Genomic DNA, 55,911 nt, shown 5'->3' with positions numbered 1-55,911 from the left:
TCGTTCGACGGCCTGCGTTTTCGCTAATCCTTAACACAGGGCCGGGGGGGGTGTCAATAATTTCGGGGCCGGAAGATCGCGGGGTCCGAGCGCCCGGACCGTTCCCGACGAGCGGGTGGCGTCCTTCGGCCTGCGGCCCGAACGTCCCGGAAATATGCTAAAATCCCCATGGTATCGGAGGGATTCATGAAGATCCTGACCTCGGCGGAGATGCGGGAGATCGACCGGACCGCGATCGAGGACATCGGCATCCCCGGCGTCGTGCTCATGGAGAACGCCGGCCTGCGGATCGCCCGGGCCATCCGGCACCGCTTCCCGGACATCGCCTGCGAGCGCGTCGTGATCGTGGCGGGGAAGGGCAACAACGGCGGGGACGGATTCGTGGCCGCCCGCCACCTCGCCAATGCCGGTGCCCGGCCCGAGATCCTGCTCCTGGCGGCCGGGGACGAGGTCAAGGGCGACGCCGCGGTCAACCTGGCCGTGGCCCTGAAAATGGGCCTGCCGGTGACCGAGGTCCGGGACGCGGCGGCCTGGAAGAAGGAGCGGACCGCGGTCTTTCACGCCTCCGTCGTCGTGGACGCCATGTTCGGGACCGGGCTGATCAAGCCGCTCGAGGGCCTTTTCGCCGCGGCGGCCGGGGACATCAACAGGTCCAAGGCGTTCAAGGTCGCCGTCGACATCCCCTCCGGTCTGTCCTCCGACACGTTCGAGACGATCGGGCCTTGCGTCGCGGCCGACCTGACGGTCACCCTGGCCGCTCCCAAGGTCGCCCACATCTTTCCGCCGGCCGCGGACAGGGTCGGCGAGCTCGTCGTGGCCCCGATCGGCCTGCCGTCCGCGCTCCTCAATAAGGACGAGCTCAAGCTGGAGCTGGTCGAAGAGGAGGCCGTAGCGCCCTTCTTCGCCCGGCGCAAGAAAGACACCCACAAGGGAACGTACGGCCACGTCCTGATCTTCGCCGGGTCGCTGGGGAAGTCGGGCGCGGCCGCGCTGGCCGGCCGGGCCGCGCTGCGGACGGGCGCGGGCCTGGTCACGGTGGCCACGGCCGCCCGGGCCCTGCCGTCGCTGGCGAGGGGCATGGCCGAGCTGATGACCGAGCCGCTGGCCGAGACGCCGGCAGGAACGATCGACGCGGCGGCGCTCTCCCGGGCCCTGGCCCTGCTCGGGGGCAAGAGCGTCGTGCTCGTCGGCCCGGGGCTCTCCACGAACCCCGCGACCGCAGAGTTCGTGCTCGGCCTCCTGCCTCGGATCAAGGCCCCGTGCGTCATCGACGCCGACGGCCTGAACATCGTCTCGAAGGCGCCGGAGGTCCTGGACCGGATGCGCGGGCCGGTTGTGCTGACGCCCCATCCCGGCGAATTCTCCCGCCTGGCCGGACGGACGAGCGAAGAGGTCCAGCGCCATCGCCTGGAGCTGGCGCCGGAGTTCGCGGCCAGGCACAAGGTCACGGTCGTCCTCAAGGGCTACCGGACGCTCGTGGCCGCGCCGGACGGGCGCGTCTTCGTCAACCCGACGGGGAACCCGGGCATGGCCACCGGCGGATCGGGCGACGTGCTCGGGGGAATGATCGCCGCCCAGATCGGGCAGAAAGCGGACCTGCCCGGGGCCGCGATCTCGGCCGTTTACGCCCACGGCCTGGCCGGGGACATCGCGGCGGACCGGCTGGGCGAGCGGGCCCTCATCGCCGGCGACATCATCCGCTACCTGCCGCCGGCCCTGAAAGCGCTGGCCGGCGAATGAGTTGGCCGAGGACGGTCACGACGCGGTCCGGCCAGGAGACCTTCGAGCTGGCCCGGGGGATGGCCGCCGGCTTCGCCGGGACGGAGGTGGTCCTGCTCATCGGCGAGCTGGGGGCCGGGAAGACGGTCTTCGCCAAGGGCCTGGCCGCCGGGGCCGGAGTGGCCGACCCCAACCGGGTCTCCAGCCCGTCGTTCACCCTGGTCAACGTCTACGAAGGCCGGAACCGGGTCTTCCACATCGACCTGTACCGGCTCGAGCGGGCGTCCGAGATCGCCGACCTCGGCTGGGAGGATATGCTCGGACAGGGGATCGTCATCGTCGAGTGGGCCGAGAAGCTGACCTTCCCGGTCGAGGGCATCCGGGTTCGGATAGAGCCTGCCGGCGACGACGAGCGCCGGATCACGATCGAAGACAGGTCACTTTAACAGCTCCGCGAGCGCCGTCCTGAGCTTGCCCGCGGCCGCCGGCGACGCCGGGGCCTTCCCGTTGAAGATGTCCTTCGGCGAAACGTCGGCGCCGTAGAAATTCCGGTTGGCCTTGCGGTCCTCCTGGATGGACGAGCCCTGCACGGTCAGCCCGGCGTAAAGGCCGCGGCTGCGGGAGTAGGACAGGATCTCGGCCTTGAGCGCCGCGTCCGTGGAGGCCTCGGCCGTGCGGCCCAGCGGGCCGGCGGCGACGCCGACGTCGGCCCCCAGCGTGAACTTGTTTTCGGCCAGGTGCTCGACGCTCCGGGGCGTGCGGAAGACCAGGATGATGTCCGCCGACTGGACGCCGGCCTGCCAGCCGACGCTCCCGCCCGTGATCTCGATGAAGGCCGGGTCGCTCCAGCCCCGGTCCCCGGTCCGGACGAGCACCACGCCCCTGCCGTGGCGTCCGCCGATGACGAGCCCCGCCCGGATGACGTCCGGGATGATGGCGATCCCGGCGCAGTTCCGGATGAGCGACTCCGGGATGCTCTTGTCCGATTCCTTCATCATCTCGTTGAGAACGCGCACGGCCTCGTCGATCTTTTCGATCTGGCCGGCGGCCGCGCTCTTGCCCGCGGCCTGTCCGCGCCCGTCCCCGGCCCCGGCCGCGGCCAGGGCCGGCGAAAGCGCCAGCGCCAGCGCGATCAGCCCGATCGCCCAATCCCTGATCCTCATCGATCCCTCCTTTTGGGAATTCCCGTGAAGGCCTGTTTCAGCTCTTCGGCGGCGCGCCGGGCGTCCGGGGCGCCGAGGACGGCCGAGACGACGGCGATGCCGTCGGCCCCGGCCGAAGCCATGTCCGCCGCGTTGGCCGCGGCGATCCCGCCGATGGCCACGACCGGCAGGCGGGTCGCCCGCCGGACGAGCCCGATGCCGGCCGGGCCCAGGACGGCCAGCGGGGTTTCCTTCGTGCTCGTCGCGTAGGCCGGGCCGGCCCCGACGTAATCGGCGCCGTCCCGTTCCGCCTGCCGGGCCTGCCCGGGCGTATTGACCGAAACGCCGATGACCGCCCGGGTTCCGAGGAGGCGGCGGGCGACGGCGACGGGCACGTCCTCCTGGCCGAGGTGGACGCCGGCCGCGCCGCAGGCCAGGGCGATGTCGACCCGGTCGTTGACGAGCAGGGGCACACCCCGCCGCGCCAGCCGGGAGGCGAGGTCCGAGGCCAGGGCGGCGAAGGCCGCCCCGCCGAGCAGTTTGGCCCGGAGCTGGACGACGGTCACGCCGCCGTCGACGGCCGCTTCGACGAGGCCGGCCAGGTCCCGCCCCCGGGCGTACTCGGCGTCGGCGACGAGATAGAGCGAATAATCGATGGCCATCGCTTACAGTATAACAAATCGAGAAGGGGTCAAACCTGCCTTTTACGCGAAAATGAGCAAAAAGCGGGTTTGACCCCGTCATTAAGCGGGCGGCGGATTGACTTCGCGGGGGTAATATTAATAAAGTAAGGCTGCCATGAAGATCGATCTCAAAGATTACATCCTCGATGTCCCCGACTTTCCCAAACCGGGCGTTGTCTTCAAGGATATCACCCCGGTCGTCCAGAGCGCCGAGGCCTTCAACGCCGCCATCGACCAGCTGACGGCCTGGGCCCGGACCAAGAAGCCGGATCTCATCGTCGGCATCGAGTCCCGGGGCTTCATTTTCGCCGCGGCCCTGGCCCGGGACCTCCGGCTGGGCCTGACCGTCATCCGCAAGAAGGGCAAGCTGCCCCGCAAATGCGCTTCGATCGAGGCCCCGAACGAGTACGCGGTCGAGTATTTCGAGATGCACGAGGACGCCATGGCCCGCGGCCAGCGCGTCATCATCATCGACGACCTCATCGCCACCGGGTCCTCTTCGGTCAGCGCCATCAACCTGGTCAAGAAGCTCAACGGCGAGGTCGTCGGCTTCGGGGCCGTCGTCGAGCTGTCGTTCCTGCACGGCGTCGAGAACATCCGCGCGGCCCATCCGGAGGTCGAGGTCCGGGCCCTCGTCCGCTATTGACCGGGGCGTCCGGCGGGCCAAGGACCGGAACGGGGCAGGGGAGAGGCGTGAAGGCGTTCCTCGAGAGGACATTCCGTCTGGCCGAGAACGGCACGACCGTCCGCCGCGAGGTCCTCGGCGGCGCGACGACCTTCATGACCATGTCCTACATCATCTTCGTCCAGCCGGCCATCCTCGGCACGGCGGGCATGGACAAGGGCGCGGTCATGGTGGCCACGTGCCTGGCCAGCGCCCTGGCGACGCTCCTCACGGGCTTGCTCGCCCGCTATCCGATCGCCCAGGCCCCGGCCATGGGCCACAACGTCTTCTTCGCCGTGGTCGTCTGCGGCACCATGGGCTATACCTGGCAGGTCGCCCTGGGCGCCAATTTCATCTCCGGCCTGGTCTTCGTCGTCCTGGCCCTCGTCGGCGTCTGGGGCAAGGTCGTGGCCGCCGTCCCGGACGGCCTCAAGTACGGCATCTCCGTGGGCATCGGCCTGCTCATCGCCCTGGTCGGGCTGGAATACGGGGGGATCGTCGTCGGCCGGCCGGGCGTCCTCGTCGGCTTGGGCGACCTCGGCAGCCCGCCCGTGCTGCTCGTCCTCGCCGGCCTGGCCCTGACGGCCGTGCTGATGGTCGTCCGCTTCCCCGGCGCCATCCTGGCCGGCATCCTGGCCACGGCCCTGGCCGGCATCCCGTTCGGGATCGTCAGGTTCCACGGCGTCACGGCCCCCGTGCCGAGCCTGGCCCCGACCTTCCTCAAGCTCGACATCGCCGGGGCGATCAGCTCGGGGCTCGTCTCCGTGGTTTTCGTGTTCTTCCTGCTCGACGTCTTCGACGCCATCGGGACGCTCATCGGCGTTGGCAGCGCCGGCAACTTCCTGAAGGACGGCCGCCTGCCCCGGGCCGACCAGGCCATGCTGGCCGACGCGGCCGGCACCGTCGGCGGCGTCCTGCTCGGGACCTCGACGGTCTCGAGCTACATCGAGAGCGTCACCGGCATCGCCCAGGGAGCCCGGACGGGGCTGGCCAACATCGTCACCTCGGCCCTGTTCCTCGTCGCCCTGTTCTTCAGCCCCATCGCCCAGATGATCAGCGGCGAGGTCGATTACGGCGGGATGGTCCTGCGGCCGGTCATCGCCCCGGCCCTGATCGTCGTGGGGTCCATGATGATGAAGGGCGTCAAGGCCATCGATTGGGACGACCTGACCGAGGCCCTCCCGGCCTTCCTGAGCATCATCGTCATGCCGCTGACCATGAGCATCACCGAGGGCATCTCCTTCGGCTTCATAGCCTACGTCCTGCTCAAGGTCGCGGCCGGACAGGGGCGCCGGGTCCATTGGCTGATTTACGCCTTTGCCGGGCTGTTCGTCCTGAGATACGCGCTCAAGTGACCCCCGCTCCGCGTTCCGGCCTGAAGGGAAGGGAAACATGAAGAGACGGCAAGCCGCGCCCCTCGCCGCGGCGCTCCTGATCGTCCTCGGCGCGGCCGGCTGCGCCCGCGTGCCGGCTCCGGCCGCCGTTCCGCGCCTGGCCGCCCCCGACGGCGGCTGGGTCGCCCGGACCCTCAAGAAGTTGACCGTCGAGGAGAAGGTCGGCCAGATGATCGCCTGCCGGTTCGCCGGCGAGTTCCGCAACGCCGACAGCGCCTATATCAGGGAGCTCGAATCGCTCGTCGCGAAGTCGGGGATCGGCGGGCTGGTCCTCTTCGCCCCGGCCCGGGTCTACGAGACGGCCGAGCTCGTCAACTCCTTCCAGAAGCTGGCCAAGGTCCCCCTGCTCGTGGCCTCCGATTTCGAGCGCGGGGCGGCCAACCGGGTCACGGCCGCCACCCTCTTCCCGCCGTTCATGGCCCTCGGCGCGACCGGCTCCGAGGAGCTCGCCTACGCCATGGGCCGGACGACCGCCCTGGAGGGCCGGGCCATGGGCGTCCACGTGGCCTACGCCCCGGTCGTCGACGTCAACATCAATCCCGACAACCCGATCATCAACACCCGCTCGATCGGCGCCGACCCGGCCCTGGTCGCCCGGCTGGCCGACGCCTTCATCCGCGGCGTCCAGGACAACGGCATGATCGCCACGGCCAAGCATTTCCCGGGCCACGGCGACACGTCCCAGGACTCCCACAGCATGATGCCGACCATCACCGCCGGCCTGGACCGGCTGGAGAAGGTCGAGCTCTTCCCGTTCCAGTCGGCCATCGCCGCCGGCGTCAGGTCGGTCATGACCGCCCACCTGGCCGTGCCGGCCCTCGACCCGACGCCCGGCCTGCCGGCGACGCTCTCGGCCCCCATCCTGACCGGAGTCCTGAGGGGGAAGATGGGCTTCAAGGGGCTCATCGTCACCGACGCGCTCGAGATGCGCGGCGTGGCGGCCGGCTTCTCGACCGAGGAAGCGGCCCTGCGGGCCGTCCTGGCCGGCGCCGACCAGCTCCTCCTGCCGCCCGAGCCGGCCAGGGTCATCGCCTATCTCGCGGCGGCCGTCCGCGATGGCCGGATCCCGCTCGCCCGGATCGACGAATCCGTGCGCCGCATCCTCGAAGCCAAGGCCGCGGTCGGCCTGAACCGGAACCGCTTCGTCGACGTCGACGCGCTGCGGCGCCGCGTCGCCCCGCAGGCGTCCCTCGACCTGGCGGAGAAGGTGCTGGAGAGCTCGGTGACACTGGTCAAGAACGAAGGCGATGTGCTGCCCCTCGCCGCCGGGCTCGGCCAGCTGGCCGTCCTGTCTCTCAGCAGCGACTTCGGCGACTACTTCGCCGGCCAGTCTTTCGTCGGCGCGATGAGCTCGCGCTTCCCGCAGGCGGCCGCTTTCTACGCCGACGCGGACACCGGCCAGGACCGGCTGGACGAGGCCTGCGCCGCGGCCGCCCGGGCGGATATCGTGGTCGTGGCCCTGTTCTCGCGGCTGGCCGATACGAAGGGGACGGTCGGCCTCGAGCCGCGGCACATCGACCTCATCGGCCGCCTGGCCGCCCTGCCGGACGGGCCGAAGGTCGTCGTCCTGTCCTTCGGCAGCCCTTATCTGCTGCGGCATTTCCCGGATGTCGACGCCTATCTCTGCCTGTACAAGGACACCGCGGAGACCCAGGCCGCCGGCGCCCGGGCCGTCTGCGCCGAGATGGACATCAACGGCAAGCTGCCCGTCTCGATCCCCGGCCTCTATCCGGTCGGCCACGGTCTCGCATTGAAGAGGAGGACGCCATGAACTACAAATTCCTGGGCAAGACGGGGGTCAAGGTCTCGACGATCGCCTACGGGACGATGTCCTTCGGCGGCGACGCCGACGAGGCCGGGGCAAAGGCCCTGTTCGAGGCCTGCCGGGCCGCCGGGGTCAACCATTTCGACTGCGCCGATATGTACGGCGCGGGCCGGGCCGAGGAGATCCTGGGCCGGCTGGTCAAGGACTGCCGCGAAGAGGTGCTCATCACCAGCAAGGCCTACTTCGCGACCTCGAAGGACGTCAACGCCATGGGCGCCTCGCGCCGCCATATCCAGTACGCCGTCGAGGCCAGCCTGCGCCGGCTCCAGACGGACCGCATCGACATCTACTATGTCCACCGCTTCGACGACCGGACGCCGCTCGAGGAGACGCTGCGGGCCCTCGACGACCTCGTCCGGGCCGGGAAGGCGGTCTATCTCGGGGCCAGCAACTTCGCCGCCTGGCAGGTCGCCAAGGCCCTGGGCATCTCGGCCAGGGAGGGCTTGGCGCCGTTCGCCTGCATCCAGCCGATGTACAACCTGGTCAAGCGCCAGGCCGAGTCCGAGATCCTGCCCCTGGCCCTGTCCGAGGGGCTCGGCGTCTTTCCCTACAGCCCGCTCGGCGGCGGCCTGCTCAGCGGCAAGTACGGCGCCGGCCGCAGACCCGAGACGGGGCGGCTTGTCTCCAACAAGATCTACGCCACCCGCTACGGCGAGGCCCTGAACTACGAGGTGGCCGATCGCTTCGCGGCCTTCGCCCGGGAGCGCGGCTTCCACCCGGCTTCCCTGGCGGTGGCCTGGGCGGCTTCCCATCCCGCGGTCACGGCCCCGCTCGTCGGCGCCCGTGATACGGCCCAGCTGGCGCCCCTGCTGGCCGCCGCCGACATCCCGATGACCCCGGAGCTGAGGGCCGAGATCTCCGCCCTGTCGCCCGAGCCGGCCCCGGCCACGGACCGCAGCGAGGAGCGGACGGGCGTCAACTTCGGCGTCCGCTGAGATCGGGCCGGCTTTGGCGACGCGCCCGTCCCGGGGTTTGACTCGGCCGGGAGGGTGGGCCTATAGTGAGCGGGAAGGGAGCAAGCCGATGACCAGATCATTCAAGCCGCGCGCCATCGCCGCGCTGGCCGCCGCGTTGTTCATATCGGGTATCCTGCCGGTCCTGGCGCTCGAGCCGCCGACCAAGGAGCAGATCGCGCGCTACAAGCTGGACGGCACGCTGCCGGCGCGGATCGCCCGGGCCAAGGCCCTCGGCAACAACAAGATACCCCAGCAGGTCCGGGAGCGGCTGAACGCCAAGCTGGCCCGGCTGGCGGGCGGCCGGGGCGCCGCCGCGGCCGTTCCCGCCGCTGGCTCCGTTCTCGCCCCGCCCCCGGCCTGGCGGGGCATGCCGACGACGGGGACGGTCAAGATCCTGGCCCTGCTCATCTCCTTTTCTGATTATGCGGGGACGACCCCCGTCGCCACCTTCGAGTCGCGGCTGTTCGGGTCAGGCTCCGGGAGCGCGCCCTTCGACAGCCTGAAGAACTTCTACCAGCGCTCCTCGTACGACCAGCTGACCATCACGGGCGACGTCCTCGGCTGGTACCAGACCACCTACGCCCGGAGCACCGTCGCCGAGACCGATGCCGGGCGGCAGAACTTGATCGAGGAAGCCCTGAACTACTACGAGGCCCAGGGCCACGACTTCTCGCAGTACGATAACGACGGCGACGGCACCATCGATTATTTCTGCGTCTTCTGGGCCGGCCCGCACGAGGATTGGGCCGAGTTCTGGTGGGGCTACTACACCTGGTTCGGCGACTCGGCCTACCGCCTCGACGGCAAGCGGCTGACGAACTACTCCTGGCAGTGGGAGCTGTACGACTATCCGAGCGGCTCGTTCAGCCCGTCCACGATCGTCCACGAGACGGGCCACGCCCTGGGCGCCCCGGACCTCTACGACTATGACGACGCCGTCGGCCCGCGCGGCGGCGTCGGCGGCCTGGACATCATGGACGGCACGGGCGACCACAACTGCTTCACCAAGTTCATGTTCGACTGGCTCACGCCGACCGTCGTCTCGTCCGGGTCGCAGACGGTCACACTGCGGGCCTCGGGGCTCTATCCCGACGCCGCCCTGTTCATGCCCGGGGCCACGGGCGGCATCTACGGCGAATACTTCATGGTCCAGAACCGGGACCGCGCCGGCAACGACACGAACCTCTTCACCGGCTCGGACGGCCTCGTCATCTGGCACATCGATTCCCGCCTGAACTCCTATAACACCGACTTCCTCTACGACAATTCCTACGCGGCGCACAAGCTCGTCCGCCTGATGGAGGCCGACGGCCTCGAGGAGATCGAGACCTGGGCGTCTTCCGCTGACGCCGGGGATTATTACAAGGCCGGCATGACCTTCGGCCCGCTGACCGCGCCGAACTCGTCGCGCTACGACGGCGCCGCGACGTCGATGGTCGTCTCGGGCATCACGGGGACGACGACGCCGATGAGCGCGATCATCAGCGGCAGCGACGCCCCGCCGACGGCGTCCATCACCAACCTGGCGGCGGGGGCGACCGTTTACGGGACGGTCGGAGTCGAGGTGACGGCGGACGACGACCACGGCATCGAGCGGGTCGAGCTCTACGGCGACTCCACTCTGGTCCAGACGCTGACCTCGGCGCCGTACTCTTTCTCCCTCGATACGACCCAGTTCTCGAACGGGGCGCTGACGGTCCGGGCCGTGGCCTACGACGGGCTCGGCCTGACCGGGAGCGCGAGCGTCAACGTGATCCTGGCCAACATCTTCCCCCCGGTCAACCTCAAGGCCTCGCGGATGATCAACCGCAGCCTTCTGCTGCGGGAATACGTCAACGTGCTGACCTGGGCGGACAACTCCAGGAATTCGGGCGTGACGAAATACCGGATCTACCGGATCACGGAAGGGGGGCGGTCCCTCGTCGCCGAGGTGACCAAGGCCGCGGGCAACACCGTCTACCGCTACCTCCACCGCAGGATCGACCGCGCGCAGGCCTACACCTACGAGGTGGTTGCGGTCGGGGCCTCCGATCGGGAGGGGATCGCCGCCAGGGTCACGGCGAGATGATCGCCGGGGCAGGGCCGGAGCCGGCCCCGCCCCGGGACCGTGATGTCAGCGCTTCGGGCTCTTATTCGTAAACGAGGATCTCGACACGCCGGTTCTGGCTCCGGCCTTCCCGCGTGCCGTTGTCGGCGATGGGCATGGAGCTGCCCAGGCTGACGGCGGACATGCGGTGCATCGGGATCTTGTACTGCTTGTACAGGTACATCAGCACCGCTTCGGCCCGCTTCTGGCCGAGCGCCTGGTTGATCTCGTCGGAGCCCGTGTTGTCGGTGTGCCCCTGGATCTCGATGTAGACGCCCTTGTTCTCGGTGACGAGCTTCTGGACGAAGGCATCGAGGACGCCCTTGGCCGCGTCGTTGAGCGCCGCGCTGTCGAACGCGAACTTGGCGTCGGAGTTCTTTAGCGTGGCCGTCATGACGAGGTTGCCCTTGATGAGCGTCTTGACCTCGCCGATCTCGCCCTCGACGGTCTTGAACTGGTTGTCGTGCTGGCTGATGAGCGAGCCGATCGTGGCCAGCTTCTCGTCATGGTCCGAGAGGCGCTTCTGGCTCGCTTCGACCTCGGTCGAGACCTGGGCGATCTTCTGGTCCAGAGTGGCGTTCTCGGTCTTGACGAACTTCTTCGTCGCGCAGGCCGGCCCGGTGATGAGGGCCGCCAGGAGCACGAAACCGGCGAGAAAGATAAGTCTCCTGTCCTTCATGAGAACCTCCTGCAAAATGAGTTTTGGCGGGCGGCAGGACGCCGCCGGCGCTCCCACACCCCGCATGCGACAATATTAAGCCCTTTCATGGAAAAAATAAAGGGCTCCAGGAGCAAAATGCCCCTTAACGGTGAAACCCGCGGTTCCCCCGATTTTCCGGAGGGGGGCGTCAATAGCCCTGGCGGGTGCGGATCTTGTATTTGTAATTGGAGGCCTGCACCCGGATCCAGCGGTACAGGTCGGCCGTGTCCTGGTAGGAGGTGTAGCCGATCATGTACTGGTGGGCCTGCTCGTTCCGGATCTCCTGGACCACGTCGGCGAGGTCGGTCGGCTCGTTCAGGAACCAGGCTTTGCCGCCCGTGGCCTGGGAGAACTTCTCCAAGGTGGCCACGATGCCGGCCGAGGTCAGTCCGGCCGCCCGCTTGTGGGCGGCGAGCTGCTCGTTCCGGGGGATCTTGTAGCCGATGACGTAGATGGGGACGTCGACCCGGCGGGCGATCTCCAGGGCCTGCTCGGGCGTCGATTGACTGTCGTTCTCGATGCCGTCGGTGATCAGCAGGAGGGCCCTCTTTTCGTTCGCGGCCCGGGTCGCGTACTCAGGCGAAACGGCCACGGCGTCGTTGAGCGCGGTCTGGCCGTAGGCCGCGGCCTTGTCGAGCTCGGCCAGGAACTGCGTCTTGTCCGTCGCGTGCTTGGCCGCCACCTCGACCTCGCCGTCGGCGAAGAGGAGGAGGCCGATCTCGTCGCGGGGCCGGAGGAGCCGGGCGGCCAGGTCGCGGAGCACGACCTTGCAGTCGGCCAGCTTGTTCTCCAGGGCCATGCTGCCGCTGACGTCGAGGAGGACGGTCAGGCTGAGGGGGGCCGCGAAGTCGTGCATGAAGTAGGTGATCGGCTTCTTCTTGTTGTTCTCGAAGATCGTGAAGTCTTTTTCGGCCAGGTTGTTGACGTAACGGCCCTTGGAATCCTGGACCGTGACGGCCAGGGTGATGGCCCGGACGACGTACTCGTGGGCCGCCTGGTCCTTGACCTGGGCGGACGCCTGCCCGGCCGGCCGGCCGACGGCCAGCAAGGCAAGGATGAACACCACCAAAGCTCTGCTTTTCATGGTTCTCGCGGGGACTTGGCTTCCAAAATACCATTCGGCCCTGGCGAAATCAAGGCGGCGGGCACGAAGCGGCGCGGTTCTCATCTCGATATTTGTCGGGCGAGGGGCGGGACTTGGGGAAACAGCGACCGCGGCCGGGACGCGCCGGGGCGATCCCCGTCCCGCCGGCAAGATCAGCTGAAGGCCCCGTCCGTGCCGGATCCCCGGGCATCGGTCAGCCCAAGGGAGGCCGGGGTTTTGCTTCCGCTGAGCGGATGCGCGGTCCACGCGGCGTACTCGGCGGCGATGAGCGGGAGTTCGCGCTCGCCCTCATCGGCGCCGGACGGGACCCTGGCGCGGAGGAGCCGTTCCTCGAGCTTGCGGCCGTCGGCCAGCAAGCACAGGAAATACACGGAGATCACGAGGGAACAGAAAAAGACCGCGATGATGATCGTCAGCTATCTGCCCATCCCTTTCACGAAGCCCCGCTGATCTTTTTCATGACCTTGACTATTTCAAATCTTGGCGTGTCTGTCAAGTCGTTTGTTATCAATATGTTCCGGATTGACTTGCCGGCGCCACAAAATGGGCTCCCGGCTGCGGGCTGCCCTAAATGTTGTGGCCGGCTTTTTCCGCCGCCGGGGGCTTCAGCTCCAGGACGCATGACGCCGTCATTCTCGCACGGGCCGGGGCCCGGGGAATCCCCCTAAATGGGGATTTGCGAGGGTAACGGTCGGCGGTCCGGCTTGGCCTTGATCTTCCGATAGAGCGCCCCGAGGTCGCCGGCGGCCCCCCGCTCGACCTTCCCGAGGAAGCGGATGAACTTGTCCCCGCCGACATAGAAGGTGACCCGGTCGTATGGCGGATTCGCCCCGCCGCCGTTTTCAGGTAGGCCGGCGGCGTAGCGCATGCGGTTCTCGAGGTTCCGGGCCAGCCCCTCTTTCCACTCCTGCCAAGTCATGTACTCCCATTCCTCGGGGGTGAGGATCTTGGCGAGGTCCGCCCTCAGTGAGGCGGCCGCCGCCGTGTCGCCGCTCTCCCAGGCCTCGAGGAGCGCGCGATAGGTGTCGACGAACGCCGGTTTCGCATAGGGGAACGGGTATTGGAGCTCCCACATATAATCCTTCTTGCTCATCGCCTTTTGATAGATCGAGAGGCCCTGTTTGAACTCCCGCTCGCCGCCCTCCCACTGGGCGCAGTGGACGAATTCATGGAAGATGATGACATAGCCTTCGGGCCGGTCGAAGACGTCGGGGGTCACGACGCAGGCCATGCGGTCCTCCCAGAATCCCAGGGGCATGGCCGCCCGGACGCCGGCCGGGACGCCGTAGGCATCCGGGGCGCTCGCCGCCAGGCGGTAGGCTTTCTCGCCGGGGACCGGCTCGAAGACATAGAACGTCTTGTTCTCGACGATGGCCACCGGATAGACCTTGGCCAGGGCCGGGTCGAGCGGGGCGAACACGGCCTGGTAGTCGAAGATCTTTTTCAGCGGCGCGGCGTACTTCGCGGCGACAAGGCCCTTGGCGTCCTGGCCCCAGGCGGCGCCCAAAGCGACGAAAATCAGGACCGGCAGCAACCAGGCGGCGTATCTTCTCATTTTGCCCTCTCGTCCATTATATCATCCATATCACCCCGGCCGTCAGGGGATCAGGGCCGCCCGTTGACGTTATCGGGATGTCCGACGACGGCCAACGTCGGACCGTATCCCGGCGGCTGCGGATTTGACGCCGGCTCGCGGCCGGGCATATCATCGGCTTCCTAAGGCACCAAAAGGAGGATACCGATGCGCATGCCCAAGACGATCGCGATCATCTTGCTCGCCGTTTGCGCCGGCGCCGGCCTGGCCCGCGCCGCCGACCTGACGACCGAGGAGCGGGCCTGGCTGGCCAAGGCCTCCCGCGAGGAGGCGAACGGCTGGGTCTGCATCCACATCGAGGGCCGGCCCTTCGCCCGCGGCTTCCAGCACGGCTACCTCCTGGCCAGGGAGATCGAGGAGAGCCTGCGGGTCGAGAAGCGCGTGACCTGGTGGGACACGGCCAAGGATTGGTCGTACTTCGTCGATGCGACGCTCAAGCTGTTCGCGCCCAGGATCGACTCCGAATTCCGCGAAGAGATGGACGGCATCGTGGCCGGGGCGCGAAAGGCCGGGGTCGACGTGACCTACGGCGATATCGTCCTGCTCAACGCCTCCTCCGAGATCTTCAGCTACTGGTATCCCTGGTCCCAGAAGAGCACGGCGGCGCCCCAGAAGGGGGGCGGCTGCAGCTCCTTCATCGCCACAGGCAAGGCCACGGCCGACGGGCGCCTCGTCCTGGCCCACAATACCTGGACCTCCTACGTCACGGACCGGGCGAACATCGTCATCGACCTCGTCCCCGAAAAGGGCTTCCGCATGCTGATGCAGGCTTACCCGGCCGCGATCCACAGCGGCACGGACTTCTTCGTCTGCTCGTCGGGGATCGTCGGCGCGGAGACGACCATCGACTATTTCCGTGGCTTCGACCCGGACGGCCTGCCGGAGTTCGTCCGCATCCGCAAGGCCATGCAGTATGCCCCGAGCCTCGACGAGTTCATGAAGGTCCTCATCGAGGGCAACAACGGCGGCTACGCCAACACCTGGCTCCTCGGCGACGCGCGGACGAACGAGATCGCCAGGCTCGAGCTCGGCCTCAAGCACCATTCGATCGAGCGGACGCGTGACGGCTTCTACGCCGGGTCGAACATCACCGAGAACATCCCGCTCCTGCGCGACGAGACGGAGGCGGATTTCGACAACATCAAGCGGGCCGACATCGCCCGCCGCGTACGCTGGCTCGACCTGTTCGACCAGTGGACGGGGAAGGTCGACGCCGAGCGAGCCAAGCTGATGCTGGCCGACCATTACGATGTCTACCTGGGAAAGGAGCAGCCCGGGGCGCGGACGATCTGCGGGCATTGGGAGCTCGATCCCGACCCGGCCGGGCCGGCCGCGGACAGCTGGGTCAAGCCCTATTACCCGGGCGGCGCGCTGGACGGCAAGGTCGTGGACGCCAAGATGGCCCTGGCCATGACCTTCTGGGGGAAGTGGGGGAGCTCCTGTGATATCCCCTTCGACGCCGAGGCGTTCCTCAAGGCCCACCGCCAGTACGACTACCTGAAGGGCTACCTCAAGAGCCGCCCGGCCCGGCCCTGGACGGTCTTCAAGTCGAAGGGGAGCTAGGCGGCGCCGACGGCGCGTCGCGGTCGGGCTACTCAGGCCGAGGAGAGAGAGGAGAAGGGCGAGGCAGTCGTGGCCGCCATATCACCTGCCTGCCGAAGTACGCGGACGATCCCGACTGCCACGTGATCAACATCGTCTATGCGCCGAGCCAGGGCAAGTGGCTCTACATGGACCCATCGTTCGAAGCCTACTGGCGGAACGAGCGGGGCGACCTTCTGAGCATCGCCGAGGTGCGCGAAGCCATCGTCCGGAACGAGAAGATCGTCCTCAACAAGGAGACCAACTGGAACGGGCAGCCGAACGACCCGGCAGAGTACCTGCATTACATGAGCAAGAACCTCTACCGCTTCAGCTCGCCCGCGGCCAGCGAATTCGGCTACGAGTCGAAGCCGGTCACCCTGCGGATCTGCCTCGAGCCGGCGGGCGCGGAGTGGAAGCCGGACACTGGCGAGGCGATCCACACGACCGACGCCGGGCGGTTCTGGCGGCTGCCGAGCCGGGGCAACTAGCGCCGGGATCTCCCGGCGAGATCGCCGGAGTCCGGTCGCGGTCCGCGCGACCGGATGAGCCATGAATGGAGAGACGGGAATGAGCTCAATTACGGCTGCGGATCCCCGAAGCCTATTGGTGCAGCTGGAAAAAATAACATGGCCCCGCATGGAGCCGCTTGACAAGGATGAGTTCTTATCGGACATCATGGATAGTCTCGACCTCGATGATGATCTTATAGCGGGAACGCTTGGCTATTTGGCCAGGAAAAGGATGCCTCCCCGCGGGCAAATTGAAGCGATGAGGGATCTCTATCAGACCACATTAAACGGGGACAAGGAAAAACTGGAAAACCATCGTACGTATTCAGAGAAGAACAAGCTCTATATCAATGAAGTCATTGCGCTCATGGATAAATTGAGCGCCATTGCCGCGCAAGCCGATACGTGGATCAGGAATAATCTTCAGGAACTGTCCGAGAGGCGGTAGACCGATCAGCCCCCCGGCAACCATCCGCTTCTTGCCCGGTCTGGCTTACTGGCGCAAGGGCCGTCACTTTCTCGATCTTCTGTCGTAGCGCAGGAGCCAGTCGTAGATCTCCTGGCCCGGATAGACCTGCCAGTGGATCCAGTGGCCGAGATCCGGTTCGGCAGAAAATCTCAGGTTCTGATTCTTCCCCTCCAGCCTCCTGACAATCCGCTCCGTTTCTTCGAAAGGCACGACCGTATCCAGCTTCCCGTGGAAGGCCCAGACAGGCATGTCGAGCAGCTTGTCGATGTTCTTGTCGATGTAATCGAGATGGCTCGTGAAGCCGCTGATCGGCGCGATGGCCGCGAACGCCTCGGGATAACGGGCGGCGATGTACCAGGTGCCCGAACCGCCCAGGCTCGGCCCGGTCAGATAGACCCTGTCGGCGTCGATCCTGTACCGGGCGGTCACTTCCTTGTAGAAGTTCCCGAACCAGTCATCGGTCGACCACCTGAGATGCTCGGGACATTGCGGGGCGAGCATGATGAACTGGAACTCCCGTCCCCTGTACACCTGATCGGGGATCCCGGATGAGTACAGCTTCTTCAGATCGGTCCCTCTATCCGAACCTCCGTGCAGGTAGATTACGAGCGGCCACTTCCTGACGGCGTCCGCCTCATAGCCCTTGGGGAGGTAGGACAGGTATCGATAGCTGACGTTCCTGCGATGCTGGTTCATGCCGTGCTCGAACGTCGAATCGAACTGCAGGTCTCCTTTCTCGGACCAATATCTGACCCGGCCGTGCAACTGTCCGCTGAGCCAGTTCTGCTCCGCCTCCTTCCGCCCGCTCTCGTACCAGTCGGTGCTCGCGCCGTTCAGCCTTCCCCGCGTGAAATGGCCCTTGAATCTCGCGCGCCCGTTCCTGTGCCATTCCTTATACGGCCCTTCCTTGGTGTTCGAGCGGTAGTTGCACTGATAGTCCTCCTTCACCAGTTTGTCGAAGGAGGAGTAGAAGGCGTCCATCTGGATTTGTCCGTCCTCGTAGTAGTCCCGAACGTGGAACAGATGCTTCTGGTCGTCGAAGCGGATGACGCGCGTGTAGACGATCGTCTCGCGATTCGAGACGGCCTGGCGCAATACGTAGGTTTCGGTTTCCTGAGCTTGCACCCCTCCCAGGCAGAAAAGGATCGAGAGAGCGGCGGCAGTTCGTTTCATGTCGAGCCGGTGAACCCCATGAAGCCAGTCCGCTTAGCCGATGGCCTTCTCGACGTCCGCGCAGGTCCGTTGCCACTCAGCCGATAAGGGAAACGGACCCTTACTGAGGATGCCCTGTGTTCGGCTATCTTCATTACGTTTCGCCCTAACCATGATTATGCAACAAGAGAATGGGATGAGCAACCTGGCCGCCTCGGTGGGGGAAGCGCCTCTGTTGTCAAAGAGCAGTTCGTCTAATGAGCCGGCAATTGTGCCCAATCTCGCTTAGGTCTGACGAACGGTGTGCCAGCAGACGACCGTAATCTGCTGACTTGCCAGGGAAAGACGGGAAAAACAGTGGGGTCCCAAACTATTAGCTTATCTAAATGTGATCAGGCATCTTGACCTGACACTCCACATCCAATCTCTCGGGCGACTAATCAGGGTGTATGACCCTAGTTTGTGCCCGGCAGGAGCGTAGGATGATCGACGTAAGTAAGGGAAGGGCAATTCAACTTTGGCCCTACCTGACCGAGGAAGCATTAGAGGACAAGGCCTACTGGGGCTACATTCAAATGTGGCTATCCCGGCCGACTCCTGGCAGCAAACCGCTGGACATCCTCTCCTGGTACACGCGGCAATTAGTGAGATTACAGGAGGAGGAGCGACGTCTTAAAGAGGAGAGGGAGAACAGGCCGCTCTTGAAGGACCAGTCCCTCCACTGGGCTCACTTGCCGGTTAACCCGGAAACGGGCAACGTGAATCCTCAGGCACTGCCGTTGACGGCGATCTGGTTCCTGGAAGCCCTACTAAATCCGATTATAAGGAACCCAAAACGGCACATCGCCGACAAGGTGATCATTTCGCCGGGGGGGGAGGAGCACATCCTGAAGTTCGAGCTCTCTATGTCTGAGGTCAGAAAGGCCACCGGACGCAAGGTCAGCTTCTCAGAATTGATCCAAGCCTTCGCATGCTTGCTGAATTGGACGTTGAGTCAGTATCACGTTTGGGAGGAGAAGGATAAGAAGAAGGGTTGGAAGAAGGTCGTTACCATCCGAGGAACGCAGTTTATCATGGACTGGGACGTGCAGATAGTGAAGCGCCGTGGACGACCCGGAAAAGAAAGTGGCAGGGAGGATCTGATCTTCTCGGGCCGATTGGCACCTAGATTCTCCGAACTCATCCTGAACAACCAGTCCTACCATCGGCTCCTTGAGATCGCAAAGATTGCATATAAAATGTCCAAAGGGGCTCAGCTGTTATACCGCCAGGGTCTTCCTTTTGTGCTCAGGAGGGGAGGCTGGTGGCTGACCTACCCGGTGGCTTGCCGGGTGCTCGGCTATTCTGAGACGCCCGTCAAGTTCCAGCCCGAGTACATCGAGAAGTATCTTTCTGAGATCACGACCGCCGTGGACTGGCGACGCGACAAGACGACCGAGCGGCTTCGTGGGGGCGTGGGACAGGAGCGGATCTGGGTCCTGAAGGCCAGCAAGAAAGAGATCAAACGTCTTCTCATGAGTCACTTCCGCCAGGAAAAGGTTCGAGCGGCTCAGTCACACTAATCACGATTCTATCGGATTAGCAGACCGATCAAGCGACTTTTCGTTTTTACTGAGTTTTTGGCTCTGACTTTTCATTCTTACTGAGTCAAATCACTGTAAGCGTGTTCATAGTCAATGAGATGCAGGGAGGGTAATATATTAAATAGATATTAACTCGGGCAGGACGGATAAGAAACGTCCATGCCGGGAGAGGATGGCACATCCGCCGAAGCGGCGGATGACTGCCCGAAGCGGGCAGTGAAAAAGAATCTGATCAGGCCAGAAGAAGCGTCTGTTCTTGCACTGTCGTCCGGAGAAAGTCGATGCCGAGGACGACGGAGCGCCGCAGGCGCGACGGAGGAGGAGGCGTCGGCTTTCGCAGGATCGCGTATACGAGGCGAACGATTCTAAACCAGTCTTAGGATATGGTTAGGCGGGAGATCACGTCGCTGAGGCGAGCGGAGGGGGCGGAAAAGGGGTCTGATTGTAATGGCCGGGCCGGTTTTGTTAGGATCAGAGTTAGCCGGGAGGAAAGCATGACCGAAAAGAAGGAGAATGACTATCCGCCGTTCCCTAATGTATTCTTCGAAGACGAAGAGCTCTTCACTCCGATCCAGCTGAGGAAGTATGGCTATCGAATTAAGAGGGAGCCAGGGCTGGGATACCGGCTTTATTCACTGGCGGAGATAACGAAGTTGATTGCCGAAGGCAAGATAGTGAAGATCACACCCAAATCTACCCGACCCGATCTATATGAGCCGGGAGATGAACTTCAAGCGCAGCTGACACTTTACAGGACGGCGAAGCAAAACCGCTATGTCAGGACTACGTTGAAGCAATACACCATCACGATTTCGTGGGATAAGGAAAGGAATCGGCCAAGGCTTGCACTAATCCCATTGGTGGCCAGGAAGGATGGCAAGGCTAGGTAGTTCCTTAGCTCAATAAAGGGAGGAGTAACGTGCGGCGCATTCTACTCACACTTCTGTTATTCGTGGGGATCTGCGGTCAGTTCGTTTTTGGGACTGCGCAGCAAGGCGACATACTAACTCACGAGGGAAAGAAGTACAAAATCCAAACTAATCCTCTTGAGCGTTACCTCGAACAGCATCCCGACAGCCGCCCGAGATCTCGGATTCATTCGACCGGCTTATGGCGCGGATATGTTGCATCTTGGGAGTTCAAGAATAAGAAACTTGTCATTACCGATATTCGAATTCTCGCCTCAATGGAGGGGCCGGAAGAGAATAGGTGGCGTTCCGTCCTGAGTGAAATATTCCCAGGACAACGTGAAGTCTTTGCCGAATGGTTTAGCGGCCACATCATTGTGCCAACGGGCAAATTAGTTAAGCGAGTGATGATGGGGTATGCCTCCGAATATTCGAGCTATTGGATACTCTGGGTTAGCAAGGGGGAGATTATAAAGGAATGGCGGGGTAGCAGGCGGGCGTTCAACAAATTTCGCAAAGCCCAATTCGAGCTATTTAAAAAGACGGAAACTTACCGTGCTGCTTGGGTCAAGACGAGAAACGACCCTGAGAGTGCCAACCTGACCGACCGGGAAATTGAAGAGTTCCTTTTTGGCATATATTCTGAAGAAATAATGTCCATGATGGGTGAGATAATTCGTTAACTACATGCCGCCAGCGCCGAGGCTGGCTATTGGCGAACCACCCCTAATACCAGCCCTGCCTCTGTTCTACCAGCATACGGGCGGGGAGAGCCAAAAAAGGCTTGAATTAACAATAAGTTAGCAGTACGCTTTCATCAATAGTTCATCTCTAAGGAGGTGCCTGGGGATGTCAGACGAAGCAATAAAGGCTCTTGAGGCGCGGATAGCTCGTCTTGAAGACGCAGTATTCGTTAGGAAAGCGAAGCCGAATCCCGATAAGAAAGCGGAGAGCTATAGTGGAGCCACGGGGGGAGTACGCTTCCTTATTTCCAAGGGATTTTTCAGCGAAAAAAGAAAACTCGGTGAAGTCTGGGATGCTCTTACCAAGAATGGTTACCATTGGAGCAGACAGGCTGTTGATATGGCCCTTAAGGGACTTTCAACACGTCGAGGTCCACTCGTGTTACTAAAGGAAGGCGGACGAAACGTATTTGTTAGGAGGAAGTGAATATATGGATAAAGACGAGTTTGTATCTTATCTCCAGCAGATCAAGGCTCTTGCTGATAAGTGTCTCAAGAGCGTGGAGGACTCGGCGCCAGCGCACCGCTCAACAAAAAGAAATGTACCCCATGATCAGAAACCGAAGGAACTGAGTCCCGATTTTGGCAAGCCGATACGAGCGTTCATCAAGAGTTACGCCAAAGGAATGGGCGGTCCAGCAAAGTTCGCCCTTCTTCTTAGCTACCTCGCAAAGGGTGATGAAAAGGCGGAGGTCGCTTCCAAGGACATTGAAAAACAGTGGAGCAAAATGAAGTCGGCCACCCTATTGGGCATGGCGTTTCATCCCAGTTACCCTGGGCGGGCAATAGAAAACGATTGGGTCAATTCCAAGAAAAAGGGCGTCTACTTCCTGCGGCCAAATTGGAAAAAGATATTCCCTAAGGCCAATGGCTAAGATACGTATACAAGAGCTCCTAGTTCCCCATTTTCCCAAGAAAAACATTTCGGCCGCGTTTCGCCACTATACCATTCTTGTTAGTGAGTTCCAGGCTGGCAGGTGGGAAAACTGTCTCTTTAAAGTAGGGAAGTTTGTCGAGGCCGTATTGAAGGCCCTATGTATTCATGTAGGAAACACCCTGCCCTCAGGAAGAGGATTTAGTGCGGATACGATCATTAATGGGCTAGAGAACCTACCTCGTGGAACGTACGACGACAGTATTAGAGTCTTGACCCCCCGAGCCTGCCGGTTCATTTATGATATTGCAAGTAACCGTGGAGGCCGACATGATCCCGGGGACATTGATCCGAACGAAATGGACGCTGGTGTCGCAGTGCCTACATGCTCGTGGGTTCTTGCTGAGTTGATGCGCCTTTCCCAAAAGGGCGTCATGCATACCGAAGAGGCAAAAGCACTAGTTGATTCTCTGACTGCTAAGAAGTATCCCTCTATAGAAGAAATTGATGGCCGCGTCTATTTCCACCTCAGAAAGAAGACTGCAAGAGACGTAGCGCTCTTGGCTTTGGCTCACTATCATCCGCGGAGATTATCTAAACAAGACCTCATTGATACCATCACGCGAAATCAGTTCACGCCAGATAACGCGCGAATGGCAGTGCAGAGGATTTTATCAGTTGTAGACAATGACGGGAATGATCGGTTGCGTATTCTCGCGCCGGGCCTGAAGGAAGCCGAGGAGATCTTAAAAGCAAAGGCAAGCACGCAGATCAGCTAGTTCACCAAGACCCGCTTTCTCTTCTTTAGGATCACGCCTCGTAGAAATAGATGCTCGAAGAGGCGTCGAAGCCTCACAAGGGAGGATTGAAATGGCTGGTCAAACAACAATGCTTAGAGATATCGACTGGCAAGTAATAGAGGGAGATGCGTGTAGAGTAAAGGACTGTACACCGATGGCAGAGATTAAGAGCGGCAGAGTCCACGCCCCGAACAGGACCATGCCGTACGCGGCAGTTACGTTCGAATGTTCAAAGATGCCACAGCAAGTTGAAGGGTTCATTTGCCACAAGCTCGACTTTAAGAACCTTTGCGAAGCAATGAAGGCAAAGTCGCTTAGCGAGGACACAGAGGTGTTGATGTTTTGGAACAAGAAGCACCTCAAGGGGTATGCGCGATTGTTTTCTAGAATGATGCCTAGGTTCTGCTTTATGCTTTGCCCAAAAGGGGCTTTTGAATTGCTTACTGATAACGCGCATAGGCCAGACCTGAGAGGTGAAGCACGTTATTTGGCGATGAAGCCGATCATGCAGTGGACACCGGAGGTTATGGAATAGAGTGGATCGGTCATTAATCGTGACTCACTTAGATAGACGTTTCGGGAGGCGTGGGATTCTCATTAGGGGAGGTAGCTAGATGAGTTTATCAGTCATACTCGGTAATATCGTCTTTCCGATCCTCTATCTTATCGGCCTTATTGTCATTTACTTTCATCAGAGGTCTAAGATCGGAAACCTTAAAGGAGATTTTGACCGCGCTTGCGCCCTTCTCTCAGTTTATGACCCGGACAAAATAAAATCATTTTCAAAGATGGGAGAAGAAAAGGCCCGGCTAGATTTCGAGAAGAGCCAGTTTTACGAATATAGAGAGAAGGCCACGAATGAAATACAGGCTTCGATAGAAAAGTTGAGCGGAATGAGTGTCGGCGAGACAAGACGTATACTGGTTAGTATTGGCGAGATCAAGAAGATGGAAGATGATCTTACCACTCTGCTAATACAACTGTTCTATCCTGTATCGGAGACCAAGTATATCGAAAAAATAATTGGCGAAATGCCAGACGGGAAGGCAAAAACTATGTGCCAACTTCTCTTGGTGAAGATGAGAGAAGGTAATAGAAAAGAAGGAATAGGTAATCCTCTAATAGAACTGGCAAAAGACGAAATGCCAGTTGCGGTAGCACTGCTGACGCATAATAAGGAAAAGTAATTGCGTCAGAACATAGGACTACTCTGCTTAACTGCTGGATCAATCCTGCTGAGCGTCAACGTGTTTTGGGGAAAGTATGTCAGCGATTGGAAAGGACTGCCTCCGGAGCAGAGATTCTTCTATAAACTGACGGGAGGAAAGAAGCTGTTTGATTTCGAAGCCAGAGCGAAAGAACTTGAGATTGTTAACAGGATGCAAAAGGACCCTGTGTTCTGGAAGCTCATGGAAAACCGTGCTAAGTGGCGTCGCAGGGTAGTAGGGGACTTACCAATCCTCGCAATTCTTTTGATGCTAATAGGGTTCTTCTTGAGTTTGAGGTAATACTAGTCAGCAAAGAGCAATAGGAAAACAATACTGCTGGTTTCAGCTGACCATCCTGCCGGAACTTGGGAACGCGATCCGAGCGGGGAACTGTGTGTGGAGAGAATCCGATAGCAAGAAACGGGCGGTAATCGAGGCGGTGTTGAATCCGCCTATGGGGCACGCACTCCCGTTCCCAGCCCGCTACTCCCAGGCCCCTGCCTCTGATCATTAATAACTCCATGACTGACCCTGCCGAGTCGCCGTAACATCAGGCGGGACAGTCACTTACCATCATTCTTTTTTTATTAAAGTATTGTCAATCGGCGTGTAGATTTACGAGGTAAATCGGCGCTTACTTTTACGAGGCCTTGGGGGCACTGGAACCAGCTCATTCCAGGGGCGCTCCCTTCAAAGCCTGGTTGAAGTCCTTCAGCCGGTAGCTGTGCCCGTCGATGTTGAAGATGTGGGCCTTGTGGAAGAGGCGGTCCAGGATGGCGGTCGCGGCCATCTCGTCACCGGCGAAGATCTGGACCCAGTCCTTGACCGAGCGGTTCGAGGTGATGATCGTCGAGCCCTTCATGTACCGGACCGAGATGAACTGGAAGAACAGATGCGTTTCCGTCCGGTCGAGCGTCTGATAGCCGAGCTCGTCGACCACGACCAGGCTGCACTTAACATAGGCCCGACCCCGCTGCTTGGCCACGGGGATCTCGGCTCGGCGCTTCAGCTGCTGGAGAAGTTCCTCGACGGTGTAGTAGATGACGCTGAAGCCGTGCTCGACGGCCCGGACGCCCAGCCCGACCGCCAGATGCGACTTGCGCACGCCCGGCGGCCCGAACAGCAGGACGTTCTCCGCCCGCCGGATATAGTCGCTCGTCCCCAGGAACTCCACTCGGGCCTTCTCGACTGCCGGCTGGAAGAGATAGTCGAACGACTCGAGGCGCATCCCCCGCGGCAGGCCCGAGACCTTGAGCGAGGCGGCGATGCGTCGCTCTTCCCTGGCTTCCACCTCCATCGCCAGGAGCCTGTCGAAAAACTCCAAGGGGCCGCGCTTCTCCCGCGAGGCCTCCTCGAGAAGCTCGGCCACACAGCCCCGGGTATGCACCAGCTTCAGCATCTCCATGTTCCGCTCGATCGCCTGAAGCTTCATCGGCTCACCTCGTGATAGATCTGGACCTGGCGCCGGGCTACTTCGAGGCCCCACATCCTGACCCTCTCGCTCAGATGGACGGCGGGGTCCTCGAGCGCCTGGACAGAGAGGCGGACCATGCCCCGGGCTTGGGGCAGAGCTGCGAACCGGCCGATCTCCGCGCCCTCGTGATCGATGAGGATCTCGTGGCCCGTGTGCCGGCAGAGAACCGCCCGGTCACGGTACAGACCCGGGACTTGGTACCAGTTGCCGTCAAAGAAGACCGTGCCGTCTCGGCGGGCCCGGGTCCGCGACTCCTTGACCGGAAGCGCCGGAAAGTGCGCCGGCAGCGGCCGGAGATAGGCCGTCTCGTACTCGAAGCTCCGGACGACCGAGAAGCCCGTCGCGCCGGAACGCCAAGTGCTCTCCGACTCCGCCAGCACCATACCAGCCCGGGCTTGGAGATCATCCAGATCCCGATAAACGCGATGGCGAAGATCCAGCAGCGAGAACAGATCCAGGATCCGCTTCTCGATCTTGCCCTTATCCTCGGGAGCCCCGGGCCTGGCCGGGAGCACGATCACGCCAAGAGGCTCGAGGTACTTGCGGTAGCGTTCGTTCAAGGCCGAAGCCGCGCCGCGCCAGACCCGGACTGCCGAACGGAGACAGTCGGGGCGGATGGCCTCCGGCAGTCCTCCGTACTCGCGGAACGCCGCCTGATGACCCGTGAGGAAGCTCGAAAGGTCCTTATGGAACGAAAACCAGACCACGGTCTTCCGGCTGAAGCCCAGCACGAAGCACAGCGCCTGCACCAGCGCCCAGGCGCCCGCCGCGCCGAGCTGGACCTGGATGTCTTCCTTCCAGTCGACGAACAGAAGCTTGCCGGGCGGCGTCTCCAGCCTCACCCGGGCCCCCTTCTTCCAGAACTCCGGGAAGCGCTTCCGGACATAGCGCCGTAGGGCGTCATAGGAGCGCCGGTAGCCGTGATGCTCCCTCAGCATCTGCTCCAGGAGCCGAAGTGTCGGCCGGCGCCGGCTGTCCTCATAATCCGCGATCCAGGCTCCGATCCACTCCCGGAAGGGATCGAGATCCGAGGGCTTACTCGTCCGCCGTCGGGCTCCCTGGAAGCTTGACGCTTGATCCGGTACCGAATCGCTCCTTCCGTCACCCCGAGCTTACGGGCGATCTCCGAGTTGGAAAATCCTACTTCGTCCAGCTTCATAATGAAGTCCGCCTCGTCGAGGGTGAGTCTCTTCTGCGCCATCCCTCTCTCCTCTCCGTCTCGAAGATGAAAGAGAAGGATGCTACAACACCGGCCTGCGGAGAACCTTCAAGCCGGCCCAAGACCGCTGGCCCAACTCGTAAATCTATGCGCCGATCCGCTCGTAAATTACCACGCCTCTGGACACAAATCCTTACTCGGCCCGAGATCGACCAGCAGAGGCGGCGGAAAAGTGGATTGCATAGGTTGTGCCTGTTTTGTTAGGATAAAAGTTAGCTAGAGTTGGCGAGGAGGGTATGATGACTGGCAAGAAAAGGCTCGGACTGCTCATAATTCTGGTCGGTGTTGGACTGCCATTATCAACCTATTTCTTTCAAGAAAACGGAAAAATCAAGCTGGCCTTTCATATCAGGAAGGTTGAGCGAAAACTCAATTCCAAAGAAATTGGGATTCTTAATGAACTAACAATACCCAGAGATAGAATAAGTAATCTTATTCTATATCTACGTGCGCCTTTGGTCCGGGGATCTTACGCGGCTAGTCCGAGGACGTTTTTTAAAATGGAACCAAATCGAGATTCATACAATTACTGGAAAAAGAAATTTTCTGACCTTTCGTATGACGAGTATATCTCAGCCTTGAAAGGAGAAAAGAGAGAGAGGGAAATTCTGCAAGAATTAGAAGATGCGTATCCGCTTAAAGCCCTACTTGATGAAGAGCAGATACGAGACTTGTCGAAGATTGAGGAGTTGTTGGAGGAGCTTAAGAAGAACGAGATGAAGGATGTGTGGGTTATGCAGGACCGCGTGGCATACATTCCATATAAACCTATCGTTGGGATCGGGATCATTCTGCTTTTTGTTGGACTCGGATGCTTCTTTTTACGCCGGTGAAGGCGGATGATCGCGCCTCGTAGAGATAGGCGCTCGGAGGGGCAAGGGAGTCTCAGTGGGAGGAGGCAAGGGATGCCCATAAAAATGTTCCCCCATTCTTTATGGAAGAAACTCATCAAGCCCCTTGCTCTCATGGTTGCGGCCGCGTTTGTCTTGGCCATCTTGGTTCCTTGGCGCGGATTGTTCATAAACCTGACCACAACCCTGCTGGGCATTCTTTTAACCATAGGCTATGTGGATTACGTCCTGAAGGCACAAGAGAAGGAACATTGGGCTCTAGCCACGGCCGTGTCAACTGATGTTCGCATGTATGAAAGCGCTGCGTCAACGGGGAGTTACTTTCTTTATCTTGCCTCCTTTTTAAAGGCACTCGTTTCGTCCAGAGCTCTTAGCCCGTTTCGTCAGATGCATGTATGCGCCGTCTTAACGGCATGAGCATCTCCCCCGGTGAGTGTCGCATCCAATTTACGAGACTCATCGGCTCATGCGAACTATCGCGCTTGCTCCCGGGTGGACGAAAACAGGCCTTCCTAAGTTTCTTTCTCTATAGGACTCTCCTTTTTTCAGGACCCAGTAGGTCGCTTCGGCGAGATGTCTGGCCACGGCGACGAACAGCCTTGGCATGGCCTCTCTTTTCCCGAAGTCTCATATAAAGGCTGATGACGTGGCGGCCGGTCCAACGCTTGTGGAAGAGGACGATGGTGTTAGCCGCCTCGATATAGGCCCACTTGAGATAACGATTGACGTCGGGTCTCACCCGGCCGAGGAAGACCTTACCCCCGCTTGCTTTAACTCGCGGGACTGTGCCGGCATAACTGGCCAGCCTATCGGGCCCGCAAAACCTGGCCACATCTCCGACTTCCATAGCGATCACGATGGCCAAGATCATCCCCACACCGGGAAGCGACATGAGAAGCTGGATCGCCGGAGTCTCTTGAACAACCGCTTTGATCTGTCGTTCGCTCTCTTTAATCTGGTCTTCGACATCATCGAGAAGCTCGAGCTGCTTCTCAACGGAGTGATGGGTCTGGGGAGGAAGCTCCCGAATCCGTTCCCCTAAGAGCCTGCGTCCGGTAACCCCGAACACATCACAGACCTCATCGATCTCAATCGCATACTTGGACAGGGTTGCATGAATCCTGTTCTTGAGCATCGTCCGTATCCGAACGAGCGTCATCCTCGTCCGAGGCAGTTCCCGTTGGTCGCGGAGCTCTCCGGGTGGGATCCAGATCGAAGGAAGCGTCCCATTCCGGAGCAAGAGAGCCAGTCCCTTAGCATCGAGCTTATCGGTCTTGTTGATCTGCCCCATCATGGCCTTGGCCTTCCCCGCGTTCGTCAGCAACGGGATATGGCCGGCTTGTTCCATCTCATCCACCATCCAATACCAGTTGCCCACGGTCTCCACAGCGATCTGAGACCGTGGCGGGATCTCCTTAAGATACCCGCGAAACAAAGACCGTTGGTTCTCAACTCTAACGTACGGCCCGACATTGCCAGTCTCGTCAACAGAAGTGAAAATCGAATACCTCTTGTGGGCATCACACCCAAAGTACCGGTTCATGCTGCACCTCCTTGCGTCTTATCTTACGCATTCCGAGGCAGCAGCGCTTTCATATTACCAACTTCGGGGCCATCGCTCACTCACTTCAGTTAGCCGCTTGAGCCGTCAGTTCATGGAGCCTATCCAGGGATCCAAGGACCTTGTCCTCCCGGATGTAACTGCGTTCACTCGCCCAGTCTTCCGAGTATTCGATGAGATAGCAGATCGTCAGCCGGACGTAGCTCTCGACCGAGGGGAAGACGCCGACGACTCGGCTCCGCCGGCGGATCTCCATGTTCAGCCGCTCCTGGCCGTTGGTCGAGGAGATGCGTTTCTTGTCGACCTCCGGGAAGTCATAGAGCGAGAGCGAGTCCTCGAGACCCTCTTCGAGACAGTGGATGGCCTCGGGGAAGCGCTTCCCGTAGTCGTCGATGAGAGCCCCGGCAGCTCGCCGAGCGCTCTTTTTATCAGGCTCGAGCCAGATCTGCTTCAGATGGGCCGCGAAGCGGGCCTTCTCACGATGCGGCACCTTGGCCAGGATGTTCCGCATGAAGTGGACCTTGCAGCGCTGCCAAGAGGCACCCAGCCACTCCTTCCGCGCCGCGGCCTGGATCCCGGCGTGGGCGTCGGAGATAACCAGGGCTGTCCTCTTCATGCCCCGGGCTTTGAGCTTCCGGAAGAAGACTCGCCACGAGTCCTCCGATTCGTCGAACATGGGCTCCTCAGCCAGGATCTCTGGAGAACCGGCCGGATTGACCCCACAGGCGATCATAACGGCCACCGAGACGACCCGGCCTTCAACACGGACCTTCTGATAGAGGGCGTCGATCCAGAGGAAGGGATACTCCTCGGCCAGAGGGCGAGCCTTGAAGTCCCCGACTTGGGCATCGAGTTCCTTGTTGAACTCCGAGACCTGAGAAGCCGAGACGTTCTCGATGCCCATCGCGTCGGCCAGGCGCTCGATCTTCCGGGTCGAAACCCCGTTGACGAAGGCTTCCTGAACGACCGCGATCAGGGCTTGTTCAGACCGGCGCCGCTCCGAGACGAAGAACGGCACCTAGCCGCCCTTCCGGACCTTGGGGACGGGAAGATAAACCGTCCCGAGCCTCGTATCGACCCTTCGGGCCCGAGCTCCGGAGAAGTAGGTCGCGCGCTCGGAGCTGTGCTTCCCCTTGGCCGCTCCGACCTTGGCTTCCGCCTCGATCCTCATCATCTCGGTCATGACCCACTTGAGCATGGCCGGGTACGGATCCGGTTCCGTGATGAACTGCAATAGCGCCTTTTCGAGGGGTGACTTATAATGCGGCTGGGCCATCGTAGTAAAACGTCTCCTCTCTTTCGGATTGCCGTTTGAAGAGAGTTTACGATGGCCCTACCTCCTATGCCGAATTGCAAACTCCACCCTACACCAGCCTTGGCTTGGCATGTTTCAGAGTAGGGTGAGTGTGGGGAATCGAAGCCCCAACCTTCGCATACACAGCCAACGACCTTGGCTTGTCAATCCGAAGTATGTTACATCAGAAAGAGGGAGAGAGAATCTGACAGGGTCAACATTGGCCGGGATTGCCTTGCGCGTCGGAAGTCTTATTGCGATGGAAAACGGCCAGATGTTTGAGAAGGTGATTCATTGGCGCAGGATGAGTTATCATTTTAAACAGAACAGAATCCTTCTGACCGTCATGGAAGCATTGCGAACCCGTAAGAATTGAGCGGACAACTTGGTTTGTTGAAGACGGCAACTTGGTGTCGGCCCGGCCAAGTACCACTGACAAGAAGTAGAACGTCCAAATAATGTCGTATTCGTTTTCGTCGGGCTCACCTGATAATCGTTCAAGCATCTCGGAGAGAGAATTGGCAACATACTCCCTAAAAACATGATAGCTTCCGTAATTGTTGAGCACGGCTTCGACAATGGCAAGAATAGAAGGAAATGACTTGGCTCTTCTCTGCTTGAGAAGTAATAAGAGGCTATAGGCTTTTCTTGCTTCTGATTCGTTAAGGTCAAGTTTAAGGCCAAATTTTCGTGTGGTCAGTTCACTGAGGAAACTGTCAATAATTCCCCCACCAGGATACTGTTCGTCAATTCTCAGGACAGAAAGTAGAGTAGTTTCAAAGGACCGATAATTGATGATTCTTTCGTACCTAAGAGACCAATGTTGGTAGGAAGATTTCCATGCTCGGAACATTCCTTCTGGAAGGTTCGAGATTTCAGACTTGCCCTCATTAATCGCAAGGTTATATTCGCCGAGGGATTTCTGAAGCGCGCGGGCAATTATTTGTACATCTTCTTCTGACCTGCATAGAAAACGATAATCATCTTTGAATCTGGCTCCAACGAAGTCCAAATTATGTTGGGTGAGGATCTCTGAGCAACGCCTGTCGATGGCCGCCAGTACCACCTCCGAAATGAGGTCGCAAATCGCTGGGCCTACAGCGATGCCATTTGTCCTTCCATCGTTTGCGCTCTGAAATAGTTTGTCAATTATGGACCCCAGAAGTCTGAAATAGCCACGGTCATCGCGTGCGGGCTGTTTACCATGAAGTGCCCACGCTATGCTATGGGTGTAAATAGTTGCATAGAAATTCGAAACGTCAGTTTTAAAAAGATACTTGTATTTATGGGCTTCGCCTACGAGGTCATTCTCGGCCATCTCGATAAATTCATAAATCATCCGACCTGCTCGTAGTCGCCCAAGTCGTCCGGGCTTCGTCCTGGTCACTGGTATGGGGAAGCTGTACGAATAGATTCGAAGGTTATTGTTAAAGATGCAGTCGAGGATTGTCGGCCATTCACGGCTTATATGAAAAGTAAGGTCGTGGTAGATGTGGGGTTCAATGATTCCAAAAGCTCTCACCGTAAGAGGGGATTTTGGGAATGCTATAGTCTCAAGTACCGATATATCGGGAATGAACTTACTCTTCTTCTTCGGTGATACCTTAAAATAGGGCTCCGAACATAAATCAAACTTTTGTATCGTAAAAGGCGGAGGCAAAACGTATTGCTCGGGATAATATCCATGATAAAGGAGCCATTTAGCAAGATCGGCTGGGATTATCTGTCTGGCGAGCTTTTCGGTCTCTTTAAAATGTGCTTCACATTGGATCATGGGTCGGTGTGAGTGTTATGGTCGTTCGACGATTGATGAGGTTTCCAGAAATATGCCTGCATTAGGCATTATGTTCACTCTTCGTAACACCTAATTTCCCAAAATATATTTTCCTGGACTATATCCCCGTCCAAGCTGCGATGTCAACATAACGGCGGTTCTAACGGTGGCCATTCGAGCGGATCCAGCTGCTGAATCGCCGGCGGACTTTATCTGGCGCCCAGCCCTATTTAGTGCGTATTGAACTGGCATGTATCGAGCGATAAGGGGCTTTCCGTATTTCTTTCCAAAAATGAAGCTATATTGATTAAGATAGCCCATTCTGAAACAACCGATTTCGGACACAGAATCAACTCATAAGTTGCTGTTCGTATGGGAAGAAACAGGCAGGGTGCCTCAGTAAAGGAGTTGGTTACCTTTTTGAGCCACTCTACCCAGGCGCAGGCGCTCAGGACACTGGCCCAGGGCTGCTAGGCCGCGCTCCCCATTGGTTGGTAGCCCCAAGGCCAGGCAGATGGCTGCCGCGCCGTGACGGGCCATGCCTGGCCATGCGCCCTACTGAGCACTGCAGAGGGCCGGTCCATAGTCGCCCAGATAACGCTCCCAGAAATGTAGTTCTGGATACTTCCGGATTTTAGCGGCTGACGTCAACTATTCCGACTTTGTTCCTTCTCCCAGAGCCTTTTCCTGCCCGGACACACGCAGACCCAAAGCCTTAAGTTTTTCCTCGTCGGTCATCGTCGTCTCCTCTATTTATTCTCTTTCTTCGGCCGCTCTTTATACTTGAGATAGTAGGCACTGCCTTTGGTTGTGATTGCGATTTGTTCCTCATTGTCGGCATAAAAGCGGATTAGGCCATTACCGCGCATAACATGTATAACGGCAGTAAACTCATCCGGTTCTTGCCCTTTGAAATGTCGTTCATAGTTGACCAGCAAGCCACCTCTATTCAGGTATTCACAATCCACTCTAGCAAGCACTCCCAAGATGAAGAGGACTTCCTTGCTTGATTCCAAAAGGTATTCCTTCGGTGCATTATGGATTCGAGCTATGGTTTCACCCTGGGCATTTAATTTTCCCCTAAATTCAATTTCAATATTATTAATCCCTCTTTTCGTATCTTCCAAGCTCTTTTTCAAGTCTTCGATTTCTTTTTTAAGCCCAGCATCGTCCACTGGTGTTCCTCGGTTCTTGTTCACAAAATCAACAGTAATCACCAGTATTATCGATAAAAATATTGCCCATATGAAGAAAATCCAATCGGGAATATTCAGAACAAAAAGTCTTGTCTCCCGAAAAAGTTTCAATAGCCCATAGAGTCCCAGAACAACAAGGCAAAACTTCCAGGAGAGTCCCAGAATCTTTTTCCACAAGTTCATCCCATCACCCTTTCGCTTCGCTTTTTCAAGTCGGCGCTCTCCTCAGGCGGCGCACTGCTCCCTTCTTTTACGATTTATATATAACCAAGACCTTATCGCCGGACATGTCCCACGAATCGCGAAGACCCTCTTTCTTCAGGAACGAAGCTAGGTCCTTTTTAAGATTTTGGTCAGCCTTTCCTATCAAGAGCAAAATGACCTTACCTGTCCACTCTTTGTACTCCATCACTTGGCCCTTGAGACGCTGGTACTGCGCAGTCGTATTAAGGTTGAGCTTGATTTCGATAATAAACTGGTCATCAACGACCAGGTCGGCATGGAAACGACCCTTGCCGGATTGCTTAGTGATTTGGCGGTCTTCGAGTTCTTTATGAAGGAAGTTGTAGAGGGAAGTTTCATATTCTTTTTCGGTCTCGCAGTTGCGCGGACGCCACTTGTCCAAGAGGGCAGTCAGCACTGCGACGGCGTCCCAAGCCCACTTAACCTTATCTGTGATGCCCATAATCTTCTCCTTTCAGCAGATAGCAAAATTCTCCCCGCTTCTCCGGTTCGCGTCAAGGAGTTTCTTTTAAACTTTTATACGCGGCGTACGATTTCCTAAGTTCATTAGAAAGAGACTGTGGTGCAGAGGATGAATATTATTCCCCTGCGAAGTCCGGGCAGCGGCCCGGCGTGGCCGGAGGCCACGGGATGTCTTTCTTCGTGGGGTGGCCGGAGGGGAGCTGCTCCCCTCCTGGTTCCCGAAGGGAATCTTCGTGCGGCCTTTGCCGCGCCATCGCTTTGGTGGCTGCCCGAGGAAGCCGGAACGGTCGGCGGCGAATGGAATAAGAATTCCATAAGACCCTCTAACTCCCTAAAGTGAGAACCAGAGTAATAACTAAGTGATACGGAAACCGCGTATCCAGCCTGTAGGATGGAATGCCCTTAGTTGGAAACCACCGGTGTTGTGCTGATAGACCTGCTCAAGGGGGACAAGGCTCAATACAGCGCGGCTGACACTGATGGGAGGCGCGCAATCCTGCTGGCAGTGCTCATAGACAAGGTCGTGTGTCGGCCCACCGAAAGCTACGTCAGCTGGCGCGAGCCTTTCGGTATGCTCATCAGCATGAATCGGGTATCGGAAGAAAAACTCAAGGGTGAGTGAGGGGAATCGAACCCCCAACCTTCGGATCCACAGTCCGATGCTCTAACCGTTGAGCTACACTCACCGTCCGAGTTGGCGATAGATTATCGCATTACGGGAAATTCTAGTCAAATAAGAGGGGGAACGGGAAGACACAATGCAAATCGGGATAAATAAGGGACACGGACCTTTTCCGTGACACGGTTTTCGTGAAAAGGGGGGACACGATCCCATTTCAAGAGAGATGGGGCATGCCCCGATTTTTCCGTGACACGGTTTTCGCAAAAAGGGGACACGATCCTTTTTCAAGAGAAAAAGGTCATGTCCCCCTTTTGGTGTCCCCGATTTTAGCCCTTCTGGCCCTCGATGAGGTCGAGGACGTCCTCGGAGTCGCGCCAGCCCTCGCGGACGCGGACCTGGAGGTCGAGGAAGACCTTGTGGCCGATGTACTCGGCGATCTCCTGGCGGGCCTCGATGCCGATATCCTTGATGAGCGAGCCGTGCCGGCCGACGATGATGATGCGGTGGCTGTCCTTCTCGACGAAGATCGAGGCCCGGATGTAGGTCACCGGGCGCGTCTCCCCGGGCTTCTTCCAGTCCGCCTGCTCCTTCTTCTCGATCGACTCGATGTAGACGGCCGTGACGAAGGGCAGCTCCTGGGTCACGTGCTTGAGGATCTTCTCCCTGATGATCTCGGCGAAGAGGAAGCGCTCGTTCTGGTCCGAGATTTCGTCGTCCGAGTAGAGCTTGGGCGACTCGGGCAGCAGGTCCCAGAGGAGCTTCTCCAGGACGTCGAGGTTGACGCCCTTGAGGGCCGAGATGGGGATGATCTCGCGGAAGGGGAAGAGGTCCTTGTAGCGGTCGATGATCGGCAGGATCGTGTCCTTGCGGACGGCGTCGACCTTGTTGATGAGCAGGAAGACGGGGGTCTTGACCTTGCGCAGGGTTTCCAGGACGTACTCGTCGCCGTGGCCGAACTTCTGCGCGGCGTCGACGAGCAGGCAGACGACGTCGGACGTCTCCAGGGCCGAATAGACGAAGTTCATCATCCTCTTGTTGAGGGTGTGGAGCGGCTTGTGGATGCCCGGGTTGTCGACGAAGATGATCTGGCCCTTTTCAGTCGTCTTGATGCCCAGGATGCTGATCCTCGTCGTCTGGGGCTTGTCGGAGACGATGGCCACCTTCTGGCCGATCAGGGCGTTGAGGAGCGTCGATTTGCCCGTGTTCGGCCGCCCGATCAGGGCCACGTAGCCGGTCCGGTAGGCCGGTTTGGCCGGGGCCTTCTTCCGCGGCGCCCTCTTCGTCCCGGCTGGGGCCTTGGCCGCCGCCTTGGCGTTCTTATCGGCAGTCTTGGTTGTCTTCGGCATCGTTCCCTCTTGTTCGGACCGCGTCAGGCCTTGCGGATCCGGACCTTCTTGACCTTCTTCTGGTCGACGTCGACGACGTCGATGCTCAGGCCCTTGATGACGAGCGTTTCGCCCTTGTGGGGAAGCCGTCCCAGCGAGGACGTGATCAGTCCGCCGACGGAGATGAAATCGTCCTCGGCCAGTTCCAGGTCGAACAGCTCCTCGAGCTCCTCGACCTCGGTCGCGCCGGAGACGGTGAAGTCGAGCGGGCCGTTCTCGACGATCTGGGCTTCCTCGGTGTCGTACTCGTCCTGGATCTCGCCCACGATCTCCTCGACGACGTCCTCCATCGTCACCAGCCCCGAGACGCCGCCGTGCTCGTCGACGACGATGGCCATCTTGGTCTTGACCTTCTGGAACTCGCGGAGGAGGTCCTGGACGGGCATCGACTCGGGGACGAAGGCGGCCGGCCGGATCAGGGGCTCGATGGGCAGGGACTTCTGCTTCTCGTCGGCGTACTCGATGATGTCCTTGGCCATGACGATCCCCTCGACGCTGTCGATCCGGTCCTTGTAGACGGGGATCCGCGAATACTTCTCCCGGATGATCAGGTCCTTGAGGCTGTCGATGGTCGCGTCCTTGCGGATGCAGACCATGTTGACCCGGGGCGTCATGACCTCGCGCACGACCGTGTCGCCGAACTCGACGACGCTGCGGAGCAGCTCGTCCTCGCCCTTGTCGATGATGCCCTCCTCGGTGGCCTCGTCGATGAAGGTCTCGATCTCCTCGTCCGAGGCCTCGCGGTCCTCCTCCTTGTCCTCGCGCTGCTCTTCCCGGGCGATCAGGCCGCGGGAGACGACCAGGACGGGGAAGGCCAGGGCGCGGACGAGCGGGATGGCGGGCAGAAAGGCCCGCAGGAGATAGGGCTTGGCCGCGTGGACGAGCAGGCGCGGCCCGAGGTCGAGGAGGAAGCCGTAGACGCCCAGGGCGATCAGGAACAGCCACAGGGGCCTGATCCCGGCGGCGCTGAAGGCGGCGAGCCCCAGGACGGCCAGGCCAAGAACGAAGACCGCGCGCAGGAACTCGACGGCCAGGCGCGTCTCCTCGATGTTCTTGAGGACATCGGCCCGGTTGGCCCGCTTCCGGTCCTCGAGGAAGCGGCTGAGCGAGATCTTCGAATAGGACCCCAGCGCGATGTGGAAGAGCGACAGGGCGACGGCGGCCGCGAAGGCCAGGGCCAGCCCGATCCAGGCCAGGGGGGGCATGGTCATGCGAGGTAGGTCCGGTGGAGCTTCCGCTCCTCCTCCTCGATCCCGGCGAAGTGGTCGTAGCCGAGAAGATGGAGGAAGCCGTGGATGACCAGCATGCGGAGCTCGCGCTCGAGCGGCCAGCCCTTGGCCCGGGCCTGGCGGGCCGCGACCGGCGCGGAGACGACGATGTCCCCGAGGTAGTACTTGCCGTCGGGAGCCTTCTCGCCGAGCGGAAAGCTCAGGACGTCGGTCGGCCGGTCCTTCTTCATCCACTTGCGGTTGAGCGTCCGGATGGCCCGCTCGCCGACGAAGACCAGGGTGACCTCGGGGTCCCTCTGGCGGTAGCGCCGGGCCAGCTCGCCGAGGAGCCGCTCAAACGCCTTTGTCCGGATCGGTTGCTTTGTCTGTCGGTTGATGATCGTGATCATGGGTGTCGGTGCCGTTCCTGGCGGCCTGGCCGCCGTTGCCGCCGTTCCCGCCGTTCGGCCGCGGCGGCTTCTTCCGGTCCCTGGGCCGGCCCTCGAAGCTGAAGCCGGGGTACTCGACGCGCGGGTGATAGATGGCGTAGAGGATGGTCAGGAAGGCCGCGGCGACCGTCCGCAGCTCCCGCAGCGAGAAGTCGCAGGCGTCCAGCTGGCCGTCCTGGAGAGTGCCGTTGATTATGTCGGTGATGACCCGCTTGAGGTTATTCTTGGTTGGCGACCTGAGGCTCCGCGAGGCGGCCTCGATCGAGTCGGCCAGCATGACCAGGCCGGCCTCCTTCGTCTGCGGCGCCGGCCCCGGGTAGCGGAACGATTCCTCGCCCACGGTCTGCTCCTGCGGATCGTAGGTCTGCTTGGCCTTGGCGTAGAAGTACCTGACCAGGGAGTTGCCGTGGTGCTGTTCGATGATCTCGCGCAGCGGCCGGGGCAGCTTGAGCTTGCGGGCCAGCTCGGCCCCTTCCTTGACGTGGTTCTTGATGACCAGCGTGCTCATCGAGGGCGTCAGGTCCTTATGCAGGTCGAACTCCTTGGTCCTGTTCTCGATGAAGTATTCGGGCATCTTCATTTTGCCGATGTCGTGGTAGAGGGCGCCGGCCTTGGCCAGCTGGGTGTCGAGGCCCAGCTCCTCGGCGGCCTTCTCCGCGAGCGAGGCGACGATGAGCGAGTGGTGGTACGTGCCGGGCGCCTCCTCCTGCATCTCGCGGAAGATCGGCAGGTCCGAGTTGGTCAGCTCCAGCAGCTTGGCGCCGGTGACGAAGCCGAAAGCCGATTCGACGATCGGGAGGAGGAGATAGGCCAGGACGGCGCTGGTCATGCCGCCGAGGACCCCCATGGCCACCTCGAGGGGGAAGGCCTCGAAGCTCGAGCGCTTCAGGATCAGATGGAAGACCAGGGTGAGCAGGGTGTTGACGGCGGGCAGGACGATGAAGCCGGACCGCAGGGTGGCCGCCCGGTAGCGCTTGCGGTAGATCCTGACGCCGTAGACGGCGGCCAGGCCGCCGATGAAGGCGAAGATGGTCACGATGAAGTCGCCTCCGGTCAGGAGCCCCGCGGTCAGGCTGTTCAGGATGATGAAGATGAGCGTCACCGGATCGGGCATGAGGAAGGCGAAGACCAGGGTCGCCGCCTGCCAGGGGAAGGCCCCGTAATAGGCCTCGATGCGGGACACGGCCCCGCCCGCCAGCGCCCCGGAGACGATCCCGGCCAGGCCCAGGAAGATCTTGTAGAAGACAAGGCTGACGATCAGGGCGGCGGCGGCCATCCGGAACTGCCTCTCCGCCTGCTTCGGCTTGAAGGCCCGGCGGGAGTAGCCCAACAGGGTGGCGAACAGGAAGAAGTAGAGCAGGAGAGTGCCGGCGAACGTCGGCGGCCAGTTCGATTGCCGCCGCATCCTCTTGTTGAACTGGTCGAGGATCATCAGCGTTTCGGCCGTGACCTCGTCGCCCTTGCGGACGATGACCCGGTCCTTCTTGATGGTCAGGGTCACCGTGCCGGCCGCGGCCCGGGCCGCGGCCTTTCGCTTCTCGGTCTCGATCTTGTTGTAGGAGACGTTGGCGGTCAGGAAGATCTGGCCGAGGTTGGCCAGCGCGGCCCGGCTCCGGGCCGGCATCTCGATCCGGGCCAGGTCGTCGTTGAAGCGGCGCTCGCTTTCGGCGAGGTCCAGGAGGTCGGCCACGCGGGCCGGCCGCTCCCGGCCCTGGACGTCGATGAGGACCAGGCCACGGTCCTCTTCACCGTGGATGAAGAGGTTCTTGGAGACGATGATGCCCTGGCTGAAGGACTTGGCCGTCAGGCCGATCAGCGTCTCCTCGAGGTTGACGGGGAACTTCAGGCGGAGAAGGGTCTGGGCGTCGGCCAGCTCGAGGTCGATGCCCTGCTTGTCGATGAGGTTGTTCCGGAACGCCTCGCTCTGGGGGGCGTCCGGGTACCTCGCCGCCCAGGCCCGGCCCTCGGCGAAGAGGGCCCGGATCTTGTCCTCGGTGTTGGCGAAGACGTTGGCGTCGAAGCTGTAGATGGGCAGGACCGTCGCTTCGGTTTCCGCCTGCTTCCGGGCCGTCGCCGCGGCGTCCTCGATGGTCAGGTCGAAAGGCGCGACGATGTCAGCCGGGGCCACCTCGCCAGCGGCCAGGCTCGACAGCTTCCCGGAGGGCAGGCGGGTCAGGAGAACGGCGATGAGGATCGAGGCCAGGACCAGGACCAGCCAGGGCTCCCGGAGGAGCCGCCGTCCGAGTGGAGGCTTGGACTCTTCCTCGGGGGTCTCGGACCCAGTGTGCCCGGGCTGGATCTCGGCCGCCTTGAACAGCTTGATCTTGTCGAAGAAGGTGGCGGCCATGGCCTCAGTCCTGCTTCGCCTCGGCCTTCTGGTAGGCCTTGATGATCTTCTGGACCAGGGGGTGGCGGACGACGTCCCTGTCGCTGAAGCGGATGAAGGCGATCTCGGGGAGGTTGGCCAGGATCTTCATGGCGTGGAGGACGCCCGACCTGCGGGGCTGGGGCAGGTCGATCTGGGTGATGTCGGCCGTGATGACCAGCTTGGAGTCGAACCCGGTCCGGGTCAGGATCATCTTCATCTGCTCCCGGGTCGTGTTCTGGGCCTCGTCGAGGATGATGAAGGCGCCGTTGAGGGTCCGGCCGCGCATGAAGGCCAGGGGGGCGATCTCGATGACGCCGCGCTCGATCAGGCGGTTGGCCTGGTCGTACTGGGACAGGTCGAACAGGGCGTCGTAGAGCGGCCGGAGGTAGGGGTTGATCTTCTGGATGAGGTCCCCGGGGAGGAAGCCGAGCTTTTCCCCGGCCTCGACGGCCGGGCGGGTCAGGATGATGCGGCTGACGGACTTGTTCTGGAGGAAGGCCAGGGCCATGGCCATGGCCAGGTAGGTCTTGCCCGTCCCGGCCGGCCCGATGCCGAAGACAAGGTCGCGGGTCTTGATGGCCTCGAGGTAGGCCCGCTGGTTCAGGCTCTTGGGGTTGACGGACTTGCGGGACAGGTTCAGGGACTCGGAAGGGGAGTAGTCCTCCAGGGAGGTCGAGGGGCTCTCCTCGAGCATGTCCAGGACGATCAGGAGATCCTCCTCCCGCATGTGATGACCCATCTCCCGGAGCTCGTTGAGCCTGTCGAAATAGTTCCTGGCGAAGGCGACGCGCTGGGAGTCGCCGTCGACGAGCAGCTGGTCGCCGCGCAGGGCCAGGCTGACGCCCAGGCGGGGGGCCAGCCTCTTGATGGTCTTGTCCAGGATCCCGGACAGGGCGGGATCGTTCGCCAGGGGCAGGGTTATCTTTTCCATATCAGGGGCGGGAGGCCCGGTGGGCTTCGGGTTGGGTCATATGCAGAGCATTATAACCATTTTGCCGCGCCTCTTGTCAAGCTGGCCAGGGATCGGACAGGCGAGATAGGGGGCATGGGGGAAATGGGGGACATGACCCTTTTCTCTCGAAAAGGGATCGTGTCCCCCATTTCCCCGGTTCGGTGTCCCCATTTCCCTGGTTCGGTGTTCCCCATTTCCCTGGTTCGAGTCCCCCCGCCCCGGCAGTCTTGAAAATCCCGGGCATCTGGTATATAAAACCCCTATGGACAAAGAGTTTACGTCCGTCACGATACCCACCTCCCTCTATAAAAAGATCGAGGACTTCATCAAGGGCACCGAATGCCGCTCCGTCTCGAGCTACGCGGCCAAGGTCCTCCGGGAGAGCCTGACCAAGGATGAACCGAAGACCGAGGTCTTCAGCAAGGACGAGGAAGAGAAGGTCAAGGAGCGCCTGAAAGCGCTGGGCTATATCGACTAAACCGTCCGGCCGTCCGATCCACTCATTTTTCCCGGTCCCGGGCAAAGGAGCAACCATGATCCAACCGCACGGCGGAAAGCTCGTCGAAAGGGCCCTGTCCGGCAAGAAGAAGGACGAGGCCCTGGCCGGGGCCGCCAAGGCGCCCCGTTTGACGATCGACGCCGAACTCATCTCCGACGTCGAGAACATCGGCAGCGGCGTTTACAGCCCCCTGGAGGGCTTCCTCGGGGAGAAGGACTTCAAGAGCGTGCTGGCGGCCAGGCGCCTGGCCTCGGACGTCGCCTGGACCGTGCCCATCGTTCTGGACGCCGACCCCGAGACGGCCGACGGCCTGAAGATCGGGCAGGATGTCGTCCTGGCGGCCGAGGACGGCCGGCCCGTGGCCATCCTCCATCTCCTGGAGAAGTACGGCTACGACAAGGGCGAGACGGCCCAGAAGGTCTTCGGGACCCGCGACCCGGCCCACCCCGGCGTGGCCAAGGTCCTGGGCCAGAAGGATGTCCTCCTGGGAGGGCCGATCGACCTGCTCGAGATGACGCCGACGCCGTTCGACCGCTGGAAGCTCTCGCCCAAGGAGACGCGCGTCCTGTTCGAGTCCAAGGGCTGGAAGACGATCGCCGCCTTCCAGACCCGCAACACCCCGCACCTGGGGCACGAATACGTCCAGAAGGCGGCCGCGACCTTCACCGACGGGCTGTTCATCAACCCGGTGATCGGCCGAAAGAAGAAAGGCGACTTCAAGGACGAGGTCATCCTGGCGTCCTATGAGGAGGCCATCCGCCGCTACTATGTCAGGGAGCGGACGGTCCTGGCCATCCTCCAGATGGAGATGCGCTACGCCGGGCCGCGCGAGGCCATCCACCACGCCATCCTGCGCAAGAACTTCGGCTGCACCCATATCATCATCGGCCGGGACCACGCCGGCGTCGGCTCATATTACCCGCCGTTCGCCGCCCAGGACATCTTCGAGGACTTCCCCGACCTGGGGATCCAGCCGATGTTCTTCCGGTCGTTCTCGTACTGCCGGACCTGCGGCTCGGTCGTCAACGACAAGATCTGCCCGCACCCGGCGGAAGAGCATATCCAGTTCAGCGGCACTAAGATACGCGACCTGCTGGTCCGGGGCGAGTGCCCGCCGCGCGAGCTGATGCGGCCCGAGGTGGCCGAGGTCATCATGCGCTTCAAGGACCCCTTCAATGAATGATCGCAGGGTCCTCGTCGTCGGCCTCGACTGCGCCCCGCCCGAGATCGTCTTTGACCGGCGCGATGAGCTGCCGGTCCTCAAGGGGCTGATGGAGAAGGGGCTCTGGGGCCGGCTCCGTAGCTCGGACCCGCCCATCACCATCCCGGCCTGGATGGTCATGGCCACGGGGCTCGACCCCGGGCGGCTGGGCCTCTACGGCTTCCGCCACCGCAAGGGCTATTCCTACGACCAGATGTGGATCGCCAATTCCAGGGCCGTCCGCGACAAGAAGATCTGGGATTACATCGGCGAGGCCGGCGGGCATAGCACGCTCGTCAGCGTGCCGCCGAGCTACCCGCCCTACCCGGTGGCCGGGAACCTCGTTTCCTGCTTCATCACCCCGCCCGGCCCTGGCAAGGAGACGAGCTTCCCGCCCGGGCTCAAGGCCGAGATCGAGGAGCGCTTCGGGCCGTACATCTTCGACGTCGTCTTCCGGACCGAGGACCGGGCCCAGATCCTGCGCGAGATCTACGCCATGACCGAGAAGCGCTTCGAGGTCATGAACTGGCTGATCGAGGCCAAGCCCTGGAACCTGTTCTGGTTCGTCGAGATCGGCGTCGACCGGATGCACCATGCCTTCTGGAAGTTCATGGACCACGAGCACCATCTCTACGAGCCGGGGAACGCTTTCGAGAACGCCATCATCGATTACTACAAGTTCCTCGACCAGAAGATCGGCTGGCTGATCGAGAAGGCGGGCGGCGACACGGCCGTGCTGGTCGTCTCCGACCACGGCGCGAAGAGGATGAAGGGGGCCTTCTGCGTCAACGAGTGGCTCATCGACAAGGGCTGGCTCGCGGTCAAGGAGCGGCCGGCGAAGCCGACCAGCCTCGACGACCTGCCCATCGACTGGGACAAGACCAGGGCCTGGGCCTGGGGCGGCTATTACGCGCGGATCTTCCTCAACGTCGAGGGGCGGGAGCCGAAGGGCGTCATCCCGGCCGAGGACTACGAGAAGGTCCGGGACGAGCTGATGAGCGAGATCAAGGCGATCCGCGGCCCGAAAGGGGAGGGCTGGGCCACCAAGGTGATCAAGCCCCAGGAATATTACGAGGAGCTCGAGGGCGAGTATCCGGACCTGATGGTCTATTTCGACGACCTCTACTGGCGGTCGGCCGGGACGCTCGGCTACGGGACGATGTATCTCCCCGAGAACGACACGGGCCCGGACGACGCCGTGCACGCCCAGTACGGGATGTACATCCTCAGCGACCCGAAAAGCGGCCGGGCGGGACGGCGCGACGGCGACATCCTCGACATCGCCCCGACCATCCTCGATATCATGGGCCTGGCCAGGCCCGACGGACTGAAGGGCCGGGTCCTGAGGCCCTGACCCGCCGGAACGAAAGGACAAGTTCGAATGTGCGAAGAACATGAAGGCTTCACGCTCTGGTTCACCGGGCTGCCGTGCTCCGGGAAATCCGCCGTCGGCGACCGGGTCGCCGAGATACTGAAGGAGAAGGGGCGCCGGGTCGAGCGCCTGGACGGCGATGTCGTCCGCCGGGACCTGACCAGCGACCTGGGCTTCTCCAAGAAGGACCGGGACGAGAACATCCGCCGGGTCACGTTCGTGGCCAAGCTGCTGTCGCGCAACGGCGTCGCCGTCCTGACCTCGTTCATCTCGCCCTACCGGGAGATGAGGGACCGGGCCCGGAAGGAGACGACCAACTTCGTCGAGGTCTACGCCAAGTGCCCGGTCGACGTCTGCATCCAGCGCGACGTCAAGGGCATGTACCAGAAGGCCATCCGCGGCGAGATCAAGGAGTTCACCGGCGTTTCCGACCCGTACGAGGAGCCCCTCAACGCCGAGATCGTTCTCGAGACGGACAAGGAGACGGTGGACGAGAGCGTCCGGAAGGTCCTGCGCCGGCTGGGCGAGCTCGGCCTGGTATAGGCGGTGGGAACACGGCTGTACCCCGCCGGAAGGGACCAGGTCTTCCCTTATTATTGGACTTGACCGGTTAAATTAGTTCAATATAATCAATCTTTTAGGGAACTCAAGATGGCTAAATACCTGGTCACCGGCGGGGCGGGCTTCATCGGCTCGCACATCGCCGAAGCCCTCGTCATGAGAGGCGACGAGGTCCGCGTCCTGGACGATTTCTCGACGGGCAAGAGGGAGAACCTGGCGGCGGTCGCCGGGCGGATCGAGTTCATCGAGGGCGACATCCGGGACCTCGCGGCCTGCCGCCGGGCCGCGGCCGGCGTCCGGACGGTCTTCCACGAAGCCGCCCTGGTCTCCGTTGTGCGCTCGGTCGCGGACCCTCTCCTCAACGACGCCATCAATGTCCGGGGCACGCTGAACATGCTGGTCGCCGCGAAGGACGCCGGCGTGCGCAGCTTCGTCATGGCCTCGTCCTCGGCCGTCTATGGCGACGACCCGGCGACGGCCAAGGTCGAGGGCCGGGAGGGGAAGCCGCTCTCGCCCTACGGGGTCAGCAAGCTCGTCGGCGAGAAGTACGGCCAGGTCTTTCACGCTCTCCACGGCCTCGACGCCGTCGCCCTGCGCTATTTCAATGTCTTCGGGCCGCGCCAGGATCCGCACTCCGAGTACTCGGCCGTCATCCCGCTGTTCATCGCCAGGATGCTCCGGGGCGAGCGCCCGACGATCTACGGCGACGGCGAGCAGTCCCGCGATTTCGTCTATGTCGGCGACGTCGTCCGGGCCAACCTGGCCGCGGCCGATTCGGCCGCCGCGGCCGGCCAGGCCATCAACGTGGCCTGCGGCGCCGGGACCACGGTCAACGGGCTCATGGCGGCCCTGAACGGGGCCCTCGGCACCCGGATCGAAGCGGCCTACGCGCCGCCGCGGCCGGGCGATATCCTGCATTCGACGGCCGATATCTCGAAGGCGGGGCGCCTCATGGGATTCGCGCCCGGCATGTCCTTTGCCGACGGTCTCAAAGAGACCGTGGCCTGGTACAGGAAAAGGAGCTGAGAACATGAACCCTGAAGCTTCGAAGCTGCTCGGGAAGATCTGGTCGAAGCAAGCCCGCATCGGCGTCATCGGCCTCGGCTACGTCGGCCTGCCCCTGGTCAAGACCTTCCTCCAGAAGGGCTTCCGGGTCACCGGGTTCGACCTCGACCAGAAGAAGGTCGACATGCTCATGCGCGGCAAGACCTACATCCGCCACATCTCGGCGGCCGAGCTCAAGGACTTCCTCGGCCGGAAGATGTTCCGGGCCACCTCGGACTTCCGCGGCCTCCGCGAGGTCGATGCCATCCTGATCTGCGTGCCGACGCCGCTCGACGGCCATGGCGCGCCCGACCTGTCCTACGTCCTCAACTCGACCATCACCGTCGCCGAGAACATCCGCAAGGGCCAGCTCGTCGTCCTCGAGAGCACGACCTACCCCGGCACGACCGACGAGGAGATGCTGCCGATCCTGGAAGCCGGCGGGCTCAAGGGCGGCCGCGACTTCTTCCTGGCCTTCTCGCCCGAGCGCGAGGACCCGGGCAACAAGAACTTTTCCACGGCCACGACGCCCAAGGTCGTCGGCGGCCTGACCCCGGACTGCCTGAAGCTGGCCAAGGCCCTCTACGACCAGATCATCATCAGGACCGTGCCCGTCTCCTCGACCAAGGCGGCCGAATCGACGAAGCTCCTGGAGAACATCTTCCGGTCGGTCAACATCGCCCTGGTCAACGAGCTCAAGATGATCTTCGACCGCATGGGCATCGACGTCTGGGAGGTCATCCGGGCGGCGTCCTCCAAGCCCTTCGGCTTCATGCCCTTCTATCCCGGGCCGGGCCTGGGCGGGCACTGCATCCCCATCGACCCCTTCTACCTGACCTGGAAGGCCAAGGAGGTCGATTACCAGACTAAGTTCATCGAGCTCGCCGGCGAGATCAACACGTTCATGCCCTACTACGTGGTCGAGAAGACGGTCGACGCCCTGAACGACCGGGGAAAAGCGATCAGGAACGCCAAGGTCGTCGTCCTCGGCCTGGCCTACAAGAAGGACATCGACGATTCGCGCGAGTCGCCCTCCCTGAAGATCATCAGCCTGTTCAAGGGCCGCGGCGCCAAGGTCTGCTACAACGACCCTTACGTGCCGCGCGTCGCCGGGCACCGCGAATACCCGGGCCTCGAGCTCGATTCCGTGCCGCTGACGAAGGCGCTGCTCAGGAAGGCCGACGCCGTCGTCATCGCGACCGACCACACGGCCTACGACTACGACGCCGTCGTCAAGAACGCGCCGCTCGTCGTCGACACCAGGAACGCCATCAAGCGCCCGCGGAAGAACGTCGTCAAAGCTTGATCCCTTAAAAGGGACCGGCAAGAGGGGATCCGGTCCCTTTTGGCGTTTAACAGATGCGGGGGAGGAGCTCGGAGGTCAGGGGCTCGAGGAGGCGGAGCCCTCCGACGGTCGTCCTCAGCAGAAGTTCGCCGGGCCGGCCGACGCCGGCCTGAACCTCGCCGATGACGGCCGCCCGCCGGCCGAGGGGATGGGCGCGCATCCGCCGCAGGAGCTCGCCGGCTTTCGCCGCCGGCGCCACGACGACCGCCTTGCCTTCGCAGGCCATGTAGAGGGGATCGATCCCCAGCAGCTCGGCGGCCGCCCGGACCGGGCGCGACAGCGGCACCTTGTCTTCTTCGATCAGGACGGGACAGGGGAGACGCTCGGCCAGCTCGGACAGCACCGTGGCCAGCCCGCCCCGGGTGACGTCGCGCATCCACAGGGCCCCCCGCTTCCAGAGCGGGAGCAGGAAGAGCAGCGGGGCGCAGTCGCTCCGGACGCTCGACTTCAGGCCGAATTCCCCCCGGGCCATGGTCACGGCCAGGCTGTGGTCGCCCAGCGTCCCGGTCAGGATGATCTTGTCCCCGCGCCGGATCCTGTCCGGCCTGGGCCGGGCGATCGACCGGCCCACCCCGGCCGTGTTGATGAAGACCTTGTCGCCCTGGCCTCGCCGGACGACCTTCGTGTCCCCGGTGACGATCCGCACGCCGGCCGCCCTGGCCGCGGCCCGGATGGACCGGATGACCCGGTCGAGGACTTCCGCTTCGAGCCCTTCTTCCAGGATGAAGGCCAGCGACAGGTATCGCGGCTCGGCGCCGGACACGACGAGGTCGTTGACCGTGCCGTTGACGGCCAGCCGCCCTATGTCCCCCCCGGGGAAGAAGAGCGGGTCGACGACGTAGCTGTCCGTTGTGAACGCGATGCCCCCGGGCAGCAGGGCCGCGTCGCCGAGGTCGCGGAGCAGGGGATCGGCGAAGGCCGGCACGATCTTGCCGGCGATGAATTCCCGCATGAGCCGGCCGCCGCTGCCGAGTTCCAGGCTGATCTTGGTCACCGGCCGCCCCTCCTCTCCGGACCGTACTTGTAGTGGATGAGGCAGGAACCCTCGTACGACACCATGCACGGCCCCAGCGGGGAATCGGGCCGGCACTTCTTTCCGAACAAGCCGCAGCCCTCGGGCCGGATGACGCCGCGCAGCACGTCCCCGCACCGGCACCCGGCCAGGTCCAGCCCGCCGTCCGGCGCCTCGGTCCGCAGGCCGAAGCGGCGCCCGGCGTCGAAGCCGGCGAATTCCGGCCGGAAGCGGAGGCCGCTCGACGGGATCAGGCCCAGCCCGCGCCAACAGGCGTCGTACGGCTCAAAGACCTCGGCCATCAGGGCCCGGGCCACGGGGTTGCCCTCCCGGCCGATGGCCCGCGAATACTCGAGGGCGACGCGCGGCCGGCCCTCGAGGGCCTGCTCCAGGACCGAGCGGATGGCCAGCAGGATGTCGCCCGGCTCGAACCCGGCGATGGCGCCCGGGATGCCGAACTCGCGGGCCACGAACTCATAAGGTCCGGCGCCGATGACGGCGCTGACGTGGCCGGGGTAGATGAACCCGTCGACGGCCGCGTCGCCGGCCTCGAGTATGGCCCTCAGGGCCGGCGGGACGAGCCACAGGGCCGGCAGCACCGAGTAGTTCCTCAGCCCCTCGGCCGCGGCCTGCCGGACCGTGTAGGCGATCGCGGGGATGGTCGTCTCGAACCCGGCCCCGTAGAAAACCACGGGCCGGTCCGGGCCGCGCCGGGCCTCCTCCAGGGCCTCCTCGGGGGAGTAGACGATCCTCAGGCGCGAACCGCGGGCCGGCACCGCCGCCTGCAGCGGGCCCTTCCGGGTCGGGACGCGGGTCATGTCGCCGAAGGCGGCCAGGGTGACGCCCTCGATGCCCGTTACGAAGGCTATGGCCGCCTCGTGGATCGCGTTCGGGGTGATGCACACGGGGCAGCCCGGCCCCGAGACCATCTCTACCCCCGCCTCGGCCAGCATGGGGGTCAGGCCGCTCCTGAAGAGGGCCATCGTGTGGGTGCCGCAGACCTCCATCAGGCGCGGCGGCCTAGGCAGCAGGCGGGCCTTGTCCCCGATGTCCCCGAGCAGGGCTTTCAGGGCGGCAGGGTTCCTAAGCTCCTTCATCGGGGCAGGCCGCGGCCAGCTCCTTGAAGAGGCGGAGGGTTTCGCGGGCCTCCTTCGCGTCCAGGACCGAGATCGCGAAGCCGGCGTGGATGATGACCCAGTCGCCCCGCCGGGCCTGCGGGACGAGGCAGAGATTGACCTTGACCTCGCTGCCCATATAGCTGGCCGTCCCCTGGGCAGGGGCCTCGATCCGGGTGATCTTGGCGGGCACGGCGAGGCACATGATCGATTTTCTCCAGGTCATTCACTTTAGCAGAATCGCCCGGCCCGGTCCACCTTATGCTATAATGGGGGGCCGATGGAGAAGCATCTCGAGGAGTATTTCCCGCCCGGGACCCCCGAATACGCCCTGTTGGCCAAGCTCGACCTCGCCCGCGTGCCCCGCCATGTCGCCGTCATCATGGACGGCAACGGCCGCTGGGCCCGGCAGCGCGGCCTGGCCCGGGTCGAGGGCCACAAGGCCGGCGCGGCCTCCGTCAAGGAGATCGCCGAAGCGTGCGCCCGCCTGGGCGTCGGCTGGCTGACCCTGTTCGCCTTTTCCAGCGAGAACTGGAAGCGGCCCCGCCAGGAGGTCGGCAGCCTCTGGCGCCTCCTCCGGGAGCATCTCGGCCGGGACTTCGATCTTCTCGCCGGGAACGACCTCCGGCTCCGGGTCATCGGCCGGCGCGAGGGCATCCCGGCCGCGGCCCTCAGGAAGGTCGAGAAGGTCGAGGAGCTGACGAAAGACAACCGCCGCATGACCGTCGTTTTCGCCCTCAACTACGGCGGCCGGGCCGATATCGTCGACGCGGCCCGCCGGATCATGGCCGAGGGGCGCATCGCGGCCGGCGAGCTCGACGAGAAGGCGTTCGGCGACCATCTCTCGACCGCGGGCATCCCCGACCCGGACCTCCTCATCAGGACGAGCGGCGAGAAGCGCGTCTCCAACTTCCTCCTCTGGCAGATCGCCTACACGGAGCTTTACGTCAGCCCGGTGCTCTGGCCGGATTTCCGCAAAGGACACCTTCTCGAGGCCCTGCTCGATTACCAGGGCAGGGAACGCCGGTTCGGGGACGTCGGCGCGCCCGGGAATCCGCCCGGCAAAAGGACCAAGCCCGCATGAACCTCATCAAGCGCACCCTCACCGCCGCCGTGCTGCTCGGGGCCATCTTCGTCATGATCCAGTACGCCCCGGATTGGGCCTTCTACCTGTTCGGCGTCGCCTTCGTCGCGGCCGCCGTGCACGAGTTCTACGTCCTGACCGGCAAGAAGGACCTGCAGCCCAAGAAAATCCTGGGAACGTGCCTGGCCATCCTGGCCTTCCTGCCGTTCTATTTCCGGTCCATTCCGCTCGACGCCATCATGTTCGCCGCCATCTTCCTGGCCGGCGTCTACTACGTGGCGACGGTCAACGACCCCGAAAAGCTGAGCGCCTTTCCCGCCTCGTTCGCCGTGACCCTGACCGGCGTCCTCTACATCGCCTTTCCCCTGGGATTCCTCTTCCGGATCAGGCTGGAACAGGGCCCGTTCTATCTCTATTTCCTCTTCGCCGTCGTGTTCCTCGGGGATTCAGGCGGCTTCTTCATCGGCAAGCCCTTCGGCCGGCACAAGATGACCCCGACCGCCAGCCCCAACAAGAGCTGGGAGGGGTGCGTCGGCGGATTCCTGTTCGCCGTGGCCGGGGCGATCGTGGCCCGGTACATCCTTTTCCCCCAGCTCCCCCTGGCGACCGCCATCCTGACGGCCATCGCCGTCGACGCCGCGGCCCAGATCAGCGACCCGCTCGAATCCCTCTTCAAGCGGGCCGTCGGCGTCAAGGACTCCTCCAACAGCTTGCCCGGCCACGGCGGCTACCTCGACCGGATCGACAGCCTGATCCTGGCCGGCCCGCTGTTCTATTTCATCGTCCGCTACCTCTGGAAGTAGGGCGTTGGGACAGACGACCAAGGCCATCGCCCTGCTCGGCTCGACCGGGTCGATCGGCGCGTCCGTCCTCGACGTCGTCGACCGCCTGGAGGGCCGCTTCCGGATCGCCGCCCTGGCCGCCGGGGCCAACATCCCCCGCCTGGCCGCCCAGGTGGAAAAGTACCGCCCGTCACTTGTTTCCGTCGGGGACCGGCGCGACGCCGGGACGATCCGCTCCCTGGCGGCGGGACGCTGGCGGATGAAGGTCGTCCACGGCCCGGAGGGGGCCGCCGAGGCCGCCCGGGCCGAGGGCGCCGACATCGTCGTCTCGGCCATCACCGGCATGAGCGGCTTCGGCCCGACGCTCGCGGCGGTCCGGGCCGGCCGCCGCGTCGCCCTGGCCAACAAGGAGTCCCTGGTCGTCGGCGGCGCCGTGATCCGGCGCGAAGCCGCGCGCTCGGGGGCGGTGATCGTCCCCGTCGACAGCGAGCACAGCGGCGTTTTCCAGTGCCTGGCCGGGACGAAGCGGCGCCAGGTCCGCCGGGTCATCCTGACGGCCTCGGGCGGGCCGTTCCTGAAGGCCAACCTGGCCGGGCTCGGCCGGAAGACCGTCGAGGAGGCCCTCTGCCACCCCCGCTGGCGCATGGGGAAGAAGGTGACGATCGACTCGGCCACGCTGATGAACAAGGGGCTCGAGCTCATCGAGGCCCGCTGGCTCTTCGACCTCGACCCGTCCGAGCTCGACGTCCTCATCCACCCCCAGAGCGCGGTCCATGCCCTGGTGGAGATGAAGGACGGCTCGGTCCTGGCCCAGCTCGGGGCCACGGACATGCGCCTGCCCGTCCAATACGCCCTGACCTGGCCCGGGCGGCTGGATTCCGGCCTGCCCGGGCTCGACCTGGCCGCGGTCGGGCGCCTGGAATTCAGGCGGGTCGACGAGCGCCGCTTCCCTCTCTTCGGGCTGGCCCGCCGGGCCCTCCAGGCGGGGGAGAGCTGGCCCGTGGCCCTAAACGCGGCCAACGAGGTCGCCGTCGCGGCCTTCCTCGAGAAAAAGATCCTCTTCGGCGGGATCGCCGCCGTCATCGGCGCCGTCATGGACGGGCACCGGGCCCGCCCGGCCGATTCCGTCGAGGAGATAATCGACATCGATCAGGAGGCGCGGCGCGAAGCCCGCCGCCGCCTCGCGCAGAGGTAGACATGGCAAACTTCCTGGGAACGATCCTGGCCTTCGTCATCGTCTTTTTCCTGGTCACCTTCGTCCACGAGTTCGGGCATTTCATCATGGCCCGGCGCTTCGGCGTCCGGGTCGACGCCTTCTCTTTCGGCATCGGCCCCCGCCTCTTCGGCGTCAAGAACCGCAAGATCACGTTCTTCAAGGAGCCGGAAGGCCCGGGGACCGATTACCGGGTCAGCCTGGTGCCGATCATCTGCTACGTCAAGCTGCTGGGCGAGGGGATGTTCGAGAAGGACCGGGCCCTAGCCCCGGGCGACCTGATGGCCAAGACGCGCGGCCAGCGCTTCCTGATCATGGGCATGGGCCCGTTCATGAACCTCCTCCTGGCCGTGGCCCTGGTCGCCGTCATCAACATCGCCGGGACCAACGTCGCCGAGTACCTCGACGAGAAGCCGGTCATCGGCTGGATCGAGAGCGGCTCGCCGGCCGAGAAGGCCGGGCTGAGGATCGACGACGAGATCGTCCGTGTCGCCAGGCGCCAGGTCAAGACCTGGACGGACGTCCAGATCGCCGTCGGCTCCAATCCCGACCGCGAGATCTCGATCGAGGTGCGGCGGGACGGCCAGGCCCTGACCGTCGACCTGCTGACCGCGTCGGTGAGCGAATACAAGATGGGCTACGCCGGCTTCCAGGCCAAGATCCTGACCCAGGTCCAGATGGTCGTCCCCGGCTCGCCGGCCGAGAAGGCCGGGCTGAAGGGCAGGGACGTCATCACGGCCATCGACGGCCGGCCGGTCTACTTCTACCAGTTCCTCGACCTGATCCGGAAGAGCGCGGACAAGGAGCTGTCCTTCACCGTGGAGCGGGCCGGCCGGACCCTGACCATCCCGGTCACGCCGCGGCGCGAGGGCGACATCGGCAAGATCGGCATCGCCCAGGTGCCCAAGTCCGTGGTCAAGAAATTCCCCTTCTTCGCGGCCATCGGGGCCTCGGTCAAGGAGAACCTGGGCAACGTGACCCTGGTCGTCCGGGTCATCCGCGGCCTTTTCACCGGCGAGACGCCGGCCAGCCAGCTCGGCGGGCCCGTGGCCATCGCCGATTTCTCCTACGCCGCCCTGCGGCTGGGCCTCCTGCCCCTGCTCGGCTGGATCGCCGTGCTGAGCCTCCAACTGGGGATCATCAACCTCGTTCTGCCGATCCCGGTGGCCGACGGCTTCCAGATGGCCGTGCTGGTCCTCGAGGCCGTATTCCGCAAGGACCTGGGACCGAAGTTCAGGATGGTCCTGATGACGATCGGCTGGGTCCTGATGCTGCTCCTGACCGCGTTCGTCATCCTCAACGATTTCGCCAAGAAGCTGCCCCGGGGCTGGCGCAGCGTGCTGCCCTTCTAGGGCGGGGGAGGGACGGATGTTCCCGCGGCGGACGACTCGCCTCATCAGGGTCGGTCCGGTGGCCGTCGGCGGCGGCGCTCCGGTCGCCGTCCAGGCCATGACCAAAACGGACACCCGGGACGTCCGGGCCACGGTCGCCCAGATCAAGCGGCTGGAGAAGGCCGGGGCCGAGATCGTCCGCCTGGCCGTGCCCGACCGGGCGGCGGCCGCCGCGCTGGGCGAGATACGGCGGCGCGTCCGCGCGCCCCTCGTCGCCGACATCCACTTCGATCACCGGCTGGCGCTGGCCGCTCTCGACGCGGGCGTCGACGGCCTGCGCCTCAATCCGGGCAACATCGGCTCGGCCGGCAAGGTCCGCGAGGTCGTGCGGGCCGCGGCCGGGCGCGGCGTGCCCATCCGGATCGGCGTGAATTCCGGCTCGCTCGAGAAGGACATCCTGGCCCGGGCCGGCGGCGCGACCGCGGCGGCCATGGCCGAGAGCGCCCTGCGGCACGTGCGGCTGCTCGAGGACCTGGATTTCCGCCTGATCAAGATCTCCCTCAAGGCCTCCGACGTCCCCCGGACGCTCGAGGCCTACCGGCTGCTGGCGGCCAAGGTGGATTACCCCTTCCACGCCGGCATCACCGAGTCGGGCCGGCTGCTGGCCGGGAGCGTCAAGTCCTCGGCCGGTCTGGCCCTTCTCCTGGCCGAGGGGCTGGCCGACACCATCCGGGTCTCGCTGACGGCCCCGCCGGAGAAAGAGGTCTTTGTGGCCTGGCAGATCCTCCAGACCCTGGGCCTGCGGAAGAGGGGGGGGGTCTTCGTCTCCTGCCCGACCTGCGGCCGCTCGGAGACCGACATGATGAAGGCGGCCGGGCGCGTCGAGAAGGCCGTCCTGGCGCTTTCCGTGCCGCTGACCGTGGCGGTCATGGGCTGCACGGTCAACGGCCCGGGCGAGGCCAAGGAAGCCGACATCGGCTTGGCCTGCGGCCGAGACGGCGGGGTGATCTTCAGGGGAGGGAAGGTCCTCCGGAAGGTCCCGGCGTCCCGGATGGCCGACGAGCTCATCGCCGAAGTCAGAAAGCTCGCCTCCTCCCGCCGCTGATATCCATATCGCCCCTTCGGGGCAAAAAAAAACGGGGGAAGAAAGCGATCGCTCGCTCCCTTCCCCCGCCTGGTTCGCGGTTGTTGGAAAGGTGACCGTGGGGACGAGCCGCGGCTCAGTCGCCCTTTTCCGTCTTTTTCTCCGTGATGATGCCGACGATCTCGATGCCCGACCCGCGGATGATGTCGATGAGGTCCACGATGTTGCCGTACTCGAGTTCCTGATCAGCCTTGAGGTAGAGCTTCTTGTCGGCGACCGTCAGAAAAGCCTCTTCGAGCGCGTTCTGCAAGGTATCCATCGTCACCTTGTCCTGGTTGACATAAAGGAGGAAACCCTTGGGGTCGCGCGCGTCCTTCTTGATCGCCAGGACGACGTCGGGGTTCTCCGGCATGTTGATGGTGAACTGGGCCGGAGGAAGCTTGACGTCGACGCCCTTCTGGATCAGGGGCGTCACGATCATGAAGATGATGAGGAGGACGAGCAGGACGTCACAGAGAGGGACGACATTCGGTTCGGAACGGACTTTCTCTTTACCGGTTGTCGATACTGAAAATCCCATAATATGCCTCTCTCTCAATCCGGTCTCTCAGGCGGACCGGAGCCTAACGCCTTAGCGGCTCTCGCCGGTCTTAAGGAAGAAGTCGAGGACCTGAGACTGGGTATTGTCCATCTCAGCGTCGAAGACTTCGATGCGGGTGTTCAGGATATTGAAAACCCACAGAGCCAGGACGGCGACGGCGATCCCGACGGCCGTGGTGACCAGGGCCTCGGCGATGCCGCCGGCGACCGCGCCGATGCCGCCCGAGCCGGTCAGCTGCATGCCGCGGAAGGCGTTGATGATGCCGAAGATCGTGCCGAACAGGCCGATGAAGGGCGCCGAGGTGGCGACCGTGGCCAGGATGCTCAGGCCGCGCCGGAGCTCCTGGTTGAACAGGCTCTTGGCCCGCTCGCCGCCGCGGGCGGCGGATTCGAGCTGCTCGTCGAGACCGAGCTTGGCTTCCTTGCCCTCGATGATGGCCTGGACGCTGCCGGCGGTGACCCGGGCCAGGTGGCTGCCCTTATAGTCCTTCTTGTTCGCCAGGGCGAGCGCGTCCTTGAGGTTGCCGCTCTTGAGCAGGTCGGCCAGCTTGCCGGCCGCCGCGAGGGACTGCTTCTTCGCGCGGGAGAAGACCAGCATCCGCTCGATGAGCATGTAGATGGTAACGATGGACAGCGCGATCAGTATGACCGCGACAAGCTTGGCCACTGCTCCCATGGCCGCCCACATTTCGAGAAGACCGAATTGCATGGGTTATACCTCCTGTAGAATATCGAAAGCCATTGACTGACTTTACTGGCTGCTTCAGCCTTGCCGGAGCTACTTAAGCTGGAACCGGACGGTCACGGTGAAGACGACCGGCCGGGGCCGGCCGTTGATGATCATGGGCTCGTAAACCCACTGCCGGACCGCGTCGATGGCCGCCTGATCGAGCAGCGGGATCGACCGCAGCA

55 protein-coding genes, 1 tRNA gene and 3 pseudogenes are annotated in these 55,911 nt (G+C 62.5%); 33 read left to right on the top strand and 26 right to left on the bottom strand.

Annotated elements, in window-relative coordinates; all coding sequences use genetic code 11:
* Positions 1–186 precede the first annotated feature (186 nt).
* Both ABFD52_05590 and tsaE read left to right on the top strand, forming a co-directional pair.
* Positions 187–1,740: an NAD(P)H-hydrate dehydratase gene (locus tag ABFD52_05590; protein ID MEN6560227.1), complete on the top strand. Its 1,554-nt coding sequence runs from the start codon at positions 187–189 to the stop codon at positions 1,738–1,740.
* Positions 1,737–2,165 (top strand): tRNA (adenosine(37)-N6)-threonylcarbamoyltransferase complex ATPase subunit type 1 TsaE, encoded by a 429-nt coding sequence (tsaE, locus tag ABFD52_05585; GenBank protein MEN6560226.1) that lies wholly within the window; start codon positions 1,737–1,739, stop codon positions 2,163–2,165. Before ABFD52_05590 ends, tsaE begins: the two co-directional genes overlap by 4 nt.
* Here the strand turns inward: tsaE and ABFD52_05580 are convergent.
* Both ABFD52_05580 and thiE read right to left on the bottom strand, forming a co-directional pair.
* Positions 2,157–2,882, bottom strand: coding sequence for a lipid-binding SYLF domain-containing protein (locus ABFD52_05580; GenBank protein ID MEN6560225.1), 726 nt, complete (start codon positions 2,880–2,882; stop codon positions 2,157–2,159). The two genes, tsaE and ABFD52_05580, sit on opposite strands and share 9 nt — an antisense overlap.
* Positions 2,879–3,523, bottom strand: a complete 645-nt coding sequence (thiE, locus tag ABFD52_05575; GenBank protein ID MEN6560224.1) for a thiamine phosphate synthase — start codon at positions 3,521–3,523, stop codon at positions 2,879–2,881. Before thiE ends, ABFD52_05580 begins: the two co-directional genes overlap by 4 nt.
* A 136-nt stretch (positions 3,524–3,659) precedes the next feature.
* Here thiE and ABFD52_05570 point away from each other — a divergent pair, with 136 nt between their 5' ends.
* The 5 genes from ABFD52_05570 to ABFD52_05550 all read left to right on the top strand — a co-directional run bounded on the left by ABFD52_05570 (position 3,660) and on the right by ABFD52_05550 (position 10,451).
* Positions 3,660–4,190 carry an adenine phosphoribosyltransferase gene (locus ABFD52_05570; protein MEN6560223.1) on the top strand — a complete coding sequence of 177 codons (531 nt, stop codon included), beginning with the start codon at positions 3,660–3,662 and terminating at the stop codon, positions 4,188–4,190.
* Between the two features lie 47 nt (positions 4,191–4,237).
* Positions 4,238–5,563 carry an NCS2 family permease gene (locus ABFD52_05565; protein MEN6560222.1) on the top strand — a complete coding sequence of 442 codons (1,326 nt, stop codon included), beginning with the start codon at positions 4,238–4,240 and terminating at the stop codon, positions 5,561–5,563.
* Positions 5,564–5,600: 37 nt separating this feature from the next.
* On the top strand, positions 5,601–7,373 hold the full coding sequence (locus ABFD52_05560; protein MEN6560221.1) for a glycoside hydrolase family 3 N-terminal domain-containing protein: 1,773 nt from the start codon (positions 5,601–5,603) through the stop codon (positions 7,371–7,373).
* Positions 7,370–8,362: an aldo/keto reductase gene (locus ABFD52_05555; protein MEN6560220.1), complete on the top strand. Its 993-nt coding sequence runs from the start codon at positions 7,370–7,372 to the stop codon at positions 8,360–8,362. Before ABFD52_05560 ends, ABFD52_05555 begins: the two co-directional genes overlap by 4 nt.
* Positions 8,363–8,450: 88 nt before the next feature.
* Positions 8,451–10,451, top strand: coding sequence for a M6 family metalloprotease domain-containing protein (locus tag ABFD52_05550; protein ID MEN6560219.1), 2,001 nt, complete (start codon positions 8,451–8,453; stop codon positions 10,449–10,451).
* Between the two features lie 61 nt (positions 10,452–10,512).
* Here the strand turns inward: ABFD52_05550 and ABFD52_05545 are convergent, their stop codons facing one another.
* The 4 genes from ABFD52_05545 to ABFD52_05530 all read right to left on the bottom strand — a co-directional run bounded on the left by ABFD52_05545 (position 10,513) and on the right by ABFD52_05530 (position 13,829).
* Positions 10,513–11,148 carry an OmpA family protein gene (locus tag ABFD52_05545; protein ID MEN6560218.1) on the bottom strand — a complete coding sequence of 212 codons (636 nt, stop codon included), beginning with the start codon at positions 11,146–11,148 and terminating at the stop codon, positions 10,513–10,515.
* Positions 11,149–11,317: 169 nt separating this feature from the next.
* A complete protein-coding gene (locus ABFD52_05540; GenBank protein ID MEN6560217.1) occupies positions 11,318–12,235 on the bottom strand; it encodes a VWA domain-containing protein in 918 nt (305 codons plus the stop codon).
* A gap of 191 nt (positions 12,236–12,426) precedes the next feature.
* The gene (locus ABFD52_05535) at positions 12,427–12,654 is read right to left on the bottom strand and encodes a hypothetical protein (GenBank protein MEN6560216.1); all 228 of its coding nucleotides are present in this window, start codon (positions 12,652–12,654) and stop codon (positions 12,427–12,429) included.
* 284 nt (positions 12,655–12,938) lie between these two features.
* Complete coding sequence (locus ABFD52_05530; GenBank protein MEN6560215.1) at positions 12,939–13,829, bottom strand: hypothetical protein; 891 nt, start codon at positions 13,827–13,829, stop codon at positions 12,939–12,941.
* 186 nt (positions 13,830–14,015) lie between these two features.
* On the opposite strand from ABFD52_05530, the gene ABFD52_05525 reads away from it, so the two are divergent.
* The 3 genes from ABFD52_05525 to ABFD52_05515 all read left to right on the top strand — a co-directional run bounded on the left by ABFD52_05525 (position 14,016) and on the right by ABFD52_05515 (position 16,409).
* A complete protein-coding gene (locus tag ABFD52_05525) occupies positions 14,016–15,431 on the top strand; it encodes a C45 family peptidase (protein ID MEN6560214.1) in 1,416 nt (471 codons plus the stop codon).
* A 122-nt stretch (positions 15,432–15,553) separates the two neighbouring features.
* The gene (locus ABFD52_05520; protein ID MEN6560213.1) at positions 15,554–15,940 is read left to right on the top strand and encodes a hypothetical protein; all 387 of its coding nucleotides are present in this window, start codon (positions 15,554–15,556) and stop codon (positions 15,938–15,940) included.
* Between the two features lie 61 nt (positions 15,941–16,001).
* Positions 16,002–16,409 (top strand): hypothetical protein, encoded by a 408-nt coding sequence (locus tag ABFD52_05515; protein ID MEN6560212.1) that lies wholly within the window; start codon positions 16,002–16,004, stop codon positions 16,407–16,409.
* 63 nt (positions 16,410–16,472) lie between these two features.
* On the opposite strand, the gene ABFD52_05510 is transcribed toward ABFD52_05515, so the two are convergent.
* A complete protein-coding gene (locus ABFD52_05510; GenBank protein MEN6560211.1) occupies positions 16,473–17,603 on the bottom strand; it encodes a prolyl oligopeptidase family serine peptidase in 1,131 nt (376 codons plus the stop codon).
* A 461-nt stretch (positions 17,604–18,064) separates the two neighbouring features.
* On the opposite strand from ABFD52_05510, the gene ABFD52_05505 reads away from it, so the two are divergent.
* The 9 genes from ABFD52_05505 (at position 18,065) to ABFD52_05465 (ending at position 23,998) form a co-directional block, all read left to right on the top strand.
* Positions 18,065–19,144: a hypothetical protein gene (locus tag ABFD52_05505; GenBank protein ID MEN6560210.1), complete on the top strand. Its 1,080-nt coding sequence runs from the start codon at positions 18,065–18,067 to the stop codon at positions 19,142–19,144.
* Between the two features lie 515 nt (positions 19,145–19,659).
* Entirely contained in the window at positions 19,660–20,055 is a 396-nt protein-coding gene (locus ABFD52_05500) for a hypothetical protein (GenBank protein ID MEN6560209.1), read from the top strand.
* A gap of 29 nt (positions 20,056–20,084) precedes the next feature.
* The gene (locus tag ABFD52_05495; GenBank protein ID MEN6560208.1) at positions 20,085–20,756 is read left to right on the top strand and encodes a hypothetical protein; all 672 of its coding nucleotides are present in this window, start codon (positions 20,085–20,087) and stop codon (positions 20,754–20,756) included.
* A 166-nt stretch (positions 20,757–20,922) separates the two neighbouring features.
* Entirely contained in the window at positions 20,923–21,243 is a 321-nt protein-coding gene (locus tag ABFD52_05490) for a hypothetical protein (protein MEN6560207.1), read from the top strand.
* A 4-nt stretch (positions 21,244–21,247) separates the two neighbouring features.
* Positions 21,248–21,691: a hypothetical protein gene (locus tag ABFD52_05485; GenBank protein ID MEN6560206.1), complete on the top strand. Its 444-nt coding sequence runs from the start codon at positions 21,248–21,250 to the stop codon at positions 21,689–21,691.
* A gap of 433 nt (positions 21,692–22,124) precedes the next feature.
* Positions 22,125–22,469: a hypothetical protein gene (locus tag ABFD52_05480; protein ID MEN6560205.1), complete on the top strand. Its 345-nt coding sequence runs from the start codon at positions 22,125–22,127 to the stop codon at positions 22,467–22,469.
* Between the two features lie 91 nt (positions 22,470–22,560).
* Entirely contained in the window at positions 22,561–23,025 is a 465-nt protein-coding gene (locus ABFD52_05475; GenBank protein MEN6560204.1) for a hypothetical protein, read from the top strand.
* Positions 23,026–23,104: 79 nt separating this feature from the next.
* Positions 23,105–23,677 carry a hypothetical protein gene (locus ABFD52_05470; protein MEN6560203.1) on the top strand — a complete coding sequence of 191 codons (573 nt, stop codon included), beginning with the start codon at positions 23,105–23,107 and terminating at the stop codon, positions 23,675–23,677.
* Positions 23,678–23,998 carry a hypothetical protein gene (locus ABFD52_05465; GenBank protein MEN6560202.1) on the top strand — a complete coding sequence of 107 codons (321 nt, stop codon included), beginning with the start codon at positions 23,678–23,680 and terminating at the stop codon, positions 23,996–23,998.
* Positions 23,999–24,368: 370 nt separating this feature from the next.
* On the opposite strand, the gene istB is transcribed toward ABFD52_05465, so the two are convergent.
* Together istB and istA are read right to left on the bottom strand one after the other, a co-directional pair.
* Positions 24,369–25,130, bottom strand: coding sequence for an IS21-like element helper ATPase IstB (istB, locus tag ABFD52_05460; protein ID MEN6560201.1), 762 nt, complete (start codon positions 25,128–25,130; stop codon positions 24,369–24,371).
* Positions 25,127–26,221, bottom strand: a pseudogene (gene istA / locus ABFD52_05455) (IS21 family transposase). The gene istB and the pseudogene istA overlap by 4 nt, the downstream one beginning before the upstream one ends.
* A gap of 409 nt (positions 26,222–26,630) precedes the next feature.
* On the opposite strand from istA, the gene ABFD52_05450 reads away from it, so the two are divergent.
* Positions 26,631–27,224, top strand: a complete 594-nt coding sequence (locus tag ABFD52_05450; protein MEN6560200.1) for a hypothetical protein — start codon at positions 26,631–26,633, stop codon at positions 27,222–27,224.
* Positions 27,225–27,296: 72 nt separating this feature from the next.
* The gene (locus ABFD52_05445; protein MEN6560199.1) at positions 27,297–27,659 is read left to right on the top strand and encodes a hypothetical protein; all 363 of its coding nucleotides are present in this window, start codon (positions 27,297–27,299) and stop codon (positions 27,657–27,659) included.
* A gap of 109 nt (positions 27,660–27,768) precedes the next feature.
* Here the strand turns inward: ABFD52_05445 and ABFD52_05440 are convergent, their stop codons facing one another.
* The 5 genes and pseudogenes from ABFD52_05440 to ABFD52_05420 all read right to left on the bottom strand — a co-directional run bounded on the left by ABFD52_05440 (position 27,769) and on the right by ABFD52_05420 (position 33,752).
* The gene (locus ABFD52_05440) at positions 27,769–28,785 is read right to left on the bottom strand and encodes an IS110 family transposase (GenBank protein ID MEN6560198.1); all 1,017 of its coding nucleotides are present in this window, start codon (positions 28,783–28,785) and stop codon (positions 27,769–27,771) included.
* A gap of 85 nt (positions 28,786–28,870) precedes the next feature.
* Positions 28,871–30,079 (bottom strand): annotated as a pseudogene (locus tag ABFD52_05435) (IS256 family transposase).
* A 232-nt stretch (positions 30,080–30,311) separates the two neighbouring features.
* The gene (locus ABFD52_05430) at positions 30,312–31,871 is read right to left on the bottom strand and encodes an RNA-directed DNA polymerase (protein MEN6560197.1); all 1,560 of its coding nucleotides are present in this window, start codon (positions 31,869–31,871) and stop codon (positions 30,312–30,314) included.
* A 749-nt stretch (positions 31,872–32,620) separates the two neighbouring features.
* The gene (locus ABFD52_05425; protein MEN6560196.1) at positions 32,621–33,250 is read right to left on the bottom strand and encodes a hypothetical protein; all 630 of its coding nucleotides are present in this window, start codon (positions 33,248–33,250) and stop codon (positions 32,621–32,623) included.
* Positions 33,251–33,317: 67 nt separating this feature from the next.
* Positions 33,318–33,752 carry a hypothetical protein gene (locus ABFD52_05420; protein MEN6560195.1) on the bottom strand — a complete coding sequence of 145 codons (435 nt, stop codon included), beginning with the start codon at positions 33,750–33,752 and terminating at the stop codon, positions 33,318–33,320.
* 426 nt (positions 33,753–34,178) lie between these two features.
* On the opposite strand from ABFD52_05420, the gene ABFD52_05415 reads away from it, so the two are divergent.
* Positions 34,179–34,394 (top strand): hypothetical protein, encoded by a 216-nt coding sequence (locus tag ABFD52_05415; GenBank protein MEN6560194.1) that lies wholly within the window; start codon positions 34,179–34,181, stop codon positions 34,392–34,394.
* Here ABFD52_05415 and ABFD52_05410 read toward each other — a convergent pair.
* The 6 genes from ABFD52_05410 to ABFD52_05385 all read right to left on the bottom strand — a co-directional run bounded on the left by ABFD52_05410 (position 34,386) and on the right by ABFD52_05385 (position 40,735).
* Positions 34,386–34,458 (bottom strand) — tRNA-His (locus ABFD52_05410). The genes ABFD52_05415 and ABFD52_05410 overlap by 9 nt on opposite strands.
* A gap of 262 nt (positions 34,459–34,720) precedes the next feature.
* Positions 34,721–35,740, bottom strand: coding sequence for a GTPase Era (era, locus tag ABFD52_05405; protein MEN6560193.1), 1,020 nt, complete (start codon positions 35,738–35,740; stop codon positions 34,721–34,723).
* 23 nt (positions 35,741–35,763) lie between these two features.
* A complete protein-coding gene (locus ABFD52_05400; protein ID MEN6560192.1) occupies positions 35,764–36,990 on the bottom strand; it encodes a hemolysin family protein in 1,227 nt (408 codons plus the stop codon).
* Positions 36,987–37,397, bottom strand: coding sequence for an rRNA maturation RNase YbeY (gene ybeY / locus ABFD52_05395; GenBank protein ID MEN6560191.1), 411 nt, complete (start codon positions 37,395–37,397; stop codon positions 36,987–36,989). Before ybeY ends, ABFD52_05400 begins: the two co-directional genes overlap by 4 nt.
* On the bottom strand, positions 37,342–39,783 hold the full coding sequence (locus tag ABFD52_05390) for an HDIG domain-containing metalloprotein (GenBank protein ID MEN6560190.1): 2,442 nt from the start codon (positions 39,781–39,783) through the stop codon (positions 37,342–37,344). The genes ybeY and ABFD52_05390 overlap by 56 nt, the downstream gene beginning before the upstream one ends.
* A gap of 4 nt (positions 39,784–39,787) precedes the next feature.
* The gene (locus tag ABFD52_05385) at positions 39,788–40,735 is read right to left on the bottom strand and encodes a PhoH family protein (GenBank protein MEN6560189.1); all 948 of its coding nucleotides are present in this window, start codon (positions 40,733–40,735) and stop codon (positions 39,788–39,790) included.
* A 283-nt stretch (positions 40,736–41,018) separates the two neighbouring features.
* On the opposite strand from ABFD52_05385, the gene ABFD52_05380 reads away from it, so the two are divergent.
* The 6 genes and pseudogenes from ABFD52_05380 to ABFD52_05355 all read left to right on the top strand — a co-directional run bounded on the left by ABFD52_05380 (position 41,019) and on the right by ABFD52_05355 (position 46,739).
* The gene (locus tag ABFD52_05380; GenBank protein MEN6560188.1) at positions 41,019–41,234 is read left to right on the top strand and encodes a CopG family transcriptional regulator; all 216 of its coding nucleotides are present in this window, start codon (positions 41,019–41,021) and stop codon (positions 41,232–41,234) included.
* A 55-nt stretch (positions 41,235–41,289) separates the two neighbouring features.
* Entirely contained in the window at positions 41,290–42,438 is a 1,149-nt protein-coding gene (sat, locus tag ABFD52_05375; GenBank protein ID MEN6560187.1) for a sulfate adenylyltransferase, read from the top strand.
* The gene (locus ABFD52_05370) at positions 42,431–43,810 is read left to right on the top strand and encodes an alkaline phosphatase family protein (protein MEN6560186.1); all 1,380 of its coding nucleotides are present in this window, start codon (positions 42,431–42,433) and stop codon (positions 43,808–43,810) included. The genes sat and ABFD52_05370 overlap by 8 nt, the downstream gene beginning before the upstream one ends.
* A gap of 21 nt (positions 43,811–43,831) precedes the next feature.
* Positions 43,832–44,371: pseudogene (gene cysC, locus ABFD52_05365) on the top strand (adenylyl-sulfate kinase).
* 108 nt (positions 44,372–44,479) lie between these two features.
* The gene (locus ABFD52_05360) at positions 44,480–45,415 is read left to right on the top strand and encodes an SDR family oxidoreductase (protein ID MEN6560185.1); all 936 of its coding nucleotides are present in this window, start codon (positions 44,480–44,482) and stop codon (positions 45,413–45,415) included.
* Between the two features lie 4 nt (positions 45,416–45,419).
* The gene (locus ABFD52_05355) at positions 45,420–46,739 is read left to right on the top strand and encodes a nucleotide sugar dehydrogenase (GenBank protein MEN6560184.1); all 1,320 of its coding nucleotides are present in this window, start codon (positions 45,420–45,422) and stop codon (positions 46,737–46,739) included.
* A gap of 46 nt (positions 46,740–46,785) precedes the next feature.
* Here ABFD52_05355 and hypE read toward each other — a convergent pair whose 3' ends face one another.
* The 3 genes from hypE to ABFD52_05340 are packed head-to-tail and all read right to left on the bottom strand — an operon-like array spanning position 46,786 to position 49,131.
* Positions 46,786–47,772 (bottom strand): hydrogenase expression/formation protein HypE, encoded by a 987-nt coding sequence (hypE, locus tag ABFD52_05350; GenBank protein ID MEN6560183.1) that lies wholly within the window; start codon positions 47,770–47,772, stop codon positions 46,786–46,788.
* Complete coding sequence (gene hypD, locus ABFD52_05345; protein MEN6560182.1) at positions 47,769–48,887, bottom strand: hydrogenase formation protein HypD; 1,119 nt, start codon at positions 48,885–48,887, stop codon at positions 47,769–47,771. The genes hypE and hypD overlap by 4 nt, the downstream gene beginning before the upstream one ends.
* Positions 48,874–49,131, bottom strand: coding sequence for a HypC/HybG/HupF family hydrogenase formation chaperone (locus ABFD52_05340; GenBank protein MEN6560181.1), 258 nt, complete (start codon positions 49,129–49,131; stop codon positions 48,874–48,876). Before ABFD52_05340 ends, hypD begins: the two co-directional genes overlap by 14 nt.
* A 54-nt stretch (positions 49,132–49,185) precedes the next feature.
* Here ABFD52_05340 and uppS point away from each other — a divergent pair, with 54 nt between their 5' ends.
* From uppS to ispG, 5 genes are read left to right on the top strand one after another with little or no spacing between them, the layout of a single operon-like run.
* Positions 49,186–49,989 (top strand): polyprenyl diphosphate synthase, encoded by an 804-nt coding sequence (uppS, locus tag ABFD52_05335; protein ID MEN6560180.1) that lies wholly within the window; start codon positions 49,186–49,188, stop codon positions 49,987–49,989.
* Positions 49,986–50,792, top strand: a complete 807-nt coding sequence (locus ABFD52_05330; protein MEN6560179.1) for a phosphatidate cytidylyltransferase — start codon at positions 49,986–49,988, stop codon at positions 50,790–50,792. The genes uppS and ABFD52_05330 overlap by 4 nt, the downstream gene beginning before the upstream one ends.
* Before the next feature lie 4 nt (positions 50,793–50,796).
* Entirely contained in the window at positions 50,797–51,966 is a 1,170-nt protein-coding gene (gene dxr, locus ABFD52_05325) for a 1-deoxy-D-xylulose-5-phosphate reductoisomerase (GenBank protein ID MEN6560178.1), read from the top strand.
* A gap of 2 nt (positions 51,967–51,968) precedes the next feature.
* Positions 51,969–53,336 carry a site-2 protease family protein gene (locus ABFD52_05320; protein ID MEN6560177.1) on the top strand — a complete coding sequence of 456 codons (1,368 nt, stop codon included), beginning with the start codon at positions 51,969–51,971 and terminating at the stop codon, positions 53,334–53,336.
* Positions 53,337–53,352: 16 nt separating this feature from the next.
* Positions 53,353–54,420, top strand: coding sequence for a flavodoxin-dependent (E)-4-hydroxy-3-methylbut-2-enyl-diphosphate synthase (ispG, locus tag ABFD52_05315; protein ID MEN6560176.1), 1,068 nt, complete (start codon positions 53,353–53,355; stop codon positions 54,418–54,420).
* 115 nt (positions 54,421–54,535) lie between these two features.
* Here ispG and ABFD52_05310 read toward each other — a convergent pair whose 3' ends face one another.
* From ABFD52_05310 to ABFD52_05300, 3 genes are all read right to left on the bottom strand, one after another.
* Complete coding sequence (locus ABFD52_05310) at positions 54,536–54,979, bottom strand: biopolymer transporter ExbD (protein ID MEN6560175.1); 444 nt, start codon at positions 54,977–54,979, stop codon at positions 54,536–54,538.
* Positions 54,980–55,030: 51 nt separating this feature from the next.
* A complete protein-coding gene (locus tag ABFD52_05305; GenBank protein ID MEN6560174.1) occupies positions 55,031–55,708 on the bottom strand; it encodes a MotA/TolQ/ExbB proton channel family protein in 678 nt (225 codons plus the stop codon).
* Positions 55,709–55,777: 69 nt separating this feature from the next.
* Positions 55,778–55,894: a TonB family protein gene (locus tag ABFD52_05300; protein MEN6560173.1), complete on the bottom strand. Its 117-nt coding sequence runs from the start codon at positions 55,892–55,894 to the stop codon at positions 55,778–55,780.
* Between the last annotated feature and the right edge of the window lie 17 nt (positions 55,895–55,911).

The organism is Acidobacteriota bacterium, from assembly GCA_039683095.1.
GTDB lineage: Bacteria > Acidobacteriota > Aminicenantia > Aminicenantales > Saccharicenantaceae > RBG-16-66-30.
This window is presented reverse-complemented; position numbering and strand designations above follow the sequence as displayed.

Coding starts and splice junctions, on each gene's coding strand:
- ABFD52_05590 (MEN6560227.1), top strand. CDS start 187: ATGAAGATCCTGACCTCGGCGGAGATGCGGGAGATCGACCGGACCGCG.
- tsaE (MEN6560226.1), top strand. CDS start 1,737: ATGAGTTGGCCGAGGACGGTCACGACGCGGTCCGGCCAGGAGACCTTC.
- ABFD52_05580 (MEN6560225.1), bottom strand. CDS start 2,882: ATGAGGATCAGGGATTGGGCGATCGGGCTGATCGCGCTGGCGCTGGCG.
- thiE (MEN6560224.1), bottom strand. CDS start 3,523: ATGGCCATCGATTATTCGCTCTATCTCGTCGCCGACGCCGAGTACGCC.
- ABFD52_05570 (MEN6560223.1), top strand. CDS start 3,660: ATGAAGATCGATCTCAAAGATTACATCCTCGATGTCCCCGACTTTCCC.
- ABFD52_05560 (MEN6560221.1), top strand. CDS start 5,601: ATGAAGAGACGGCAAGCCGCGCCCCTCGCCGCGGCGCTCCTGATCGTC.
- ABFD52_05555 (MEN6560220.1), top strand. CDS start 7,370: ATGAACTACAAATTCCTGGGCAAGACGGGGGTCAAGGTCTCGACGATC.
- ABFD52_05550 (MEN6560219.1), top strand. CDS start 8,451: ATGACCAGATCATTCAAGCCGCGCGCCATCGCCGCGCTGGCCGCCGCG.
- ABFD52_05545 (MEN6560218.1), bottom strand. CDS start 11,148: ATGAAGGACAGGAGACTTATCTTTCTCGCCGGTTTCGTGCTCCTGGCG.
- ABFD52_05530 (MEN6560215.1), bottom strand. CDS start 13,829: ATGAGAAGATACGCCGCCTGGTTGCTGCCGGTCCTGATTTTCGTCGCT.
- ABFD52_05525 (MEN6560214.1), top strand. CDS start 14,016: ATGCGCATGCCCAAGACGATCGCGATCATCTTGCTCGCCGTTTGCGCC.
- ABFD52_05515 (MEN6560212.1), top strand. CDS start 16,002: ATGAATGGAGAGACGGGAATGAGCTCAATTACGGCTGCGGATCCCCGA.
- ABFD52_05510 (MEN6560211.1), bottom strand. CDS start 17,603: ATGAAACGAACTGCCGCCGCTCTCTCGATCCTTTTCTGCCTGGGAGGG.
- ABFD52_05505 (MEN6560210.1), top strand. CDS start 18,065: ATGATCGACGTAAGTAAGGGAAGGGCAATTCAACTTTGGCCCTACCTG.
- ABFD52_05500 (MEN6560209.1), top strand. CDS start 19,660: ATGACCGAAAAGAAGGAGAATGACTATCCGCCGTTCCCTAATGTATTC.
- ABFD52_05490 (MEN6560207.1), top strand. CDS start 20,923: ATGTCAGACGAAGCAATAAAGGCTCTTGAGGCGCGGATAGCTCGTCTT.
- ABFD52_05485 (MEN6560206.1), top strand. CDS start 21,248: ATGGATAAAGACGAGTTTGTATCTTATCTCCAGCAGATCAAGGCTCTT.
- ABFD52_05480 (MEN6560205.1), top strand. CDS start 22,125: ATGCATACCGAAGAGGCAAAAGCACTAGTTGATTCTCTGACTGCTAAG.
- ABFD52_05475 (MEN6560204.1), top strand. CDS start 22,561: ATGGCTGGTCAAACAACAATGCTTAGAGATATCGACTGGCAAGTAATA.
- ABFD52_05470 (MEN6560203.1), top strand. CDS start 23,105: ATGAGTTTATCAGTCATACTCGGTAATATCGTCTTTCCGATCCTCTAT.
- istB (MEN6560201.1), bottom strand. CDS start 25,130: ATGAAGCTTCAGGCGATCGAGCGGAACATGGAGATGCTGAAGCTGGTG.
- ABFD52_05450 (MEN6560200.1), top strand. CDS start 26,631: ATGACTGGCAAGAAAAGGCTCGGACTGCTCATAATTCTGGTCGGTGTT.
- ABFD52_05445 (MEN6560199.1), top strand. CDS start 27,297: ATGCCCATAAAAATGTTCCCCCATTCTTTATGGAAGAAACTCATCAAG.
- ABFD52_05440 (MEN6560198.1), bottom strand. CDS start 28,785: ATGAACCGGTACTTTGGGTGTGATGCCCACAAGAGGTATTCGATTTTC.
- ABFD52_05430 (MEN6560197.1), bottom strand. CDS start 31,871: ATGATCCAATGTGAAGCACATTTTAAAGAGACCGAAAAGCTCGCCAGA.
- ABFD52_05425 (MEN6560196.1), bottom strand. CDS start 33,250: ATGAACTTGTGGAAAAAGATTCTGGGACTCTCCTGGAAGTTTTGCCTT.
- ABFD52_05420 (MEN6560195.1), bottom strand. CDS start 33,752: ATGGGCATCACAGATAAGGTTAAGTGGGCTTGGGACGCCGTCGCAGTG.
- era (MEN6560193.1), bottom strand. CDS start 35,740: ATGCCGAAGACAACCAAGACTGCCGATAAGAACGCCAAGGCGGCGGCC.
- ABFD52_05400 (MEN6560192.1), bottom strand. CDS start 36,990: ATGACCATGCCCCCCCTGGCCTGGATCGGGCTGGCCCTGGCCTTCGCG.
- ybeY (MEN6560191.1), bottom strand. CDS start 37,397: ATGATCACGATCATCAACCGACAGACAAAGCAACCGATCCGGACAAAG.
- ABFD52_05390 (MEN6560190.1), bottom strand. CDS start 39,783: ATGGCCGCCACCTTCTTCGACAAGATCAAGCTGTTCAAGGCGGCCGAG.
- ABFD52_05385 (MEN6560189.1), bottom strand. CDS start 40,735: ATGGAAAAGATAACCCTGCCCCTGGCGAACGATCCCGCCCTGTCCGGG.
- ABFD52_05380 (MEN6560188.1), top strand. CDS start 41,019: ATGGACAAAGAGTTTACGTCCGTCACGATACCCACCTCCCTCTATAAA.
- sat (MEN6560187.1), top strand. CDS start 41,290: ATGATCCAACCGCACGGCGGAAAGCTCGTCGAAAGGGCCCTGTCCGGC.
- ABFD52_05370 (MEN6560186.1), top strand. CDS start 42,431: ATGAATGATCGCAGGGTCCTCGTCGTCGGCCTCGACTGCGCCCCGCCC.
- ABFD52_05360 (MEN6560185.1), top strand. CDS start 44,480: ATGGCTAAATACCTGGTCACCGGCGGGGCGGGCTTCATCGGCTCGCAC.
- ABFD52_05355 (MEN6560184.1), top strand. CDS start 45,420: ATGAACCCTGAAGCTTCGAAGCTGCTCGGGAAGATCTGGTCGAAGCAA.
- hypD (MEN6560182.1), bottom strand. CDS start 48,887: ATGAAGGAGCTTAGGAACCCTGCCGCCCTGAAAGCCCTGCTCGGGGAC.
- ABFD52_05340 (MEN6560181.1), bottom strand. CDS start 49,131: ATGACCTGGAGAAAATCGATCATGTGCCTCGCCGTGCCCGCCAAGATC.
- uppS (MEN6560180.1), top strand. CDS start 49,186: ATGGAGAAGCATCTCGAGGAGTATTTCCCGCCCGGGACCCCCGAATAC.
- ABFD52_05330 (MEN6560179.1), top strand. CDS start 49,986: ATGAACCTCATCAAGCGCACCCTCACCGCCGCCGTGCTGCTCGGGGCC.
- ABFD52_05320 (MEN6560177.1), top strand. CDS start 51,969: ATGGCAAACTTCCTGGGAACGATCCTGGCCTTCGTCATCGTCTTTTTC.
- ispG (MEN6560176.1), top strand. CDS start 53,353: ATGTTCCCGCGGCGGACGACTCGCCTCATCAGGGTCGGTCCGGTGGCC.
- ABFD52_05310 (MEN6560175.1), bottom strand. CDS start 54,979: ATGGGATTTTCAGTATCGACAACCGGTAAAGAGAAAGTCCGTTCCGAA.
- ABFD52_05305 (MEN6560174.1), bottom strand. CDS start 55,708: ATGCAATTCGGTCTTCTCGAAATGTGGGCGGCCATGGGAGCAGTGGCC.